Source organism: Mammaliicoccus sp. RAM2 (genome assembly GCF_045897195.1).
GTDB classification, from domain to species: Bacteria; Bacillota; Bacilli; order Staphylococcales; family Staphylococcaceae; genus Mammaliicoccus; species Mammaliicoccus sciuri.
Genome location: NZ_JBJNWI010000009.1, coordinates 1 through 57671, shown reverse-complemented (window position 1 = coordinate 57671; position 57671 = coordinate 1). Strand labels below are relative to the sequence as shown.

Sequence of the window (57671 nt, the reverse complement as noted above, 5' to 3'; positions counted from 1 at the left end):
AATATAGTGCTAAACCAGGACAATCAGAACATCAGACAGGATTAGCATTTGATGTGGGTTCAAATTCAGCAACTGATGATTTTAGAAAGTCATTCGGAAATACAAATGAAGGAAAATGGATTAAGACACATGCACATCAATATGGATTTATCATTAGATATCCATTAGGCAAAGAAAAAATAACAGGTTACCAATATGAACCATGGCATTTAAGATATGTCGGTAAAGAATTAGCAGAAAAAATTTATAAGCAAGACACAACATTAGAAGAATACTTTGATTACGGTAAATAGAAGTTGTGGTTGAGATTATATAGTCATGAGAGTGTGGAAGTTGTGGCTTAATGGATGAGTAAAGCCAAGAGATAGCCCAACTCACACCTCACAACTTCATCTTAACCGTATCTTAAACAATGTAAGAAGCGAAATTTTTCGCTTCTTTTTTTATGATAATTGTCCTATTTCATTTCGGAATTTAAACTTAAAAATGCTATAATTAATCTTATGATAATTAAAGGAGTTTAAGTATGTACGATATAAATTTGTGGAGTCACGTATTTAAATTAGATCCAGCGAAATCTATATCAGATGAGGACTTAATGAAAATATGTGAATCTGGTACGGATGCTATTATAATTGGTGGTACTGATAATGTTACGGAAGATAATGTATTAAATTTAATGAGCAGAATTAGACGTTATCCGCTACCATGTGCACTTGAAATTTCTAATATTGAAAGTGTTGTGCCTGGTTTTGATTTTTATTTTGTACCGAGTGTTCTAAATAGTAATAATGTTGACTACCATAATGGTCTGCTTCAAAAAGCTATTAAGGAATATGGCTATATGATGGATTTTGATGAAATTTTCTTAGAAGGCTATGTTGTTATGAATGAAGACAGTAAAGTAGCGCAATTGACAGGTGCGAATACAGATTTAGATGAAGAAGATTTAATCAGTTATGCAAGAATGGTAGATAAACTATATCATTTACCTATATTTTATTTAGAATACAGTGGTAAGTATGGAAAAGTGGAAGAGGTTAAAGCTGTTAAAGAACATTTAGAAAACGCCCAACTTATTTATGGTGGCGGTATAGATAATTTAGAAAAAGCGAAAGAAATGGCAGAATATGCTGACATAATTGTAGTCGGTAATGCCATTTATGAAGATTTGAAAAAAGCTTTACAAACTGTAAAAGTAAAACAATAAAGGAAGGTTTTTATGAACGCATTGTTAGATAGAATGAATGACGAACAGAAACAAGCAGTCAAAACAACTCAAGGGCCATTACTTATTATGGCAGGTGCAGGTAGTGGTAAAACGAGAGTATTAACGCACAGAATTGCGTATTTATTAGATGAGAAAGATGTTTCTCCTTATAATGTTTTGGCGATTACATTTACTAATAAAGCAGCTAAAGAGATGAAAGAAAGAATTAGCCATTTAGTTGGTCCTGAAGCTGAAAGTATTTGGATATCTACATTCCATTCAATGTGTGTAAGATTCTTAAGAAGAGACATTGACCGTATTGGAATTGAAAGAAACTTTACAATTATAGATCCGACTGACCAAAAATCAGTTATTAAAGAAATATTAAAGAAACAAAATATAGATAGTAAAAAATATGACCCAAGATCATTTATTGGTGCAATTTCTAATTTAAAAAATGAATTAAAAACAGCTGAAGATGCTGAAAAAGAAGCAAGTGATTTTCATGCCAATATGGTCGCTAGTGTATACAAAGGATACCAAGATAAATTACTTAGAAATCATGCATTAGACTTTGATGATTTAATCATGATGACGATTCAATTATTTAATAGAGTGCCTGAAGTATTGGAATACTATCAAAATAAATTCCAATATATTCATGTCGACGAATATCAAGATACTAACAAAGCACAATATACGCTCGTTAATTTATTAGCAAGTAAATTTGAAAATATATGTGTCGTAGGTGACTCTGACCAATCTATTTATGGTTGGAGAGGTGCAGACATTAAAAATATTTTATCATTTGAAGAAGACTATCCAAATGCACAAACAATCTTCCTGGAGCGCAACTATAGATCAACAAAGACTATTTTAACTGCAGCAAATGAAGTAATTCGTAATAATGCTGAACGTAAACCTAAAGCATTATGGACGGATAATAACTCAGGTGAAAAGATAAAATATTATGAAGCAACAACTGAAAGAGATGAAGCAGAATATGTCATTCGTCAAATATTAAAGAAAAAACAAGATGGCTATAAAAACCAAGACATAGCTGTGTTATATCGAACAAATGCTCAATCACGTGTACTTGAAGAAACGTTCTTGAAATCTAATATTCCTTATACAATGGTTGGTGGAACAAAGTTCTATGATAGAAAAGAAATTAAAGATATTTTGAGTTATTTAAGATTAATTTCAAATAGCAATGATGATATCAGTTTTGAAAGAATCATTAATGTACCTAAAAGAGGTATTGGGCCGACATCTGTTCAAAAAATTGCTCAATATGCAGCGATGAATCAATTGAGTTACTTTGATGCTTTAGGAGAAGTTGATTTTATCGGTTTATCTAAAAAAGTTACTGAAGAAGGCGCAGCATTTTATGAGATGATGAATAACTTTATGCAACAACAAGAATTCTTATCTGTAACTGAAATTGTAGAACAAATATTAGAAAAATCTGGTTATAGACGTATGTTAGAGAACGAACAAACGATTGAATCGCAAAGTAGACTTGAGAATATTGATGAGTTCTTATCTGTACCAAGAGACTATGAAAAAAACACACCAGTTGAAGAACAATCATTGATGAACTTCTTAACAGATTTATCACTCGTTGCAGATGTTGATGATGCAGATTTAGAAGCGGGTGTAACATTGATGACAATGCACTCAGCGAAAGGTCTAGAGTTCAAAGTTGTATTTATTATTGGTATGGAGGAAAGTATTTTCCCACACTTTAGAAGTCTTCAATCAGGTGAAGAACATGAAATGGAAGAAGAACGCCGAATTGCGTATGTGGCTATTACGAGAGCCGAAGAAGAGTTACATTTATCTCACGCGACAACTCGTACATTGTTTGGTAGATCTCAAGCGAACTTAAAATCAAGATTTTTAAAAGAAATTCCAGAAGATTTACTAGATGGCGTGAAACCAAAAACATCATTTAAGCAAAAACAAACTTCCACACCTAAACGTAGTTTTGCAGGTCGTATGAATACGAAGCAGAAACCAGAAACATCATGGAATGTTGGGGATAAAGTAACCCATAAATCATGGGGTGAAGGTATGGTAAGTGCTGTAAATGATAAAAATGGTTCTGTTGAATTAGATATCATTTTCAAAAAAGAAGGACCAAAACGTCTATTAGCACAATTTGCACCAATTGAGAAGAAAGGGGAGTAAACTATGGAAGATTTAAAATCAAGAGTTAAAGAACTTCATCAATTGTTACATCGTTATAACCATGAATATCATGTGTTAGATAATCCAACTGTTCCTGACAGTGAATATGATCAATTATTGCATGAGTTAATCTCTATAGAAGAAAAGCACCCTGAACTAAAAACGGACGATTCACCAACTGTTAGAGTTGGTGGACCACCGTTATCTCAATTTGAAAAAATTAATCATGATACACCTATGTTGTCATTAGGTAATGCTTTTAACGAAGAAGATTTAAGAAAATTTGATCAAAGAGTTAGAGAAAAAGTAGACAGTGTTCGATACACATGTGAATTAAAAATTGATGGTTTAGCTGTATCGTTAAAGTATGTAAACGGACGATTTGTTCAAGGATTAACGCGTGGAGACGGTACAACAGGTGAGAATATCACTGAAAATTTAAAAACGATACATGCCATTCCTTTAACAATTAAAGAACCTCTTTCTATTGAAGTTCGTGGTGAAGCATACATGCCTAGGAAATCTTTTATTTCTTTAAATGAACAAAAAGAACAAAACGGGGAACAACTATTTGCAAATCCTAGAAATGCCGCTGCAGGTTCATTGAGACAGCTTGATTCAAAATTAACTGCTAAAAGGAAGCTCGATATTTTCTTATATAGTGTTAATGACTTAACTGAAATAGAAGCGGATAGTCAATCAGAGGCATTAAACAATTTAGATGAACTAGGATTTAAGACAAACAAAGAAAGAGAAACTTTTGATGATATAGAAGGCGTATTATCTTTTATAAGTAAGTGGACTGAACAACGCAATAATTTATCATATGATATAGATGGCATTGTTATTAAAGTTGATGATTTAAGTCAGCAAGAAGAACTTGGCTTTACTCAGAAATCACCAAGATGGGCAATTGCGTACAAGTTCCCAGCTGAAGAAGTCTTAACAACATTAACAGATATAGAATTAAGTATAGGTAGAACTGGTGTTGTGACACCAACTGCGATATTAGAGCCTGTTAAAGTGGCAGGAACTACTGTTTCTAGAGCATCATTACATAACGAAGACTTAATCCATGAGAAAGATATCCGTATAGGAGATAAAGTTGTCATCAAAAAAGCAGGTGACATTATACCTGAAGTCGTTAAAAGTATTGCTGAAGAAAGAAGCGAAGATAGTGAGATTTATCATATGCCAACACACTGTCCAAGTTGTGAGCATGAATTGGTTAGAATAGAAGGTGAAGTTGCATTAAGATGTATTAACCCTAAATGTTCTGCACAATTAGTAGAAGGTATGATTCATTTTGTATCACGACAAGCAATGAATATTGACGGTTTAGGAGATAAAATAATCGAACAACTTTATCAAAACGATAAAATTAAAGATGTCGCGGATTTATATTATTTAACGAAAGATGATTTATTACCATTGGAAAGAATGGGTGAGAAGAAAGTTAATAATTTATTAACAGCAATCGAAGCTTCTAAAGCAAAATCACTAGAGCATTTATTATTTGGTTTAGGTGTAAGACATTTAGGTACAAAAGCAAGTCGTGTAATAGCTGAAAAATATGAAACAATTGATCGATTATTCGAAGTAACGATAGAAGATTTAACTGAAATACCAGATGTTGGTCATAAGATGGCTCAATCACTTGTTACTTATATGGAAAATGATGATATAAAAGTATTAATCGATAAACTTAAACAGAAAAATGTTAACATGACTTATACAGGTATTAAGCAATCTGAAATTGAAGGTCATCCAGATTTTACTGGAAAAACATTCGTATTAACTGGTAAAATGACAGAGATGACTAGACCTGAAGCAACAAAAGTAATCCAATCATTAGGTGCAAAGGTAACAGGAAGTGTCACTAAAAATACAGATGTTGTTATTGCTGGTGAAGATGCTGGATCCAAACTTGAAAAAGCTGAAAAATTAAATATAGAAGTTTGGTCAGAAGAAGATTGGTTAAACAAATATCGTAATATCAATGAATAGAGGTTAAAGATATGAAAAAAGGATTTCTTATTTTAGCGTCTGTAATATTGCTTACAGCATGTTCATCAGATACTACCCAAAAAGATAATCAAGATAAATCAGATAAAGAAAAAGAGCAAACAAAGCAAATTTCTACAGGTATGCAAATTTCCAGTGATTATTATCGAACATTACTACCATTTAAAGTAAGTGCTGCAAGAGGATTAACGCAAGATAATATGATTTCTAGTTATAACAGTGAAGCATTTGAAAGTGGATTGTTAGATATTAGTAAACAGACATTTTCACCTGATGATTACTTATACAGAGATGGCCAGTTCTTAGATAAAGATACTGTGAGAGCATATTTAGCACCTAAATATACAAAAGCAGAAATTAAAGATATGAGTGATGATGAAAAAGAACAAAATAATGCAAGAGAAAACTTAGGTTTGAATCCAACTCATAAAGGAGAAACAAATCCTGAAAAAATAGCTGAGGATTCACCTACATATTTATCACATATCATCGAACAAGATTACTTCACAGAAAGTGATGCTAAAAAACAAAAGATTTCTGGTATGACGATTGGCTTAGCCATGAATAGTGAATATGTTTACCAAAAAGAAGAATACGGCGAAACATATACTAAGAAACTTGATAACAAAGAAGTAGAGAAAAAAGGTAAAGAGATGGCTGAAGAAATCCTTTCACGTCTTCGTGTAAGAGATGACCTTAAAAATATTCCGATTAACTTTGGCATATTCATACAGTCGGGAGAAGGTGACATCAAACCAGGTAAATTTGTTTATTATGCCTCTAGTGAAGGCGGTAAGCGTAACGTTAAAAGTTGGGAAAAAATGAATCAAAAATATGTCACAATCCCATCAAGTGATGCATCAGATTTAGATGAAAATTTAAATTCTAATTTTGAACAGTTTAATCAAGACTTACAAAAATACTTCCCTAACTTCACACAATCAGTAGGAACAGGTAAATTTGATGATGATAAACTGACAGAACTAGAAATAAAAGTACCACTTGATTATTATGGAAAAGCAGAAGTAATTGGTGTGACTCAATACGTAGCAGACCTATCTCAAAAATACTTTAAAGGTATAGATGATTTAGAAATCTCTATCGTAGACGGAGAAGAACCACAAGCATTAATTACGAAGACTAAAGACGATGACGAACCACAAATTCATATTTATAAATAGTTAAAAAGTGAGTCTGGAACAGAAATGTTCTAGACTCTTTTTCGTATTTTTAGAAATATAGGTCTGAACATTGCAAGTGAGGTATGACAAGCAATGTTCAGCACCTTGTATTTATCAAGACTAATGAAACAAGATAAATAGAAGGTCTGTATTTATCAAGACTGGTGAAACAAGATAAATAGAAGGTCTGTATTTATCAAGACTGGTGAAACAAGATAAATAGAAGGTCTGTATTTATCAAGACTAATGAAACAAGATAAATAGGAGCCCTCTATGTTGCAAGACACTCCAAACAAGCAACATAGAACTCACATATGTTGCAAGACTCCCCAAACAAGCCATATACCCCCAAAAAATTACAGCTATTTTTCCATATAAAAAAGACTGGCACATTTTATGTACCAGTCTCTTCCATATTAATCTTCATTTAAGATACGTTTCATACGATCTAAGTTATCAATAACTTCTTTGTCTGGCTTCTTAGTAAATGAACTTACAATAACTGTAACGACGATGTTTGTGAAGAATCCTGGGATAATTTCGTATAATTCGAAAATACCGCCATGACTTTTCATCATAATCCAGAATAGTACGACGATTGAAGACGTCACCATACCTGCGATTGCACCGTTTTTCGTTAAACCTTTCCAGTATAATGACATTAATACAAGTGGTCCAAATGCTGCACCGAATCCTGCCCAAGCATTACCTACAAGATTAAGTATGGTGTCATTTGGAGTCCAAGCAAGTAATATTGCCACAATTGCTACAGCTAATACTGCAAATCTACCTACCATAACAAATTCTTTATCTCTATCTGGTTCATAACCACGTTTTTTAGTTATGATTTTATAAAAGTCTTGTGTTAAAGCACTTGATGTAACGAGTAATTGAGATGAAATTGTACTCATAATAGCCGCTAAAATTGCTGCTAAGAAGAACCCGCCAACTAATGGATGGAATAACACTTGACTCATTAAGATGAAGATTGTTTCTGGGTTATCAATTGTTTGGCTTGTATCATGAATGTATGCAATACCAGTTAAACCAACTAAACATGCACCTAATAATGAAATAGCCATCCAACCAATACCGAATCTTCTTGCTGTTGGTAATTGTTTATGTGATTTAATAGACATAAATCTTACAATAATATGTGGTTGTCCAAAATAACCAAGTCCCCATGCAATTAATCCTATGATACTTACAACTGAAGTTCCTTTAAACCAATCTAAGTTAGTTGGTTTAACTTCTGCTACAGTGTGGAAAGTATCTAACCCGTTTAAAGTTAATAAAGCAGCGATAGGTACCATAACCATCGCTATTAACATGATCACACCTTGGAAGAAGTCTGTTAGTGAAACAGCTAAATATCCTCCGAAGAATGTATATAATACAACGATACCACCAGTTAAAATAATACCAAGACGATAATCCATACCGAATGCACTTTCGAATAAAGTACCACCTGAAACCATACCAACTGAAGTATATAGCGTAAAGAATACGACAATGATAATACCTGAAATAATTTTTAAAGCATGTGTATTATCTGCAACACGTTTCTCGAAGAAATCTGGAATCGTAATCGCGTTTCCAGTATGTTCAGTATATACACGTAATTTCGGTGCTACTAAAATGTAATTTAACCATGCACCTACTGTTAAACCGATAGCAAGCCAAGTTGCCGATAATCCAATACTGTAAACTTCACCAGGAAGTCCCATAATCATCCAACCACTCATATCGGATGCACCAGCGGATAATGCTGTTACATAAGGACCTATACTACGGCCACCTAACATGTACTCATCTAAATTGCTTGTTGATTGTTTATAAGCATAGTAACCAATTGCTAATAGAACAAGAAAATAGACTATAATCATGAAATAAGTTTGCCAGCCTGAAGCAACTCCAGCACTCGCATCAATTTGTCCTAAAATAAACATAATCCCGCTCCTTTATTTTATGTATTTTAAAGTTGCACGTTGACCATTATACACAAATGAAATAATAATCAAAGGGTAAAAAGTAAATTATCCGTATATTCAGTTTATCATTTATATAGAATCGTGTCACAATTTGTTCATATTTTGTGTTTGATAATATTGCTCTATGCCTTGCGGTGTAAATGTTTACAAAGGATATGATTATGACTTATTTTGCTCATAAAATGACGATGTAAACTTTTTTAAAAATTTTTAGCTTTTTAAAATTTGTTCCATGTCATCAAACTTTTTAAGGTCATTTTTAACAGGTGGTTTCGTCATTAAGCTCACAATAACTGTTACAATAATACTTGAAATAAATCCAGGTATGATTTCATAAAATTCAAAAATACCACCATGATTTTTCATGAGTATCCAGAAAATAACGACTAATGAACCAGTCAAAATTCCTGCAATCGCGCCGTATTTAGTTAGACGTTTCCAATATAGTGATAATAATACTAAAGGTCCAAATGCTGCGCCAAATCCAGCCCAAGCATTACCAACTAAATTTAAAATTGTATCATTTGGATTCCACGAGATGTACATTGCAACGATTGATACAAGTAAAACAGATAAGCGTCCTACAAGAACGAATTCCTTTTCATGACTTTTATCTTGTAAAGTTTTTCTGCGCAATAACATGTAGAAGTCTTGCGTTAATGCACTAGATGTTACAAGAAGCTGTGAAGAAATTGTACTCATAATCGCAGCTAAAATTGCTGCTAAGAAGAACCCTGCAATGAGTGGATGGAATAAAATTTGACTCATTACGATAAAGATTGTTTCTGGGTTTTTAACTTCTATATTAGTATGTTCAACAAAAGCTATACCAATTAACCCAGTCACACAAGCACCTAATAAAGAAATCGCCATCCATGAAATACCAATTCTACGTGCTCTAGGCATTAGTTTATGTGTTTTAATAGACATAAAACGTACTATAATATGTGGTTGACCGAAGTATCCTAATCCCCAAGCTAGTAAACTGATGATACCAACTGTAGTTGTTCCTTTGAACCAATCTAAATTCGTAGGTTTTAAATCACCAACTTCACTAAACGTGTCGAGACCATTTAACTTTAACAACGCAACGATAGGCACTAATACCAATGCTAAGATCATAATGACACCTTGGAAGAAGTCTGTTAATGATACAGCTAAATAACCGCCGAAAAGTGTATATAAAATAACAATACTAGCGGCTATAAATAAACCAACATGATAATCTAGTCCAAATGCACTATTAAATAGTACGCCACCAGCTACCATTCCAGAATGTGTGTATAACGTAAAGAATACAACGATAACTAACCCTGAAATGACTTTAACGATTCTTGTATTATCTGATAATCTTTTTTCAAAAAAGTCAGGTAAAGTAATAGCGTTATCAGTCAGTTCAGTATAAATTCTTAAACGTGATGCTACGAGTATGTAATTAAGCCAAGCACCAATTGTAAGGCCAATGGCAATCCAAGTTGCTGATAGACCGATACTATATACAGATCCTGGTAACCCCATAATCATCCAACCACTCATGTCTGAAGCACCTGCTGATAGGGCAGTAACAAGTGCACCTAAATCTCTGCCGCCTAACATATATTCATCAAGCGTACTTGTCGAACGTTTGTAAGCATAAAATCCAATTGCTAATAAAATGGCAAAATAAATAGCAATCATGACGTATGTTTCCCAAGAAGTTTCGACTTTAACATTCTTAAAAGTATTTCCAAGAATAAACATGAAAAACCACCTCTCACTCATTGACATAAAATTCAGAAAAAATTCTGATAATTTATTATACACAATGTATGCGCTTTCATGTAGTTAATTTTTAATAACTTTAGATTTTTATATGAAAATTTGTTAAAATTATATGATGTTAGATTAACTAAGGAGGCGTCGCACATGACGAAGGTAACATCTGAACAAGTTGAACATGTTGCTAATTTAGCTAGACTTGAAGTTTCACAAGACGAAGTCAATGAATTCACACAATCTTTAGAGAAGATCTTAAACTTTGCAGGACAATTAGATGAAGTTGATACTGAAAATGTTGAACCAACATTCCACGTATTAGACTTACAAAATGTTCTAAGAGAAGATAAGAGTGAATCAGGAATTCCTCAAGAACAAGCATTACTTAATGCGAAAGAAAAAGAAGCGGGGCAATTTAAAGTTCCAGCAATTATGAACGAGGAGGACTAAAGCATGACAATTCGTTATGAAACAATTGAACGTTTATCAGAAATGATTAAAAATAATGAAATTAAGCCATCTGAAATTGTTAGAGATATTTTTGATGCGATAGAAGCAGACGACGCAAATATTAAAGCATTCTTAGCTTTAGATAAAGAACAAGCAATTAAAAAAGCTGAAGAACAAGATAAATTACAAGCTGAAGGTAAAATGGAAGGTAAGTTATTTGGTATTCCAATGGGTATCAAAGACAATATTATTACTGAAGGTGTAGAAACTACATGTGCAAGTAAAATGTTAGAAGGCTTTATTCCTATATATGAATCAACAGTTATGAATAAATTAAATGCTGAAAATGGTATTTTAGTTGGTAAACTTAACATGGATGAATTTGCTATGGGTGGTTCAAATGAGAACTCTTATTTCAAGACAACTGTTAATCCATTTGACCATAAAGCCGTACCAGGTGGTTCATCAGGTGGTTCAGCAGCAGCTGTTGCAGCAAGCTTAGTACCATTTGCATTAGGTTCAGATACTGGTGGTTCAATCCGTCAACCAGCCTCATACTGTGGTGTTGTTGGTATGAAACCTACATATGGCCGTGTATCACGTTTTGGTCTAGTAGCATTTGCTTCTTCATTAGATCAAATTGGACCTATTACACGTAGTGTTAAAGATAACGCATTAATTTTAGAAACGATTTCTGGACATGATTCACAAGATTCAACAAGTGCACCGATCGAAGATGTAGACTTTACGTCTGAAATTGGTAAAGATATTAAAGGCTTAAAAGTAGCTGTACCAGAAGAATTCATTGGCTCTGGTGTATCTGAAGAAGTTAAGAACTCAGTTAATGAAGCTGTTAAAACTTTAGAATCTTTAGGTGCTACAGTTGATCGTGTATCATTACCAAATACTAAGTATGGTGTAGCAAGTTACTATATTATTGCATCTTCTGAAGCATCAGCTAACTTAGCTAGATTTGATGGTATCCGTTATGGTTATCATTCAAAATCAGCAAATACACTAGAAGAACTATACAAAAAATCTCGTGGTGAAGGTTTTGGAGACGAAGTTAAACGTCGTATTATGCTTGGAACATTCGCATTAAGTTCAGGTTATTACGATGCTTACTACAAAAAAGCTCAAAAAGTTCGTACATTAATAAAACAAGACTTCGAAAAAGTATTTGAAGACTATGATGTTATCGTAGGACCAACTGCACCAACGACAGCATTCAATATTGGTGAACAAATTGATGATCCATTAACAATGTACGCTAATGATATTTTAACTATTCCAGTTAACTTAGCAGGTGTACCATCAATCTCTATTCCTTGTGGTAAATCAAATGGTCGTCCAATTGGTTTACAAATTGTTGGTAAACCATTTGATGAAAAAACGATATACAAAGTTGCTTATCAATATGAAACACAATATAACTTACATGATGACTATAAAACTTTACAAGGAGTGTGAAACTGAATGCATTTTGAAACAATTATCGGCTTAGAAGTTCACGTCGAATTAAAAACAGAATCAAAAATGTTTTCACCATCACCCGCTCATTTTGGTGCGGAACCTAATACAAATACAAACGTTATTGACTTAGCATACCCAGGCGTGTTACCAGTTGTAAACAAGACAGCTGTTGATTGGGCTATGCGTGCAGCAATGGCATTAAATATGGATATTGCGAAAGAATCTAAATTTGATAGAAAAAACTATTTCTACCCAGATAATCCAAAAGCTTATCAAATTTCTCAATTCGATCAACCAATTGGTGAAAATGGTTGGATTGATATTGAAGTAGATGGAGAAACTAAACGTATTGGTATCACTCGTTTACACATGGAAGAAGATGCAGGGAAATTAACACATAAAGATGGATATTCTTTAGTTGATTTAAACCGTCAAGGAACACCATTAATTGAAATCGTTTCTGAACCTGATATTCGATCTCCTAAAGAAGCGTATGCATACTTAGAAAAATTACGTGCAATTATTCAATATACAGGCGTATCAGATTGTAAAATGGAAGAAGGTTCATTACGTTGTGATGCCAACATTTCATTACGTCCATATGGTCAAGAAGAATTCGGTACAAAAGCAGAGCTTAAAAACTTAAACTCATTTAACTATGTCCGTAAAGGTCTTGAACATGAAGAAAAACGCCAAGCAGAAGTATTATTAGCTGGTGGAGAAATTTTACAAGAAACACGTCGTTTCAACGAATCAACAGGCGAAACAATTTTAATGCGTGTTAAAGAAGGTTCAGATGACTATCGTTACTTCCCAGAACCAGACTTAGTACCATTATATGTTGATGATGAGTGGAAAGAACGTGTACGTCAAACAATCCCAGATTTACCAGACGTACGTAAAGAACGTTATGTTAATGAATTAGGATTACCAGCTTATGATGCACATGTATTAACATTAACTAAAGAAATGTCAGATTTCTTTGAAGCAGCAATTGAACATGGTGCAGACGTTAAATTAACATCTAACTGGTTAATGGGTGGCGTTAATGAATACTTAAATAAAAATCAAATCGAATTACAAGATACTGCATTAACACCAGAAAACTTAGCAGGTATGATTAAACTTATTGAAGATGGCACAATGAGTAGTAAAATTGCTAAGAAAGTATTCCCTGAATTAGCTGAAAATGGTGGAGACGCACATCAAATTATGAAAGACAAAGGTCTTGTACAAATATCTGATGAAGCAACACTATTAGGATTTGTTACAGAAGCATTAGATAACAATCCACAATCAGTAGAAGACTTTAAAAATGGTAAAGGCAAAGCGATGGGCTTCTTAGTAGGTCAAATTATGAAAATTTCAAAAGGCCAAGCAAACCCACAAATCGTGAACCAATTACTAAAATCAGAATTAGAGAAAAGATAATAAATATAATGAAAATCTCGTCACAGAGTGAAGTACTCGTGACGAGATTTTTTATTGTATAAGAGGATGGATATTTGTAAGGGACAGAATTCTGAGAAATGTCCCCCAAATGAGCGTCTTCCTAATTGCTAGAATTCGGAATAATGGAAGTTACACCACAGTTAATTCTTGATCTTATTAAATTGCAAATTCTATATCTAATTACTTGCATGGTTGGTGTGTTGAAGTACAATAGTATTAAATCTTAATGACGATGGAGGCGTAACTACATATGACGCAAATTAAAATAGCTAAAAATGAAAATGAAATTAATTTAGAGTTAGGTCAAGCTAATAGACATGGTTTGATTGCTGGTGCTACTGGTACTGGTAAAACAATTACTTTAAAAGTATTGGCTGAACAATTTTCAAAAGCTGGTGTTCCAGTCTTTATGTCAGATGTTAAAGGGGATATCTCAAGTATTGCTGAGGCTGGCTCTATCAATGATAAGATTCAAGAACGTATTGATATGATGAAAATTGATGATTATGAAAATAATGCTTTCCCTGTAACGTTATTTGATGTATTTCAAAAAACGGGTGTACCTGTTCGTACAACAATTACAGAAATGGGTCCGCTATTAATTGGTAAGTTATTAGATTTAAATAATACTCAATTAGGTGTGTTAGATATTGTATTTAAAGTTGCTGATGAAAGTGGTCTGCTTCTGATTGATATGAAAGATTTTAAAGCACTTTTAAAAGAAATTAATGAAAATAGAGCGGAGTATGCTGAGAAGTATGGAAATATTTCCTCTGCATCAATTGGTGCTATTCAACGTGCATTATTAAGATTAGAAACTGAAGGTGCTGAAACGTTCTTCGGAGAACCTGCATTACAATTAGAAGATTTTATTAAGTTTGATGATTCAGGCAAAGGTATGATCAATGTACTTGATGCATCTGTTTTATATCAAAAGCCTAAATTATATGCAACGTTCTTATTATGGTTATTATCTGAACTATTTGAGAGTCTTCCAGAAGTAGGAGATCCCGAAAAACCAAAAATTGTATTCTTCTTTGATGAAGCCCACCTTTTATTTAATGACAGCTCTAAAGAGTTAATTGAAAAAGTTGAACAAGTTGTACGTTTAATTCGTTCTAAAGGTGTAGGTATTTATTTCGTAACTCAAAATCCAATTGATATTCCAGAGTCAGTTCTCGGACAACTAGGAAATAGAGTGCAACATGCACTTAGAAGTTATACACCTAAAGATCAAAAAGCGATTAAAAGCGCTGCACAAACTTTCCGTCAAAATGAAAGCTTTGACACTGCTCAAGTAATCGGAGAATTGAAAACTGGGGAAGCATTGATTTCATTCTTAAATGATGAAGGGCAACCGAATGTTGTTGAACGTGCATTTATTCGTCCACCTGAAAGTAAAATTGGTGTAATCGATGAATCTGTTAAAAAAGATTTAATTGAAAATGCGTCATTAAATGAAACGTATAAAGAAACATTTGATCGTGAAAGTGCATATGAAATGTTACAAAATAAAATTGAAAAGCAACCTGAAGAAGAACAAAAAACTAAGAAATCACAGTCAACTAAGAAAGAAACAACATCTAAGAAGAAAGAAAAACCTTCACAATTCCAAAAAGAAACATCTAAATTCTTATCAACAGTTGGAAGACAAATTGGTAGAGAAATCGTACGTAATATATTTGGAACGAAAAGACGCTAATTATTTTTTGCTTTCTTATATTTAGTATATGCTTTAATATAAAGATATAAGAATATACAAGAGGGATCATAATGAAGAAAAAAGCTAGAATCATTTACAACCCTACATCAGGAAGAGAGTTATTTAAAAGAGCATTACCTGATGTATTAATTAAGTTAGAACAGGCTGGTTATGAGACAAGTGCTCATGCTACAACAAGTGCTGGAGATGCGACACATGCTGCTAGGGAAGCTCTAAAATATGATTATGATGTTATCATTGCTGCTGGTGGAGACGGTACTTTAAATGAAGTTATCAATGGTATTGCAGAAGCAAAGAAACGACCTAAACTAGGGCTAATTCCTATGGGGACAGTTAATGATTTTGGTAGAGCACTTCTTATTCCAAACAATATAATGGAAGCTGTAGATACAATCATTAAAGGTGATCTTGTACCAGTAGATGTTGGTAAAATGAACAATCGCTATTTTATTAATATTGCTGGTGGTGGTAAAATAACAGAAGTTTCTTATGAAGCGCCAAGTAAATTGAAAACAATGGTTGGACCACTCGCTTATTACATTAAAGGCTTAGAGATGTTACCACAAATTAAAGCGACTGATATACGTATCGAATATGATGGTAATGTATTCCAAGGCGAAGCGATGATGTTCTTAATTGGCTTGACGAATTCAATAGGTGGCTTTGAAAAGCTAGTACCAGATGCTGATATTAATGATGGTAATTTTACTTTGCTTATATTAGAGAAAGTGAATATAGCTGAGCTTGGTCACATTATGACATTGGCTTCTAGAGGTGATCATATCAATCATCCGAAAGTTCATTACACTAAAGCTAAAACAATTAATGTCTCATCATTTGAGCAAATTCAATTAAATGTTGATGGTGAATTTGGTGGTGTATTACCTGCTAATTTCTTAAACTTAAAACAACATATACAAGTCTTTTCTAAACTTGAGAGGGTTAAGAGAGAGCACGGAATTGAAACAGTAGAAAGAGAACGAGAAAGACTACACGAAGAACAAACAGAAGAATAAATACATAGGGACATTATTTTGTCCCTTTTTTCTATGTTTATCGTGAAAGAGGGAGTTAATATGGCAGGAGTCGTAAATAAGAATGAAATATATACTGGAGAGGTTATCGATTTTACACATGAAGGGCATGGTGTAGTTAAATTCGATCGTTATCCAATTTTCGTACCAAATGCAATTAAAGATGAAACCATTTCATTTAAAGTTATCAAAGTGAAAAAACAATTTGCTATTGGTAAGTTAATCTCCATTGAAGAAGCATCAAAGGACAGAATTGAACCACCATGTGAATATTATAAAGTTTGTGGTGGATGTCAACTTCAACATTTAAGCTACACAGCGCAATTAGAAATGAAAAAAGAACAAGTGATTAATCTATTCAAGAGAAAATCACATTTTGAAGATACAATTATTCACGATACAGTTGGAATGGAGAATCCTTGGCATTATCGTAATAAATCACAAATACCAGTCGGGAAAAATAAATCTGGTGAAATTGAACTAGGATTCTATAGACAAAGAAGTCACGATATCGTGAATATAGATCATTGTATGATTCAAGATGAAAAACATGATTTAATTATGAAGAAACTTAAACGACTTTTAGATGAAACAAACATTAGTATTTATAATGAACAAAAGCACAAAGGTGAATTAAGACATATCATCTTGAGAACTGGTTATTATACTGGAGAAACAATGGTTATATTCGTAACGAATAGTAAACAACTTAGCCATAAAAATAAAATAATTGATTTTATTCAAACTGAATTTGAAAATGTGGTCAGCATTAAACATAATATTAATCTAGAAAAATCAAATGTTATTATGGGACATACGTCATATACTTTATACGGGAAAGATACCATTACAGATAAACTTTCTGAATATGAATTTAAAATATCCGACACTTCTTTCTATCAAATCAACCCAACACAAACAGAAAAACTTTATCATAAAGCGCTAGAATATGCACAATTAGATGGAGAAGAAACTGTCATTGATGCATATTGTGGTATTGGGACAATCGGTTCATACATGTCACAAAAAGCGAAACACGTTTATGGTGTGGAAGTTGTCGAACAAGCAATAGAAAACGCAAAAGAAAATGCGCAAATCAACCTTATAGATAATGCGACATGGGAAGCAGGAAAAGCAGAAGAAATCATCTTAAAATGGCAACAAGAAGGTATTAAGCCAGAAGTTGTAATGGTCGATCCACCAAGAAAAGGATGCGATCAAACATTTATAGAAACTTTAATCGAATTATCACCAAAAAGAATCGTATATATTTCATGTAACCCAGCAACACAAGTTAGAGATGTAGAATTGTTGAAAAATAGCGGTTATCAACTAAAAGAAATCACACCAGTAGATATGTTTCCACATACAACACACGTCGAAACAGTTGCTTTAATCGAAAAAATAACAGAATAAAATTAACTAAAAACCCAAGCCAACGTATAAGTTGGCTTGGGTTTTTGAGCGTTATGGTTGTGTGAAAGTGTTTACAACTGTATAAATAATGTAAGGAGGGTTGTTTATGAAGCGACTAATGATCAGTGCGATTTCGGCTAGTTTTATTTTATCTGCTTGTAGTAATGATTCGAAAGAAGAAACTGAAGATAAAGGCAAGCAAACTCAGAATGAAATGGAACATGAACAGAGTCAGTCAGATGACAACCAAGAACATAAAGAAACTAAAGGGATTGAAACGGTAGCTCAAGGTTTAGATACACCTTGGAGTATTGCGAGATCAGATGATGTGTTTTATTTATCAGAACGCCCTGGTAAAATTATTAAAATTGATGGCAATAAAAAGACTGAGCAACAAGTGGATTTAGATAAGGAAGTTTCTACTGCTGCTGAAGCGGGTTTATTAGGATTTGTGCTTGCGCCTGATTTTAAAGATTCTAAAGAAGCATATGCTTATTACACATATGAAGATAATGGTCAGTTTAATCGTATCGTAAAATTAAAATTAGAAAATGATACGTGGAAAGAGGATGAGGTATTAATTGATAAAATACCAAGTGGCCAATATCATCATGGTGGTCGGTTGAAAATTGGACCGGATGATAAATTATATGCGACTACTGGAGATGCTTCAGACGAACAAAATGCACAAGATAAAGATACTTTAGGTGGTAAAATTTTAAGAATTAATCTTGATGGTAGTAAACCTAAAGATAATCCGATTTCTAATTCATATGTTTATAGTTACGGTCACAGAAATCCACAAGGAATTGTATGGACACCTGATGGACAGATGTATGCGAGTGAACATGGTAATCAAGCTAATGATGAAATAAATGAGATTAATGAAGGTCAAAATTACGGTTGGCCAGTGATTGAAGGTAATGAAGAAAATGATAATATGGAAACACCGATATTTACTTCAGGATCAGATGATACTTGGGCACCTTCAGGCATAGCATTTAAAGATGGTATCATTTATTCAGCTGCGTTGCGTGGAGAAGGTATTATGAAATTTGATGTAGAAAAAGATGAAATGAAAAAAGTGGCGACTAAATATGGAAGAATTAGAGATGTTTACATCGTAAATGATGATTTATATTTTGTAAGCAACAATACAGATGGTAGAGGTAATCCTTCCCAAAATGATGATAAGATGTATAAAGTTTCGCTAAGTCAATTAAATTCATAACTCAAACCTGAGCATAAAATGATTAGTATAAATTGAATTTATATTTTATAATCATTATGTAAAGGTTATTAAGAAATGGTTTCTCGGGGGTATTGGATGCTTAAAATTGACTTAGTTAACAATATATCTGTATTAAAGAGGTTAGCACTTTTACAATTTGTTTTATTTCTTTCATTAATATTAATAAGCTTTAAGTTAATTGCGAATATCATATATATTTATGAAGAAGGCTTTGTAAGAAATATCATAGTTGGGTTAGTTGGTTTAATTATATTAGTGTTTATCCACGAGTTAATACACGGTATTTGCTTTAAAATATTTAATCCAAAGGGAAAAGTTAAATATGGATATATGAAAGGCATGTTTTATGCAACGATGCCACATGCTATTTTTACAAGAAAACAATTTTATATCATATTATTAGCACCATTTGTTTTAATTAGTATAGGATTATTAATTGTATTATTATGGCTTCAAGTCACTTCTATTATTTATGTATTTGCTTTTCATGGTGCTGCATGTATCGGTGATTTTTACATGGCACAAGTGATTTATAGTAATAAACAGATGAATTATGTAGAAGATACAGAAGTCGGCATTAATTTATTTACGGATAATAAAGATGTTCAATCAACAAGTTAAAAAGATTTTTGATATAATATATAGGAATTTGGGCAACCAACTTCCTATTTTTTTGTAGAGGTGTTTAGAATGGAACGGCGAATCATTCACATTGACATGGATGCTTTCTTTGCTCAAGTTGAAATAAGAGATAATCCAAAATTAAAAGGAAAACCAGTTATTATAGGAGGACGTGCTTCAGGTAGAGGCGTTGTTTCAACGGCTAGCTATGAAGCTCGGAAATTTGGTGTTCATTCAGCTATGCCCATGGCTCAAGCACATCAACTTTGTCCGGATGGTTATTATGTACGCCCAAGAATTAATTATTATCGTGAAGTATCTAATGAAATAATGGCGATTTTTAAAAGTTATACAGATATTGTTGAACCATTATCGTTAGATGAAGCTTATTTAGACGTTACTGAACTTGTGAGAAGAGACTTATCAGCTTCAACGATTGCTCAATATATTCAACGGGATATTTATGATAAGACGCATCTTACATCTTCAGCAGGTGTTTCTTATAATAAATTTTTAGCAAAGCTCGCTAGTGGTATGAATAAACCGAGTGGTCGGACAGTGATAGATTATGAGAATGTACATGATTTATTGATGTCGTTGCCGATAGGAGATTTTGCAGGTATTGGGAAAGTAACCGAAGAAAAGATGAAATCATTGGGAATCAATAGTGGTAATGATTTATACGCATATGACCAAATGGAATTGATTCAATTATTCGGTAAACGTGGTGTAAGCTTTTATAATAAAGTACGTGGTATCGATCATTCTCCAGTGAAACCAACACGTGTTAGAAAATCAATCGGTCGAGAAACAACTTTTGAAACAGATCAAAATGATGATGACTTTATTCTCAATACGATTAGAAAATTGAGTACTGAAGTTGCCAATAGAGCTGATAAACACGAACTAGCAGGGCGAACAATAACAGTTAAACTAAAAACACATAACTTTGAAACATTATCTAAACAAACAAGTAGTCATACACCAGTCTATGACGAAGTTGAAATTTATAATATTGCATATGATTTATATAATTCATTAAAAGATCCGGATACTTCTATACGTTTAGTAGGTGTATCTATCGGGAATTTAGTTTCGAGAACATATCGCAATTTAACAATATATGATTTTATTTAAACCGGTTTACTTGATATCGTCATGTATCCTTAGTATTCTGGATATTGTTGAATGCGCGTTTCGGCTATACGAGAAGTGGGTATTTATTAATACTTATAATAAGAAAGTAGAGATTGATATGAAATTTAAATTTTCAATTATTGCAATTACAGTATTATTAATCATTTTATTTATTAAAAGTTCCATTGAAACAGGTTCATTCGATATTATCAAATTACTAGGTATTATTGCGATAGCAATATTGTTATTCTGGGTTGATAGAAAATTAGAAAGACCTGTTAATAAAGCAAGTTTAAAAAGAGACATAAAAAAAGAATTCCAACACAAAGAGTAAATAAAAGAATAAAAGCTTCTAGGATGCGTTATAATATCTTAGAAGCTTTTATTTATACATATTTTTTATCGGTTAATGCTTTGCCATAAATACTTAATACAGAATCTAAGTCTGGATAATGTTTTAATAATCGATACGTAATAATTGCGCATGCTTTAGCATCATTTAACGCATGGTGGTGACCTTTAAAATCAATATTATAATAATCCATCATTGGCGCAAGTCCATATCTATGATTGTTGACTGTTTTTCTAGCTAATATACATGAACAAAAATACGTTAATTCAGGAATTTCGATTTGGTGTTTAATGAGTGATTTAAACAATACAGTCATATCAAATTTAGCATTATGTGCTACAACTGGTAGTGTACCGATGAAATCCATCATATATGGAAACACGACATCGAAAGTAGGTGAATTTGTCACATCAGAAGGTTTTATTTTATGGATTTTAATATTTATATTTGAAAAATAATCTTCAGGGTTCACTAATGTATAAAAAGTTTCTGTAATTTGATGATCAATTACTTTGACCATTCCGACAGAACAAATGCTTTCCGGACTTCCATTTGCTGTTTCAAAATCAAGTGCTACAAATGAAGACATGCCATCACTTCCTTTAGAAAGTTATTATAAACATTTGTCGGAATAATGTAAATGATGATGGTATGTAGAAAGAATGAATAAAGACCATCTGCCATGAATAGTTCATGGAGATGGTCTTGTTTAAGTATTGTAAGGCTATAAATTATTCAGCATCTTCATCGAAGTGACGAGAAGCTAAATCTTTTTCATAGATAAATAATGCGTTATTGTCTTCTTGAATTCTTTCTAAGTAGTCAATATGTGTTTCAAACATAGACTCTTCTTCAACTTGCTCATCTAAGAACCAGTTTAAGAATGAAATTGTTGCAAAGTCTTTTTCTTCTTTAGCAATTTCAGATAAGTTATAGAATCGACGTGTAACATCTTGTTCTTGAGCTAATCCATCTTTAAATGTCTCTAATAAAGAACTGAATTCAGTCTTAGGAGCATCTAAAGCTGTGAAAATAGCTTTTTCACCACGATCGTTAATATAGTCATATATTTTCATACCATGGAAACGTTCTTCTTTAGCTTGTTGAATATAGAAGTTTGCAAATCCATCGTAACTCTTATCTGCACAATAAGCTGCCATTGCCATATATGCATGTGCTGCGTAAAATTCATGATTCAATTGATTGTTTAAAGCATCTAAAATATTTTTAGATAACATAGAAATCTTCCCTTCTATAATAATTTTAACTTACATTTTTATTATACAATAACAACAAAATGAAACCAACGATTTGATACAGTTAAACACTTTTTTTAAAGCTTTTGAACGTGGTATAATGATGTGACAGAACAAGGAGGTAACGTATGAAGAAGTATGTTGCGAAAAATATAGCAAAGCTAGCACGATATGCTAGTAGAAAAGTAGGTAAACAAGGTACGGATCTTCCGGGACAAATAGCTCGAAAAATAGACCCGCTTATTTTAAGAAAGTTAGCGAATGAAGTAGATGAAATCGTGATGATTAGTGGTACGAACGGTAAAACGACAACATCGAACTTAATAGGTTATACATTAAAGAAGAACAATATTGAAATTATACATAATACTGAAGGTGCCAATATGGCAGCAGGGATTACTTCAAGCTTTATTGTTCAATCTAATAAAAATACTAAAATTGCTGTTATAGAAATAGACGAGGGTTCTATTCCAAGAGTGTTAAAAGAAATGACACCTTCTATGATGGTAGTGACAAACTTCTTTAGAGACCAAATGGATAGATTTGGTGAAATCGATACGATGGTAGATAATATCGCCAACTCAATCAAGGATAAAGGAATTAAACTATTACTGAATGCAGACGATCCTTTCGTTAGTCGTTTGAAAATAGCAAGTGATGACATTGTTTATTATGGTATGCAAAAAGGGATACATGACTTTGAACAAAGTACAATGGTTGAAAGTAAATATTGTCCTAATTGTGGCAGATTATTAAATTATAGTCATATTCATTACAATCAAATTGGTCATTATACATGTGAATGTGGATTTAATAGAGCGACTCCACAATATGAAGTGACAGCATTTAAACAAGAACCGTTTATACATGTTGGCTTAAATGATGCACATTTTGATATGAAGATTGCTGGTGATTTTAATGTGTTTAATGTCATTGCAGCTTATTCAGTATTAAGAGAATTAGGTTTAAATGATCAATCTATAAAAGCTGGTTTTGAAACGTATACTTCTGATAATGGACGTATGCAATACTATAGAAATAGTAAAAAAGAAGCGCTTATTAACTTAGCTAAAAACCCTGCAGGCCTTAATGCAAGTTTATCTGTTGGTGAACAAATTGATGGGGAAAAAGTTTATTTAATCAGTTTGAATGATAACGGCGCAGATGGAAGAGATATTTCATGGATTTATGATGCAGACTTTGAAAAATTATCTAGACAAAATATCAAAACTATCATCTGTACAGGACAAAGAGCTGAAGAATTAGCATTAAGACTGAAATATGCTGAAGTTGAAGCGGAAGTTATTATAGAACATTCAATAGAAAAGGCAACGGAACTATCAATGACTTACAATCAGTTTACAGTTGCAATTCCTAACTATACATCTTTATCACCAATGCATCGAACATTGAATAAAGCCTTTAAGGAGGAAGCATAATGTCATCAATAAAAATATTTCATTTTATGCCAGATAAATTAAATTTGTACGGCGATATTGGCAATATCATTGCACTAAAACAACGTGCGAAATGGCGTAATATAGAAGTAGAAGTAATAGATATAACAGATACAGATCAATTAAGTTTAGATGAATGTGACATTTTCTTTATAGGCGGTGGAAGTGATAGAGAACAAAGTTTAGCTACAGAACAATTAAAGAAAATTAAAGCACAACTTAAAGATGCAATTGAAGACGGCATGCCAACTTTAACAATATGTGGCGGCTATCAATTTTTAGGATCTGAATATGTAACACCTGATGGAACAAGATTAGAAGGTTTAAACATTCTTGATATTTATACAGAATCTAAGAAAGACCGTCTAATAGGAGATATTGTTATTGAATCAGAAACATTTGGACAAATCGTCGGTTTCGAGAATCATGGTGGAAGAACATATCATGAATATCCTACATTAGGTAAAGTTGTTGATGGTTATGGTAACAATGATACAGATAAAAAAGAGGGTATCCATTATAAAAATTTATTGGGTACATATTTACATGGACCAATTTTACCTAAAAACCACGAAATCACAGATTACTTATTAAAACAAGCATGTATCCGAAAAGGTATAACATTCGAACCAGAACAACTAGACAATGCAGTTGAAGAAGCAGCAAAACAAGCTATTATAAAAAGGTTGTTAAAAGCAAAATAATAAAAAAATGTGAGTTAAAGAGGTAGTAACCTTTACATCATTAATAAATAATAATAAAAAGCGGCTGGGACATATTTTAGTGCCCTAGCCGCTTTAGTAAGTTTTAGTTTAGTTATTTTGTTAATCTTGAATATCTATCGTTTAAAATTTTATTAATCATGAGTATTTCATAAATAATGTGACTTTTTATTTGGTTTTCATCAAATTCATTCAGTCCTTTAACACTATTTTTTAATGTGGATGCTGCATTTTTTTGTTTTTTATATTCATTTGCATTTATTAAATGTTCATAGGATTTGATGAAATTTGAGATTGCTGTGCGTTCTTTTTCAGTAAAGACGATGTGCGTATTCTCTGGTAAATATACTAGGTTTAATAAATGTGCATTTAGTAGTCGGTTAATATGATATTTCATTTCGACTTTTCTAATGTGAGATTTAGATTCTTTCTTTGCTCTATGGTAATCGTATTCTTCTTTTTGATATTTTATAAGTTGTTCAATTTTAGTGGCTTGCTGTTGTAATGTTGATACTTTTTTCATGGATAGGGCAGATTCATATTCACCTAGTAAGAGTTCTTTAAGTCTAGATATGTATATTTCTAATATACTTTGATCCATTTTTTGATTAATGTCTTCTATTTGATTTATATATTTAGGTGGCAAAATAATAAAATTGACGATGCTTGCTGTTGCAAGACCAATTGTAGTAGTTGCTAATCGTGATACGAAATTATATACAAATGCTTCATGGATAACAGGGACCATTGCGACAGCTGTAATGGCAGCAACTAACATTCCATCAAATAATTTAAGTTTATAACATACTAAAATCGTGACGGTTGCTGCTAATGAATAACTTAAAGGTGATTCTCCAAAGAAGTATGTACTAATAACAGCTATAAATGCACCGAGTATTGAAGCGGGGAACCTTACAAAAGCTTTCTTTAAGGAGGCTTTAGCTGTAGGTTCTATTGTCACAATTGATGTGATAACCGCAAATATAGGATTTAAATTTAAAGACATACATATTAAACCTGTTAAAAAAGTTGCTAATCCAGTTTTAATAATTCTTGCGCCGATAATTCGAGATAACCAATTTTCTTTCATATTCAAAACTCCGAAATCATTTTTTTATAGTATAACATGCATTTTCTGATATAATGATAAACGACAAAAAAATTTTAAAAGAAAGAACGGGATTTAAATGATAATTCAAAACAATGAAGAACTTGATGGCCTAAAAGAAATAGGTAAAATTTGTGCAATAATTCGTGATGAGTTGAAAGAAGCAACTAAACCCGGAGTGACAACTAAAGAATTAGATAACATCGCAAAGGAAAGATTTGCTGAATTAGAAGCAGAATCAGCACCTATTGCAGAGTATGATTTTCCTGGTTACACATGTATAAGTGTTAATGAAGAGGTTGCGCACGGTATACCTGGTAAACGTGTGATTAAAGAAGGCGATCTTGTCAACATAGACGTATCAGCACGTAAAAATGGCTATTATGCAGATACAGGTATTTCATTTGTTGTTGGTAATGCAGATGACCCGAAAAAACAATTAGTAGTAGATGTAGCGGCTATGGCTTTTGAAGAAGCAATGAAGAAAGTTAAGCCAGGTGCTAAATTATCTCAAATTGGCAGAGCAGTTAATGCTACAGCACGTAAAAATGGCTTAAAAGTTATTAAAAACTTAACAGGTCATGGTGTTGGACGTTCATTACACGATTCACCACAACATGTTATGAACTATTATGATCCATTAGAAAAACAATTGCTTAAAGAAGGTATGGTACTTGCAGTAGAACCATTTATCTCATCAAATGCAACAATCGTTAGCGACGGTAAAAATGATTGGGCATTTGAAACGAAAGATAAAAGTTTCGTCGCTCAAATTGAGCACACAATTGTTGTCACTAAAGAAGGGCCATTATTATTAACTAAATTAGAAGACTAAAAATATAAGAGGAGTGGATAGAATTGATTAAACATACAAGATTCTATACCACTCCTTTTTATTTTTCTAAGACTAAGGTCCTATTGAAAATTCAATCCTAGGTCCATTTTTAGATTTGAAATAACATTTTATAATAGAGTTTAATATGACAGAAGTAGGTGATTCTATGTTTAATGTTGTTTCAGATCAATTAAAGCAATTGATTCTTGTTTCGTATTATGAAAGTTTAGATACATGTGCAAAGCGCTTAGATGTTAAAATTAAAGCTATGAAACAGTACATCACGTATCTTGAACAAAAACGTTGTCAATTAAGTAAATTAATTGATAAATATACTTTAGAATTAGACAATAAGTATATGGACAAGATTGAAGATTTTAAAATTAAATGTGCTAAAAAATTAGAAGATCATGATTTACAATGGTTACAAAAGCAAATTAATATGTTAGAAAGTGAATTAGCGAAAATTGACGAAGCTATGAAAAGCACTTTAGATAAAATTGCTGATACGATAGCTGAGCGTACGATGCTTACTCAGATGAATTCACTTCTCTAAAAAAGGAGTGGTATGTTGAAGAATAAATTTATATCAACTGAATTGTTGATCGTATTATCTGTATTGATTTTGTTATCAAACATTTACTATATTTTCTTTGAGAAAATAGGCTTATTACTCGTTGTTGTAATGGGTACGATATTTATATATGTAGGGTATTTATATTTTCATAAATTACGGGGATTAATTATATTTTGGATAGGCGCTATTTTAATGATTTATGCATTACTTTCTAATCCATACATGCTTGCCATTTTATTTTTATTCTTAGTATTTTTAGTTATTAGATATTTTCTATATCGTAAGAAACCATTAAGAGTAGAACATGTCGACCAAACGTCAAATGAAAATATTAACGAATCATTTATAAAACAGCGATGGTTCTCTCCTCAAAAGACACCACACTATATTTATAAATGGGAAGATATACAAATTCAACAAGCAATTGGAGATATTGAATTAGATTTATCTTTAGCTGCTAATTTATCTGAGCATAATGTTATTGTCGTGAGACAATATATTGGAAAGACACAAATTATTGTTCCTTATAATTACCATGTACATGTACATATAACTGCTTTATATGGCAGATTATATATGAATGATCAAGTGTATAGAGTGAAAAATGAAACGGTACATTATGAGGAAAATAGTCACAAAAACTCATTTAAAGTTAATATATTCTTCTCAACATTTATGGGAGATGTTGAGGTGATTTATCGATGAATAACTACACAAGAATTATAGGTTCAATGCTTATACTTGTTTATACAATTGTTGGTATATTATTTTTCTTAGATCGAATTTTTATTAATATTATATATTTTCAAGGTATATTTTATACTCAAATATTAGGTGTACCAGCATTCCTATTTATCAACATTGTAGTTATTTTGCTATGTATTATAATAGGGACTGCAGTCGCCTACAAAATTAATCAACAGCATCATTGGATTAAAGAACAAATCGAAAGATCTTTTCAAGGAGAAATGTTAGGTGTAAATCACCATGAAATTGATTTGCACAAAGAAACTTTAGAAATTTATCAAACATTAATTCCGTTGCACGAAGAACTATACACATTGAGATTAAAGTCTCAACAAATTATTAATGAATCGTATCAAATGCAAGATTCCGTCGTTAAAAAAATCATAGAAGATGAGCGACAAAGGTTAGCAAGAGAATTACATGACTCAGTAAGTCAGCAATTATTTGCGGCAAGTATGATGTTATCTGCAATTAAATCATCAGAATTAAAAGAGCCATTAGCAAAACAAGTAGACTTATTAGAAAAAATGATACAAGATTCGCAATTAGAAATGCGTGCTTTATTATTACATTTAAGACCTCTAGGATTAAAAAATAAATCGCTTGGTGAAGGGATTAAAGATTTAGTAGTCGACCTGAAACAAAAAATACCAATGAAAGTTGTTTATGATATAGAAGATATAGAAATAGCCAAAGGTACAGAAGACCATCTATTCCGCATAACTCAAGAGGCAATATCTAATACGTTACGTCATTCTAAAGGTACAAAAGTTTCAATAGAGTTAATAGATACGAATGATTATGTTATATTACGTATACAAGATGACGGTGTAGGTTTTGACACATCTAAAAGAGATCCACAGAGTTATGGGCTAAATACTATGAACGAACGCGCATTAGAAATTGGAGCCACTCTCAATATTATTTCAATGCCTGAATCGGGAACGCGTATTGAAGTTAAGGTACCAAATAATAAGGAGGAACAATATGACAATTAGAGTATTATTTGTAGATGATCATGAAATGGTTCGAATCGGAATTTCTAGTTATTTATCTACACAAGAAGATATTTCCGTCATAGGAGAAGCAGCATCAGGTAGAGAAGGTATTGAAAAAGCTGAAGAATTAGAACCCGATGTTATTCTAATGGATTTAGTGATGGATGATATGAATGGTATAGAAGCAACACAACATATAAAAAAGCATCAACCAAGTGTTAAAATCGTCATGTTAACAAGTTTCATTGAAGATAATGAAGTCTACCAAGCCTTAGATGCGGGTGTTGATAGTTATATATTAAAGACGACTTCTGCGGATGATATCGCAAATGCGATACGTAAGACGTACAATAAAGAGTCTATTTTCGAACCAGAAGTACTTGTAAAAATGAGAAATAGAATGAACCAGAAAGCTGAATTATTCGAAATGTTGACTGAACGAGAAATGGAAATATTATTATTAATCGCTAAAGGTTATTCTAACCAAGAAATAGCAAGTGCTTCCCATATTACAATTAAGACAGTTAAAACGCACGTTAGTAATATATTAAGTAAATTAGAAGTACAAGATAGAACACAGGCTGTTATATATGCCTTTCAACATAATTTAATATCATAAAAAAGAAGTTGAGCTTCCAGAAAGGAGCTCAACTTCTTTTATTTAGTAAATTCATATCCATTTTGAATCACTTCTAAATCACCATTGTGTGGATCGATAACGAGTCCATGTATCGGAACAGATTGATCAAATAATGGATGGTTGTACACTTTTTGTATATTTGTTTGAACATTTTCAGTTACATCATCGAATCCTCTTAAGAATTGATGAATATTAATACCTGAATGTTCGATTGTATTTAGTGTATCATCTGTGATACCACGACTTTTCATTGTATCTATTACTGAGTCCACATCCAAATTCCCCATGCCACAGTCTTTATGACCCATGATAATGATTTCTTCAGCACCAAGTGCATAAATCGCTACTAATAAGCTTCGCATAGTAGACCCATATGGATGAGAAATTGTTGCGCCAGCATTTTTAACAACTTTAATATCACCATTTTTAAAGCCTAATGCACGCGTAGAAAGTTCTGTTAATCGCGTATCCATACAAGTAAGCAATACTGCTTTAGCATTAGGTGTCTTCGTTGTTATAAGATTTTCATATTCCTTATTTTCTATGAAAGCTGCATTATATTCTAAAATATCATTCAATAGAGGCATTAGTCATATCACCGTTTTCTGTTAAGTTATTAAATGCTTGCTCTTCTGGTGATCCATTTTTAAGCATTTTCTTCTGATGTAATACTGCGTTTATTTCTGCACCTATGATAATAATTAATCCTGTTAAGAATAACCAAATCATCAATACGATAATACCTCCGATACTACCATATGTCTTAGAGTAGTTAGCGAAATTATTAACATATAAACCAAATAGTGCACTTGAGCCTAACCATGCAATTGTTGTAAAAGCTGCACCAGGAACAACTGATAATAATTTAATTTTGATGTTTGGTGCGAGTGTATAAAGTGTGATGAACACGATAAACGTCACAATTAATGGTAATACGACTTTAATTAAACTAAATATCCAACGTAATTCAGATTCTAATCCTAAAGGACCGAATAATAAATTGCCGATTTGTTGTCCAAATATAGGTAGTGCTATTGCAATACCGAATACAACAACCATAATAACTGTGAAGAAGACACTCATGATTTTAAGTATGATGGCATTTCTTCCATCTTCAACATCATAAGCGACATTAAATGCGTTCATTAAAGCAGTCATACCATTTGAAGCAGACCATAATGCTGCAATTAAACCGAATGAGAATAAGCCACCACTGGCATTATTCATAACGTCGTCAATTATGCCAGTAATTAATTTTGCCGTATCGCCAGGTGCATTTTCTGATATCATATTTGTAATTGTATCAGGATTGACTTGGAATAATGGTATCAACGTTAACACAAATATTAGAGTAGGGAATAATGCAAGTAAGAAATAATATGAAAGCTGTGCTGCAAGTCCTGTAGCATTATCCTTACCAATTCTGTATATTAAAGTTGATAAAATATTACCGTCTTTAGTAAATTTGGCTGGTTTATTGATTTTTGAAACGTAAAATATTTGATTATCCTTCTTTGCTGTTTTAGATTCAAATTTTTGTGGTGGAATATAATGTTCTTTCTTAATAGACTTTTTTTGTTCGTCTTTAAAATGTTTAGCTTGTTCTAAAAATTTTGAGCTCGATTTATCATTTCCCATATAAATTCTCCTAATTTAATATGATGTTAAAAAAGACTAGGTTAGTTGAATAAGCCTAGTCTTTAATATAAATTATGAATGGTTTGAACCTGAGATTTGTCTTTGATTCTTTTTCTCAATGAATGTATCTTTAGCATCCATAATTGATTGTTCTAATTCTGGATTTTTACGACGAATTTCTTCGATTACATCTTTCCAGTATAGAACTTCATCTTTAATTTGATCTAATTTAGAAGGTTCTCTTGAAGTGTTGCCTTCTTTAATGTTTTGTACTTGGTTTGATAATGATTGGCGAGTGTTTTTATCAGCTAATGCAATAATTGCGCCAATTGTACCACCTATTAAAATAGCAGGAACTAATTTGTTTTGCATAATGTTTTCCCCTTTCCAGAATATAACTTTAAATTAACATTGACCTACATATCATATCACATATGAATCTTAAATTAGAGAATATAGGCGTTAATATATGTTATAAATATCACTAATGTTGTTTATTCCCATTAATTTAGAGATATAAACACAATTGTAGTTTATAATAGTGCATTAGACAATAGCTTTTCAAAAGGCATAATATCTAAATTTCTACCTATTTTAATTTTAAAATGCCCAGCTCTCGTCCATAATGTGATTTCACCGTTTAAATCAAGTAGTTTACTAGCATTCTCAGTAGACCACATCAGTATAATATTATAAGGTATAGAGTAAGTTTCTATTTTCTTACCGGTGATACCTTGCATATCACGAATGATAATTCGTTTGTTTGTAAATACGGCAGTATCTCTGAATGTCTTAAAAGCACTATAAGCTTCTTCGCCATCAACAAGATATTGTGAAATATTATCTGGTACTGCAACTTGTTCAAAAAGGGTCCATGAAAGTATATCTTGAACAGCCACTAGAATCACTCCTCACCTTATAATTCATGTTTATTGTATAAAATATTCATATAAATTGTAAAGTGAATATATAAGTTTGATAGTTTTAATTATAATTACTTTTTGCTAAACTAAATTTTGAAAGGATGATAAAAAAGATGACTGAATCAATAGAACAAATGGTAGATGATTTAAAAGGCAAGTTACGATTAGTAAATACAAGTGTATTGAATAAAGATGCAATACCTGAAGAAAAGAGAGAAGAATTAAAAGAAATACATACTATGGTCATGTCTAGAAAAAATATATCAGCAAGTGAAATGTCAGCCATTACACAAGCTTTAGGTGACCTTAGAAAATAAACAAAGGTGGTTATACAAATGGGTTATGAAAAACAGCTTCAAAAATATGCAGAGTTGTTAGTAAAAGTTGGTTTGAATGTTCAGGAAAAAGAACCTGTATATATTCAAGCTTCAATTGATGCAAGTGAGTTTGTACATTTAGTTGTTGAGGAAGCGTACAAAATAGGGGCAGTAGATGTAAAAGTTAGGTACAACGATGATAGAATTGCACAGCTTAAATACCAATATGAACCTGAAGCATTTTTTGAGAATGTTAAACAATATGATATTGATGAAAAAATGGATTATTTAGATAGAAAAGCAGCGTTCTTATCAATAGTTTCATCTAGTCCAGATAGTTTGAAAGATGCTGATCCTAACAAAATTCGCAAATCAATGGCAGCAAACGGGAAAGCATTTAAAGACTATATGGTTGCTGTACAAAGTGATCGCATGAGTTGGTGTGTAGCTTCATATCCATCAGTAGGTTGGGCTAAAATGATGTTCCCTGAATTAAGTGATGATGAAGCGGTCAATAAATTACTTGAAACAATTTTAAAAACAGTACGAGTTGATCAAGAAGACCCAGTTAAAGCTTGGGAAGAACATGATCACTTATTACATGAAAAAGCTGATTATTTAAATAACAAAAAGTATAAAGCATTGCATTACAAATCAGCAGGTACTGACTTAACAATTGAATTACCAGACGGTCAATATTGGTCTGGTGCTAGTTCTGTAAACTCAAAAGGCAACAGCTTTGTAGCAAATATGCCTACTGAAGAAGTATTTACTGCACCACATAAAAATGGTGTTAACGGAACAGTAAGTAATACATTACCTTTAAGTTATTCAGGTAATATTATTGATGACTTTACTTTGACATTTAAAGACGGTGTAGTAGTAGACTACAAAGCCGGTGTTGGAGAAGAAATTTTGAAATCGATTCTTGAAACAGATGAAGGTTCAAAACGACTAGGTGAAGTAGCTTTAGTACCTGTTGATTCACCAATTTCTAACATGAACACGTTATTCTATAATACATTATTTGATGAAAATGCATCATGTCACATTGCATTAGGTTCAGCTTATGCGTTTTGTATTGAAGGTGGCAAAGATATGTCAGCAGAACAGTTAGCAGAAAATGGTTTAAATGATTCAACTACACATGTTGACTTTATGATTGGCAGCAAAGATTTATCAATTGATGGCATTTTGGAAAATGGTGAGAAAGAACCAGTATTTAGAGATGGTAATTGGGCATTTTAAAAGATAGCCATTTAAGAATACATCATGTATAATAAAGATAAATAAAGTCTTTATAGTCATTCAAAGGAGGGGATATCATGAGTACACCAATGGAATGGAGCGTAATGATCGCATTTGTGTTCGCAATTTTTACATTTGGCGGCGCTTTAATGATGTATCTTGTTCAAACATTCGATAGTAGAGAGTCTGTACGAATTGATACTGCTGAAGAAGCACTAGAGAAGAAAGTCTTTGATGATGAGGAACATTATCATTAATAAGAATGGAAGAGACTGGGACATAACGGAATGCCTCAGTCTTTTTTTAGTATCTTGGCAGTAGATGACTGAACCCGAAATGCGCTTTTATAAAGCTTTTTCCAACTCTAGTCATCCTTGCCGGGGCGGGACTACGAAATCTTTTTATATAAATTAGATTTCTGTCCCGCTCCCTATTTTTTTAATAAAAATAAGCAAAATTGAACGGGGTTATAATATGAAAACGAAGAAACCAATGAAAGAATCAAGAAGTGTAAAATCCATTCAAATATTTCCAGAGGACACTAATCATCACAACACGATGTTCGGTGGTAAATTAATGGCGGAAATTGATGAAATCGCAGCAATCGCAGCGATGAGACATAGTGGGAATTCAGTTGTAACAGCATCTACTGATTCAGTAGATTTCTTACAACCAATCGGAACGGGTGAAGTGATATCGTTAGTTTCATTTGTTACTTATGCAGGTAAATCATCTATGGAGATTTGCGTAAAAGTTATTAGTGAAGACAATATTAATCAAAAGAAACATTTAGCAGCGTATAGCTTTTTAACATTTGTAGCTTTAGATAAAGATGGGAACAAAGCAGAAGTTCCAGCAATCTATCCTGAAACAGATGATGAAAAATGGTTCTATGAAAGTGCGCAAGATAGAGTGAAACTACGCCAAGAAAGAAGAAAAGAAAGCAAGAAAACATTAGACTTCATGTCTACAAAACTATATATCTAATTTAAATAAATGGCTAGGACAACAATCGTTATCCTAGCCATTTTTTGTATTATTGATTCATTCTAAATTCGTTTGCTTTAAAGTCAACATCTTTATAGTACATATCTTTTACGAGTAGATTTGGACCTAAACATCTCACTTTAGGACAGTGACAGTTAAGTGATTTTGCTAAAGATGAATTCATCCATGTTTGATAAACATCTTCAAGTTTATCTTGTTTAATATTTGCGATAGATCCCGTTTCATCACCGAAGTCTGTAACAATCACATCTCCAGAAAATACATTAACATTTAATCTGCTTCTTCCATCTGGGTCATTTCTTAAACTTACATTTTTAGATGATTTTAATCTAGATAATAAGTTCTGGTCAGATTCATTCATGAAACAAGGGTAAAAAGGTAACGTACCAAATAACATCCATGTATCTTCATCTCTAAAGTCTAAAATCTCATGAATAGTATCTTTCATTTCATTTAAACTCATAATATTTAACTGACTCGCAAAGTCAGAAGGGTACATAGGATGTATTTCATGGCGACTACATTTCATATCATGAACAATTTCATTATGGATTTTTTGTAAATAAGGTTTAGTACTTTTATTTAACATCGTTTCAGCAGACACAAACATACCTTGTTCTGATAGAGTGGCAGAGTTTTGAATCATTTGTTCGTATAGTCGATATCTTGCTTTTAAAGGTGGTTTCTTGTCCATCACATGGAAACCTACTTCACTGAATTCATCGATTGTTCCCCAGTTGTGTGAAATATGCATAACATCAATATACTCAGCAATTTCTAAATAACGATCAAGTGGTAGCGTTAAATTAGAATTCATTTGCGTGTAAATGCCTCTTTTGTGTGCATATTTTAATAAAGGAACGACTGTTTCTCGAATTGATTTTTTACTGAACATTGGTTCTCCACCAGTAATCGAGATTGTTTTTAAGTGAGGTACTTCATCAAGTCTCTTTAAAATTAAATCCATCGGTAACGTGTCAGGGTCTCGTAATTGCAACGTATAACCTACTGCACAATGTGCACAACGCATGTTACAGAGTGTAGTAGTTGTAAATTCTATATTACTCAGTTGTAATGAACCATGTTCATCTATATCGTTATAGGCTTCCCACGGGTCGTTTTTTATTGAAATAGGACTTTTCAAGTCGTATATCATGATATATCCTTCTTTCTGATTTTTTTCCTATCTATGAGCGTAACACTTGTTATCAAATTTTCCAATACTGATTTATGATTGTTTTTATACTTGTTATCATTCATAATAATATTATTAAAAATAAAGGAGTATTAAAATGAGTAAAAAAACATCACTTAATGAAATCAAACAAAGGTTATCAGACTTTTTAGATGAAATGGAAGCAATGAATCCTGAAGATATGGAAGTATCTGATGTAGATGAATGGATTGCTTTGCTTGATGAACTTGAGAAAAAAGTTCAAGCTATGCATGATTAATGGTGACCATACATGAATGTTTCAGTAAAAGTAGGACAGAAGTTTCCTTTAACGATCAAACGATTAGGTATTAATGGTGAAGGTATTGGCTATTATAAGAAGAAGATAACATTTGTAGAAGGTTTATTGCCGGGAGAAGTTGGACTTGTCCAAGTAGTAAAGGCGAAACCAAATTTTATCGAAGCGAAAGTAGTCAAAATCCGTGAACGTAGTAAAGAAAGGGTTAAACCTAAATGTAAAGTTTATGATATTTGTGGTGGATGCCAACTGCAACATTTAAATTATGATGCGCAACTTTTATTCAAATCACAAATTGTAAAAGATGCGTTAACTAAATATGCAAAAAATATTCCAACAAAAATTGTAAAACCTACAATCGGTATGGATAATCCTTGGGGATACCGTAATAAAAATCAATTTCCTGTTCAGAAGAAAGGAAATCAACTCATTGCAGGCCTTTATGAAAAAGACAGTCATCAATTAATTGATATTAAAAAATGTCCAGTTCAAGATAAACGTACGATTCAAGTTACGAATGAATTGAGAAATATTTTGATGAATTTACAAGTTAAAGTATGTAGAAATCCAAATAAAGAACAAGGGCTAAGATATATTGTTACGAGAGTGGCAAAGCATAGTCAACAAATACAAGTTACGTTAGTTTGTACGGACGATCAATTGAAATATAATCAGTCTCTTATTGATCAAATCATGAATTTGTCTTTCGTGGAAAGTTTATCCATCAATATTAATAAAGAGAAGACATCACGAGTACTTGGAAATCAAACGATTCATGTAAGTGGTAAACAACAAATTACAGAAACGCTTGGTCAATACTATTATGATTTATCGCCAGATTCATTTTTTCAATTAAATCCAGAACAAGCTACAAAAATGTACGGTGAAATTGAAACTCAGGCGAATTTAACAGGTAATGAATCAGTTGTAGATGCATTTTGTGGAACAGGTACAATTGGTATTTGGATTTCTCAAAATGCGAAAGAAGTGAGAGGTATGGATATTATTAAAGAAGGTATTGATGACGCTAAGAAAAATGCTGAACTTAATAATCGTCATAATGTACACTATGAAGTTGGTGATGCATATAAAGTTATGGATAAATGGACTAAAGAAGGCTTTAAACCAGACGTGATAACAGTTGATCCGCCAAGAACTGGATTAGGTATTAAAGCTGTTGAACTTATCAAATCCGTTCATCCAAAAACATTTGTGTATACAAGTTGTAATCCATCAACTTTAGCTAAAGATTTAGCACACTTATCTAAAAAATATAAAGTCGTAAGCATGCAACCTATTGATATGTTTCCACAAACAGCACAAGTAGAAGTCGTAGCAAAATTAGTTGCAAAATAAGTTTAAAACCTTTCAAAAGTGGTATATAAATATTAGACATACTATGAAAGGAAGAGATTGATATTATGAGTAAAAAAGTAGCAGCAGTTGTAACAGATTTATTCGAGGACGTTGAATTAACAAGTCCACAAAAAGCATTAACTGATGCTGGACATGAAGTTGTTATTATTGGTGAAGAAAAAGGAAAAGAAATCACTGGTAAAAAAGGCGAAAAAGTTATAGTAGATGTTGGTATTGATGAAGGAAATGCTGCAGATTATGATGCAGTCTTAATTCCTGGCGGATTTTCACCAGATTTATTACGTGGGGATGAACAAGGACGTTTTGGCGAATTTGTTAAACATTTCGTACAAAATGAAAAACCTTCATTTGCAATTTGCCACGGACCTCAATTATTAATTGATACAGATTTATTAAATGGCAGAACTGTTACTAGTTTCTTGTCAGTTAGAAAAGACTTACAAAATGCAGGTGCAAAAGTCGTTGACGAATCTGTAGTCGTTGACAATGGCATCGTCACAAGTCGAACTCCAGACGACTTAGAAGACTTTAACCGTGAATCACTTGCATTGCTTCAATAGATGCTTTGATTAGCCACTCACTTTTATAGTGAGTGGTTTTTTTGTGCAGGCTATTATATAATTTTTTTATAATATATAAGGAGCGTGGTTTATGGAAAGTAAGCATGATACTAAGTATTTTCAGTCATTAATAGGGCGCGCTGAATTAACCGAAAATATTTTGAAATCAATTCAAAATAAATCAAGTGAAACGATGGCGAAAATTATTTTAGTGCTATTTTAAATTGTGATACGGATATTGTATATTTGAATGACTTTCAATTTACATTCAACAGTCAAGTTCAAATAGATGCAATCGTCATCGATGATCATGCAATATATTTGTTCGAGATAAAAAATTATAAAGGCATTTATTATTTGGAAGACACGCTATTAAAAAATAATTTTGGAAGTTCATTTACCTCACCGTTCATACAAATGGAAAGAGCTAGAAATGAATTTAATAAACTATGTCGCTATTTAGAAATTGATAAACCCGTTGTTTCAAAATTAGTCTTTACAAATCCTTACTTTAACTTCAAAAATAAAAACCTCTTAAAAGATCAAGTTATCTTACCCTCAGAATTAGGCTCATTTACCCAACTTTTTAAAAATCAAAATCAATCAGAAAATATCAGAATTAAACAGAAACTATTAACAGTAAGAAATTCATTTGATGCGCAATACAGTAAAGGTGTGACAATACCGTTTGAACAATTCAAACCAGGTATCAAATGTCCTAGATGTAATCGCATGTTCACAGTAAAAATTGAACAAGACAAACAGAAATGTACGTGCCAATATTGTGAGTCCGAAATGGATAAAAAGTATGTTTATGAATATAATTTGCAAGAACTGTATTATTTAAAGCAAGAGCCATTCACAATCACCGAAGCAGTATGGTGGTTAGGAGGGAATAGTAAAACTATTAGACGAATTTGTGATAAATGTTTCTTAAGTAAAGGTGCAAGAAATAAAAAATACTTTTTAAAGTAATAATATGAATTTTGATGTACGGTATTAAGGGACAGAATTCCGAGAAATGTCCGTAAGAGGCGTCGTTAGGGACAGAATACTGAGAAATGTCTCTAAGAGGTGCTGTTAGGGACAGAATTCCGAGAAATGTCTCTAAGAGGTGCTGTTAGGGACAGAATTCCGAGAAATGTCCGTAAGAGGCGTCGTTAGGGACAGAATTCTGAGAAATGTCTCTAAGAGGTGCTGTTAGGGACAGAATTCCGAGAAATGTCCGTAAGAGGTGCTGTTAGGGACAGAATTCTGAGAAATGTCCGTAAGAGGTGCTGTTAGGGACAGAATTCTGAGAAATGTCCGTAAGAGGTGCTGTTAGGGACAGAATTCTGAGAAATGTCTCTAAGAGGTGCTGTTAGGGACAGAATTCTGAGAAATGTCCGTAAGAGGTATCGCTAGGGACAGAATTCTGAGAAATGTCCGTAAGAGGTATCGTTAGGGACAGAATTCCCAAAAATGTCCCTTACATCCGTTATCAATCTCCATCACAATCTACAAAATTCCACATCTAAGCGCGCTATTTTAAAATATTTATTGAAAATACTTAAATTTAATCTAACACAAAAAGCAGTGAAGTTCGTCATAAACTTCACTGCTTCTTTATTTTTATTAGAAGAATCTTCTTATAAGTGTTTTAAGTGGTGGCATTTTTTCGAGTCTGTTTTCTTCTAATGCTGTTCTAATTTCGAATTTTGCATATCCTTTTGCTTCGTCCCATATTATTTTACCTGGTAATGGGGCGGCATCTGGATCTACTTTTACGTTTACAACAACAGGTTTATTTGCATTTTTAGCTTTTTCAAGTGTAGGGGCAATATCTTCTACATCTACGACATTATAGCCTATACCGCCACAACTATCTGCAAATTTAGCGAAGTCGATATCGCCTAAATCAATAGCGTATTCTAATTCACCGGCTGCTTGTTGTTCATATTTTATGAATGCTAATTCTTGGTTATTCAGAACAACGACGATAATTGGTAGTTTATATTGTACCGCTGTAACGAAGTCTTGCATAACCATCGCAAATCCACCGTCACCAGTGATAGCAATGGCTTGCTTATCTGGATTTGCGACTTTACTTGCTATTGCACCTGGTAATGCACAGCCCATCGTGCCTAACCAAGATGACGTGATAAATTTGTGGTTGTGACCGAGTTGTAAATATCTTGTACTCCATACTGTTGAAGTTCCGACATCAACTGAAAATACAGTGTCATCTGTTGAAATTTTTTCTATTTCAGACATTAATAATTCTGGTCTGATCGGTTTGCTGTCATTATTTCTATCTTCTTCTAACCATCTGTTCCATGCTTTCATATTTTCTTGGCATGCTTTTAAGAATTTACGGCCAGTTACTTTTTCAGACGCTTCTGTTAAAGCAGATAGTACATTTTTTGTGTCGCCAATTAATCCGACATCGACATTAAAACGTTTGCTGATATTTGTTTGATTAATATCAATTTGAATACATGGTATATCTTTATCAGGTAAATAATCTACATATGGATAATTCGTACCGACTAAAATTAATAAATCAGCATCTTTAGATGCTTCAAATGCTGGTTTAGTACCGATTTTACCTAAGTTACCCATGAAATTAGGATGTTTATCCGGTATGATACCTTTTGCTGGTAATGTAATTAAACCAGGCGCATCGATATGATCTAAGAAATTAAGTAATTCGTCTTTGGCATCTTTAGCACCAACACCAGTTAAGACGACCGGTTTTTCACTTTTATTTATAAGTTCTGCAGCTTTTTTAACGTCTTCATCTTTAGCGTAAGTTACTGCATTTTCAAATTTATAAGTTTCTCTAGGAACATTATCTTCAATTTTTTCACCTAGAACATCACTTGGAATCGTCAATACTGCAACGCCTTTTTTAGCATATGCAGTTTTGATTGCTTCATCTACAATTTCATGTACATTTTCAGCAGATTCTAATTGTTTATTATAAACGGCTACATCTTCGAAAAGGGCTGTTAAATTAACTTCTTGGAAGAATTTTGTGCCCAATAATTTCGAATCTGTTTGTCCTGCTAAAACGAGCATAGGGACATTATCCATTTTAGCGTCATACATACCATTTAACATATGTATTGCGCCTGGACCACCAATACTTAATGCTACTGCTATTTTGCCTGTTAATTTGGCATAACTACTAGCAGCTAAAGTTGCAACTTCTTCGTGTCTTACATCATAGAATTTAATGTTATCTTCTTCTGTTTTAAGTGCATCTACGACTTTATCTATTGAATCACCAGGTATGCCATATACGTGGTCAATTTGCCAATTCTTTAAGACTTGTACGAGTGCTTTGTTTGCTTTAATTTTTGCCATATAAAATTCCTCCTTATCATTATCTATACCCAAATACGCTAAAAGTTATACTTATAAATAAGACTCAGGACTGATTTTGTCGTTTTTCAGTAAAAAGAAGTGTTTAAAATCATTATTACAAGCTATAATGATGTAAGAAATATGAATAAGGGAGAATACAGATGGGGATATTTAAGAATAAGAAGAATGAAATACCACAACCTAATTCAGAAGAAGTTCAATATAGAAGATATCAACATTATTATCAAGAACCTGTACAGCCGAGAAAGAGAAAAAGAATTTCAAAGCTATTTGGTCTTGTAACAATACTTATTATACTAGCGATTGTTTTTTATTTAGCAGTAATGTATATGTGGTCAAGAACATCTGATGTAGATGATTTAGTTAAAATTGAAGATAAACAATCTTATGTTCAAGTTGAAGATATGCCAGATTATACTAAAAATGCTTTTGTAGCGGTCGAAGATAAACGATTTTATGATCATGATGGAATTGACTTAAGAGGTGTATCACGTGCACTTGCTGTAAGTTTGAAAAATGGTGAACTTACGCAAGGTGGTAGTACGATTACGCAACAAGTCGTTAAAAACTATTTCTATACGAATGAAACGCAACTGACAAGAAAAGTGAAAGAGATGTTTGTCGCGAAACGTGTTGAAGATAAGTATAGTAAGAATGATATTTTGAGTTATTACGTTAATAATATCTATTTCGGTCAAAATAATTATACGATTGAAGAAGCGGCAAATTATTACTTCGGTGCGACAGTCGATAAAAATAATCCAAACCTTCCTCAAGTATCGGTATTACAAAGTGCAATATTAGCAAGTGTCGTTAATGCACCATCCAATTTCGATATTAATAATATTAGTGATAGTTACATGACACGTATCAAAACAACACTCGAAAAAATGAAACAACAGAATTATATTTCTGAATCAGAGTATACACAAGCTATAAATGAATTAAATCAATAATAAACACACTGAGTTAAGAGATTAAACTTTTAAACTCAGTGTGTTTTATTGTATCCTATATATATGTGTGGAGGGATGTAAAATGCTTAAAATAACTAAACTTGAAGTACAAAAGAAAAACAAAGAACGTTTAAATTTATTTATTAATAATGAATTTGAAATGGGTATTGATCAAGCAACATACATCTACTTTAATTTAAGAAAAGATTTAGAAATTACAAAAAGTAAGTTACAAGAAATTAAGGACTACGATCAATATAGACAGGCACTTAATCAGGCGATTGTCTATTTATCACATAAAAAACGTACGAAATATGAAGTAGAAAAATATTTAACAGACAAAGAATATGGCAGTGACTTAATTGATAGCGTGATAGAGTATTGTCAATCTAATAAATACATAGACCATAAAGACTATATTGAAAGTTTAAAAAACACCATTTTAAAAACAACTGATAAAGGTCCTGACCATTTTGAAAGAGTTGCTAAAGAAAAAGGTATCGAACAAGATTTAGTCTACGAATTCAAAGAAAAGTTTGAAATGGAAATGGCAGAAGATCGAATTCCGAACATCGCCAAGAAGATTATGCAAAAAAAGAAACAACCTCCTAACCGTTTAAAGCAAACGATTGTCCAAACACTTCAACAAAGAGGCTATGCTTTTTCACTCATCAATGAACATCTAACAGATTTGAATATTGAACCGACATCTGATGATGTTGAAAATATTTTGATGAAAGATTTGGAAAAGGTATATAATAAATATCAAAAGAAATATAATGGATATGAACTTAAGTCACATGTTATTCAAGCACTCGTAAGAAAAGGGTATACATTTGAAATGATTAATGACAAATTAGTAGAAAGTGGTATTGTAGATGAATAATGACAAAAAATTTGTTGAAATGACAGAATATGAACTTAAAAACGCAATTGCTGAATATCGCGAAAAGATGAGAAAATCAGAAATGATGGGTATACTAAATGAATATGAAGTATATAAGAGAAAAGCGCTCATAGCAGAAAGTTACCTTGTCGACACTTCAAAAATAGAAGTAGGAAAAGTATATGGCTTAGTAGGTGACACACCTAGTTACTTTAAAGTAGAACGCATTAATGGTGTATTTGCTTGGGGATTTAGATTAAAAGGATCAAAAATTGAAGAAGGCATTCCTGTAAGTCTTCTACAACTATAATGGTGGTGCAGAATGACACAGCAAATATTACTAAGAGTTGTTAACGCAACTAAATATTATTATATAAGCAAAGAACAGAATAAATTTAAATCATTATTTAAGTTAAAGCACCTTAATAAAGACATTGTACTTAAAAATGTTACCGTGCATCTTTATAGAGGTGAAGTGCTAGGTATTATCGGTGATGATCAATCTGGTAAAGAAATGATTAGTAAATTAATGATTAAAGAAGTTGCACCTAATTTAGGTAAAGTAACAAATCATGCCCAAACATTTTTAGCAGATGTTAGGCATAAAGCTGATGATCATCAAACTTTAAATGAAATGATCATTCGTACTTTGAGTTTATCAGGTGTAGAAATTAGAGATATTACGACGATTCAAAGACAAATATTAAGCTTTGCAAAATTATCGGATAAAGCTTCAAAGACGTGCCAAGATATAAATGAAGCGGAATATGCTCAATTATTAGTTAGTATAGCCAAATATATGAGACCTACTGTTGCAATTTTTACTAACATCATTCAATACTTAGACGAATCATTTCAGAAGAAGTTCCATGAATTTTTAAATGAACAAAAAGAATATGATCGTGCAGCTGTCGTAATTGATGACCATATTCATTCAATAGAGAAGATGAGTAATTATCTTATCTGGTTAACTTATGGTCAAGTTAGAAAAGAAGGTACCGTTAAAGAAGTGTTGGGTCACTACCGAGAATATCATAAGAAATATAATCAAATTCAAGATAAAGACCAAAAAGAACTTTACGATCTAAAATGGAAGATGGCTCAACAAGAACTACCTATAGCGCATGGCGAAGGTTATAAAAGAATGCGTAAATATCAATACGGTAGAGTGCCGAAATCTATTGAGAAAATGATATTTTATGCCTTAACATTTATCTTTGGTGCTACATTAGCAGCACTATTTATGTTTATAGGTGTAGGAAGCTCTCCGACAGAAAAAGAAGTTACATCCAAACAGGTCATCACAACAAACAGTGAACCAAAATACATAGATAAGTCAGCTTATGTCCTATCGTTGAAACATGAAACAGAACTTACACCTTCATCCAAAAGTTCAAAGTTGAAATTACCTCAGTATAGTTTTGTAGATGTAACAGGTGAAAATCAATCTAATTATAGACTTGAAGTAGATGATAAGACTTATATCTCTAAGAAGAATAACTTGTACTTTTTCAATCCGGCTGGACTATATGAAGACGTTGATTGGTCAGATTTAGAAGATTATGTTGATGATAGTTATTTAAATTATATTGATTTTTATAACAGTTTTATGCATAAATCACATAAGAAAGTTTCTGAGACGATCACAGCTGATAAGGCAAACCGATTTAATGAACAAATGGAAGGCCAAAAAGTACATATGATTTTCGACAGTGACAATCAATTAACTGGTTTTACATTTGATATGAAAAACAAAGCAAAATTAGTTAAGAAATATAATATTTCAAGTGACACTTGGGTAGTTAAATCAAGAGATGGCTTTATGATAGCAGACTTAGCAGAAAACAAATGGATTTTTATACAATTATAGGAGGTCAATATGAAAGAATTATTTGAACAACATATTAAACATTTTCCACATATGCTTAAATATTGCTTCTATGAAGTTAAAACTCATTATAAATATTATGTATCTGCTTTTGCTATCATGTTAGTATTATTGATCTTCACATATTTGAAGTTACGGATTACTGATGCGATAGATGTACAACAATCAACATCTTATTATAAGTTGATTGGCTTTTTCGCTTACATGTGGGTCTTTTTATCGCTTTTCAATTCTGAAAAGACAGTCAGAAAGCAAGGGGCACTTTATAATAGATTGTCGGTACCATACTATGTAGGTGCTTCTTCACAAGTATTTTTAACGATGATTATGTTCTTAATTGTTGTAACACTTACAGGGATAGTTTCAACTTTTTCGACATCAAATTTAATCGAAATTAACCATTTAGGCTTTTTCTATTATTTAGTTATGGCATACATATTACTTGTACCAGTAGCATCTATTATTGGCGTGTTTGGTAAATATGTATATTCTGCACGATTTATTGTTTTCGGATTATTGATTGTATTATTATTTGTCGTACCGATATTGTACGTACCTAATAATATGTATGCAGTTTGGGTCAATGTCTTAAAACTCAATCCATTATTCTATATTATTAATGGGTTCCAACAATCAATGGTGTTAGGTAACGCTTCCGTTACGAATTTACCATATCATATTCTATTCTATTTTGAAGTAGCATTTATTTATTTAGCTTGGATCAATATTAATAAAGCTTATAAAACTGAATACTTTAAATAAAAAAATTAAGGCTGAGATGATTTAATTCGTCTCAGCCTTAATTGTATTTCTAAGCTTCAAGCTTTTTCATTAATTTCTCTTCTGTAAATACCCAACCAATATATGAGTTTGTCACTTTCATATCATCGTCTAAATGCAAAATAGCTACAAATGGGTAATGACCATTCTTCAAATATCTTAAATCAATAAATCTTAGTTCTGTTGTTTGTTTATCTATTCTTGTAACTTCCCATCGATAAATAGAACTGAAACTTAAGAAAGATCTTAAATTCTCATCATATTTAGCATAAGCCATTATATGGTCATTCGGGAATGCTTGTCTTTTGAATACATCATTAAATGCTACGTTTCGACCATAACTTCGGCCAACATAATCATGCGTTTCAGTTTGAATGGCAATACGCCATTCCATAAATCGTATTGTAGGTGCAACAAATATTTTAACAGGATTATCTTCTTGTTGTATTTGTTTTAAAGCTTGGTCTTTTATCGCTTTTTGTAATATAAATCGAACAATATAATAGAATATTAACAAGAAGTACAATGTACCAAAGGCAATGCCAGCATTTACACCAAGTGTCCAGAACAGTATTGCAATTAAGTGTGCTACAAAGATAATGGGGTCGAACGTATTAATAATACTTAACTGAATCCATTTATTAGATATCGGTCTAAGCGCCTGAGTACCATATGAATTAAAAATATCTACAAAAACATGAAAGAATACGGCGAATTGCGTCCATAACCAAATATGCAAGACATCTACTCCTGGAAAGATAACAAATATTAGAAACGTTAATATTAATGGCCATAATAGTGTAAAAGGTATAGAATGTGTGATACCTCTATGATTTTTAACATATATCGCATTATTTTTTAATTTTAATACTGTATCGATATCAGGTATTTGTGATCCAACCATTATACCAGTTGCCACTGCAGCAAATGTAGGTGTAACATGTGGATCTAATGTCGCAAGACCAGTTAACGCAACACCCATAACAACGTGTGTACCAGTATCCATAAAAATCACCACTTTACTTTAATCTATATGATATATATTATATAGCATATGCATAGTAATCTGAAAGCAATTCACAAGAAAGTAGTGTCATAAATGATAGAAACGAAACAATTTAAAGACGATTTGCTTAATTGGTTTCATAAAAATAAACGACAAATGCCATGGAGAGAAACATCAAATCCATATTATATTTGGTTAAGTGAAGTAATGTTACAACAAACACAGGTTAATACTGTTCGACCATATTACAAAGCTTTTATTGAGCGTTTTCCAACTATAGAAAGTTTAAGTGAAGCAAACGAAGAAGATGTACTTAAATATTGGGAAGGTTTAGGTTATTATTCTAGGGTTAGAAATTTTCAAGAAGCGGTTAAAGAAGTTCACCATAGTTATCACGGAGTAGTTCCAGATAACCCAGATGATTTTAAAAAATTAAAAGGCGTTGGCCCATATACAAATGCAGCAGTTATGAGTATCGTCCATAATCATCCGATTCCAGCAGTTGATGGTAATGTGTTAAGAGTGTGGAGTAGATTGACTGGTAATGACAGTGATATAGCTGCGCCGAAGACTAAAAAATTATACGAAGATGAATTACAGCCATTTGTAGAAGAACATTCTGGAGATTTTAATCAAGCAATGATGGAATTGGGCGCAACCATTTGTACACCTAAAAAGACTTTATGTATTATGTGTCCTGTTCAAAAACATTGTTATGCATTTGCTAATGGTGTAGTAGAGGAATTACCAGTTAAAAAGAAAAAAATAAAGAAAAAGACAATTGACTTTAACGTATTATATATCACGAATCGTTCTGGAGAGATATTAGTACGCCAAAGAGATACGAAATTATTGAATGGCATGTGGGAATTTCCAATGTTTGAGGCTGATGAAAGTATACACAGCATTGAAGAAACATTAGATGCAGTCATTGATATTGATCAAACGCCTGAATTTACAACCAAGCATGTTTTTACACATATGACATGGAATATGAATGTATACCGTGCCCATACTCAAAAAAGTGAATTTGATTACCCATATAAATGGATTAAAAAAGAAGAAAAAGACCAGTTATCATTTTCAACATCTATGAGTAAAATTTTTAATCAACTCAACGGATAGAGGATAAGAAACATAATTTTAGCTTATTTATTTAAATATGATATAATAACTTGGTAAATATTTAAAAGGTGGTGTGGAACATGGTCAAAGAATCCATACCAAAAGAAGGCCAAGTAATTAAAATACAAAGTTATAAACATGATGGTAATATACATCGTGTGTGGTCTGAAACAACAATTCTTAAAGGTACGAGTCATGTTATTATCGGTGGAAATAATCGTACACTCGTAACAGAAAGTGATGGTAGAACTTGGGTGACAAGGGAACCAGCGATTGTTTATTTCCATTCAGAATATTGGTTTAACGTCATTTGTATGTTCCGCGAAGACGGTGTTTATTATTATTGTAATTTATCATCACCATTTGTTTGTGATGAGGAAGCGATTAAATATATCGATTATGATTTAGACATTAAAGTTTATCCAAGCGGCAAATATCATTTGTTGGATGAAGACGAATATAAACAACATATGAAGCAAATGAATTATCCTAAAGACATTGATGTAATACTTAGAAGAAATGTTGATATTCTACAACAATGGATTGAACGCAAGAAAGGACCATTTGCGCCAGACTTTATTAAAGTTTGGCAAGAAAGATTTCATTCAATTGATAGACGTAATTCTTGAGAATGAAAATATCACAGCCTAGCTAAAGCTAGGCTGTTTCGTTTGGACTAAGATTGGGGGAACGGTAATGATTAAAAGGTATTTACAATTCGTAAAACCATACAAATGGCATATTGTAGGTACGATTATCATTGGAATTTTAAAATTTGGTATCCCGTTATTACTTCCATTACTGATTAAATATGTAATTGATGATGTAATTAATAATGGCGCACTATCAATTGGACAAAAAACAGAAAAATTAACATATGCAATGTTAATTATGGGATTCATATTTGTTGTACTAAGACCACCTATAGAATACTTCAGACAATATTTAGCACAATGGACATCTAATAAAATTCTGTATGATATACGTAAAAAATTATACACACATTTACAAGCATTAAGCTCAAGATTTTATGCTAATAATAAAGCAGGAGAAGTTATATCACGCGTGATTAATGACGTTGAACAAACTAAAGACTTTATCCTTACAGGACTTATGAACGTTTGGTTAGATTTAGTAACTATCGTCATCGCATTAAGTATTATGTTTGTTTTAGATATTAAATTAACATTTACGGCAATTGCGATTTTCCCAGTATTTATATTTAGCATTTATTACTTCTTCGGAAAATTACGAAGTTTGACGAGAAGAAGATCGCAAAGTTTAGCAGAACTTCAAGGGTTTCTTCATGAACGCGTTTCAGGGATGTCTGTTATCAAAAGTTTTGCTATTGAAAAAAATGAAGAAAAACGATTTGATAAAAGAAACCAAAACTTCTTAACTAAAGCAACTGATCATACGAAATGGAATGCTAAATCATTTGCAGTTATTAATACAGTTACAGATATAGGTCCATTATTAGTAGTAGGTATCGGTGGTTTTCTTGTTATTCAAGGGAATTTAACTGTTGGGACATTAGCAGCATTTGTAGCATATCTTGAACAGTTATATGGACCTTTAAGAAGATTGGTTTCATCATCTACAACTTTAACGCAAAGTATCGCGTCAATGGACAGAGTATTTCATTTGTTTGATGAAAAATATGATGTCAAAAATGAAGATGACGCACAAGACATTGTCATTAAAGAAGGGCACATTACATTTGATGACGTATCATTTAAATATAATAATTATGAAGATGAAGTACTTAAACATATTAACTTAGATATTAATAAAGGTGAAACGGTCGCATTTGTAGGTATGAGTGGTGGCGGTAAATCAACACTTATTAGTTTACTGCCTAGATTCTATGATGTGACGAAAGGTAGCATTAGTATTGATAATCATAACGTTAAAGATTTCACAACTGAAAGTCTTAGAAATCAAGTAGGTATGGTAGAACAAGATAATATTTTATTCTCTGATTCAATAAAAGAAAATATCTTATTAGGTAAACCAGATGCATCTGACGAAGAAGTTATAGAGGCAAGTAAAAAAGCGAATGCACATGACTTTATAATGTCGCTACCAAATGGTTATGATACAGAGGTCGGCGAACGTGGTGTGAAATTATCAGGTGGACAAAAACAAAGAGTTTCTATTGCAAGAATATTCTTGAATAACCCTCCTGTATTAGTACTTGATGAAGCGACGAGTGCACTTGATTTAGAAAGTGAAAAAATCATTCAAGATGCACTTGAAATATTAAGTACTGAAAGAACGACTTTAATAGTTGCGCATCGATTATCAACGATTACACATGCAGATAAAATAGTTGTCATTCAAAATGGACAAATTGAAGAAGTTGGTTCTCATAAAGAATTAATGGCAGCACAAGGCAGTTATTACAACTTATATAATATTCAATCATTCGGGTAAAATTACATCACCCCCTCATTCTATGCTATTATTAATTTAATAGAGATAGACTGAGGGGGAATTTTTATGACTTTTTTAAGCATACTACAATTGATTGTGAATATTTTCTTCTTTGCCATCATTATTGGTGGTATTATTGCTTGTATTTCTTTGTATGTGATAGATAAAAGACAAAAGCATCATAGTGTTTTAAGAAATTACCCGGTTCTTGGTAGAGTAAGGTATTTTTTAGAGAGTATAGGACCAGAACTTAGGCAGTATTTAATACTAAATGATAATGCTGGAAAACCATTTTCAAGAAAACAGTATTTAAATATCGTCATGCCAGGTAAATATAAAAATAGAATCGAAAGTTTTGGATCGTTGAGAAAATTTGAAGAGCCAGGATTCTATTTACAAAATACTATGTTTCCAGTAGACCATGATGAATTAGAAATTAACCAAGATGAACAAATGTCTACTTTTATTTATGAAATTTCTAATGAAGGGCTTTTTGATCGTAAAGAAGAACAAAAACAAAAAGATGTTGATCCATATAAATTAACATCAGACAATCAAATTATTATTGGTGATGACTTAAAACATCCGTTTATCGTTAATAGATTGATTGGACAATCAGGTATGAGTTATGGGGCACTCGGTAAAAATGCGATTACTGCATTGTCAAAAGGATTGGGCAGAAGCGGTTCATGGATGAATACAGGAGAAGGAGGATTAAGCGATCATCATTTAAGTGGAGGTTGTGATATCATCTTTCAAATAGGACCAGGTTTATTTGGTGTTCGCGATAAAGAAGGGAACTTCGATGAAACAGAATTTATTGAAAAAGCCAACATGAATCAAGTTAAAGCATTTGAATTAAAGTTAGCACAAGGGGCAAAAACGAGAGGTGGACATATTGAAGGGGCAAAAGTAACAGAAGAAATTGCTGAAATTAGAAATGTAACGCCTTTTGAAACAGTTAACTCACCCAATAGATTTGAATTTCTTCATAATAATAAAGAGTTGTTACAATTTGTCCAGAGGTTGAGAGAACTATCTGATAAACCAGTTGGTATTAAATTAGTTGTCGGAAATATAAATGATTTAAAGAAATTAATTCATGAAATGGTTTCATCAAACATTATTCCTGATTTTATTACAGTTGATGGTGGAGAAGGTGGAACAGGAGCGACTTATCAAGAGCTTGTCGATACTGTTGGTTTGCCATTATTTTCAGCATTGCCAATATTAGATGTAGAACTTAAAAAATTTAAAATAAGAGATAAAGTGAAAGTTTTTGCATCTGGAAAACTCATCACACCAGATCAAATAGCGATTGCTTTAGCATTAGGCGCGGATCTCGTTAATGTAGCAAGAAGTTTAATGATTAATGTTGGTTGTATTATGGCTCAACAATGTCATACAAACAATTGTCCGGTAGGTGTAGCTACTACAGATCCAAAAAAAGAATCAGCCTTAGTTGTATCTGAAAAAGAATACAGGGTTTCAAATTATATTGTGAGCTTACATGAAGGATTATTTAATTTAGCTGCAGCAGTAGGTGTGAAAAGTCCAAATCAAATTAATGAAAACCATTTATTATATAGAAGTGCTAATGGAAATGTCATGAATGTTAAACAATATAAAAATTCTATATATAAAGAGCAGTAAAAATAGACCTGAACAGATAACTGTTCAGGTCTATTTTTATAAATCAAAATCTTCATCTTCAATTTGAATGTCGCTATCTTCTGGATGAAATTTGAAATAACTAGAAGATAATTTGTCTAAATGTAAAATAGTCGCTTTATAATCTAACATAGCTGAAATAACTTGCATGACATTCTCAATATAGTAATCTTCTTGATCAGGATTGTCCATAATATCTTTAATGAATATTTCCATTAAATCTTCTTTATATGGTTCTACTAAATAATCTGGAACTTGATCAATTTCGTGTTTAGCTTTTTGTGATATTCTTACTAATATTTGTTCATGCTGCGCCATCAGTTCATCCAGTTCAAACTTCATTTGTACTTTGAGATCATCATTTAAGTTATGAATATCGTTTTCGTAACGATTCATTTTTCTTAAAACTTCGTATGCTCTTCGTGTTGATGCAATAATCTCTTTGAAAAGAATCTTCTTACGCATTTGGCTAAAAGCTTGTTTCTTTGTGTAGGCTCTTTCTTCTTTATAATATAAATAAAATTGCTCAAGCTTTACGATACGTGTTCTAATTGTTTCTAAATCTTGCTTTACATAGTGAAATTCAGTTGTACCATTTAACACTAATCTAAACCATTTAAAGATGTCAGTAGAAATATTGAGTGAGTTATAATACATTTTAGTTTCGAATTTCGGTGGTAGAAACGTAAAGTTAACAAGGAAAGCACTTAATACACCAATCATAACTAAGACGAAACGATAGAATGCAGAGATATAGAAATCTCCTTCGTGATGTCCAAGTATGATTAAAGCTGTAACAACTGCTAAGTTAGAAACATGTTGTAGATTAAATTTGTAAAGTATTGAAATAATGATAATCGCTGTTAAACCGATAAATACAACATTGTTCCCAAATATAGAGAATATGGCAACAGCTGTAATCGCACCAATAACATTACCTTGAAATTGTTCTACAATCGTTTTGAACGAACGATAGACACTTGGTTGCATGGCGACCATTGCAGCAACACCAGCTATTGATGTTATCATTGCTGGTCCTGGCAGTAAATTAGCTATAAATATTGCTAGGACAATCGCGATACCAGTTTTAAATATTCTTGCCCCAAATTTCATAAAACCATTCCTTTTTGTTTTTAAAACAGGGTTGTAACAAATATCACAAGCCTAGTATATATTGGTTATACAACGTTTTGGCTAACTTTTCAAGTTTATAATTGAGAGAAAGCGTAATCAACTGCATTTAATGTTTGATTTATGTCTTCTTCAGTATGTTCAGTCGTTAAGAACCATGCTTCATATTTAGAAGGTGCTAAATTAATACCTTGATTTAACATTAACTTAAAGAATTTTGCGAACTGTTCACCGTCAGTATTTTCCGCTTGAACATAATTTTCAACTTTTTCGTCTGTAAAGTAAAGTGTTAAAGCACCCTTGATTCTATTAACAGTTGCTTTAACGTTATGTTTTTTAATTAATTCTAATAAACCTTCTTCTAATTGTTGACCTAATTGATCTAATTTATCGTAAACACCAGGTTGTTCTAATATTTCTAATAATGCAATACCAGCCCTCATAGAAAGTGGGTTACCAGCCATTGTACCTGCTTGGTATGCTGGACCAAGTGGTGCAACATGTTCCATGATTTCTTGGCGTCCGCCGTATGCACCGATTGGTAAGCCGCCTCCAATAACTTTACCAAACGCTGTTAAGTCAGGATAAACACCTAATAAATCTTGTGCAGCACCATAATGGAATCTAAATGCTGTAATGACTTCATCATAAATGACTAAACCACCGTATTGATGCGTTACTTCATTTACTGCTTCTAAAAAGCCTTCTTTAGGTTCCACCATACCAAAGTTTCCGACGATTGGTTCTACTAATACACCAGCAACTTGATCTCCCCAATGTTCCATAGCTTCTTTAAATGAATCTATATCATTAAATGGAACTGTAATAACTTCTTGCGCCACACTTTTTGGTACACCAGCAGAATCAGGTGTGCCAAGTTGAGATGGGCCACTTCCTGCAGCAACAAGCACTAAGTCAGAATGTCCGTGATAACATCCTGCGAATTTAATGATTTTATCTCGCTTAGTATATGCACGTGCAACTCTAATTGTTGTCATAACAGCTTCAGTACCAGAGTTTACAAATCTAATTTTTTCTAACGATGGAATAGCGTTACGTAGTTTTTTAGCAAATGTAATTTCATATTCAGTAGGTGTACCGAATAATACACCATCTTCAGCTGCAGCTTTAATGGCTTCCGTAATATGTGGATGTGCATGTCCAGCTATGATTGGTCCATATGCTTGAAGATAGTCAATATATTTATTGCCATCAACATCGTAAAAATACGCACCTTTACCTTTTTGCATAACTACAGGTGCGCCACCACCTACAGCTTTATATGAACGAGATGGTGAATTGACACCACCAAGAATATATTCATTTGAAAGTGTTTGTAAGTACTCACTTTTTGTAAATTCCATATTATCAACCTCTTTTAATTTAATTATTTTCATTTATATCGTATCATAAAACTAAACATCTATCGTTTATAAGGAGTGTAAAATATGATACAAATTGGTGAAAAATTTCCGGATTTCAACTTAAAGAATCAAAATGGTGAATTAATTAGTAATGAGGACTTAAAAGGATCTAAAGTCGTTGTTTATTTTTACCCTAGAGATAATACACCGACATGTACGACAGAAGCATGTGATTTTAGAGACAACTTAGAAGATTTTAATGAGTTAAATACGAAAGTTTATGGTATTAGTGGAGATAGTGAAAAGAAACATGCTAATTTCTCTAATAAACATAATTTGAATTTTGATTTACTAGTAGATGAAGATTATAAGCTTTCTGAAGAAGTAGGCGTATATCAATTGAAGAAATCATTTGGTAAAGAATCAATGGGTATCGTTAGAACGACTTTTGTTTTAGATGAAGAAGGTACTGTCATACATAAAATAGACAAAGTGAAAGTTAAAACTCAAATTGAAGACTTAAAAAACTTTATAAAGGAATGATATAAATGAAAGTCGTTACTTTAATGAGGCTAAAAGAACAGGAAGAGAGATTAAAAGAAACATTTCCTAATGTAGATTTTATATTTTATAAGCATCCGAATGAAGCTCGCGATGAAGATTTAGAAGATGTAGATATATTGGTTAGTTATCATGGAGAAGTAAATCCTTCATTTTTAGATAAATGTAAAAATATAAAACTTATCGCATGGTTTGCAACAGGCGTGAATCAATTACCTTTAGATTATATACAAGATAGAGGAATTAAATTAACTAATGCAAGAGGGGTACACGCTATTCAAATCGCTGAATTTATTTTTGCATATATTTTAAATGATATTAAACTATTCAGAACTTCATACGAGTCTCAAAAGAAACGTGAATTTAATCATAAGCTTAAACCTGATTCAATAAATGAGAAGACGATTTTATTTTTAGGTACAGGTAAGATTCCTCAAAGAACTGCTGAAGTAGCTAAAGCATTTAATATGAAGGTTATTGGCATTAATACAACTGGACATGTAGTACCTGGATTTGATGAAGTTTATTCTATAGAAGAAAGACGTCATGTATATCATAAAGCTGACTTTATTGTGAATGTATTACCTGAAACAGAAGAAACGATATATTTACTTCAAAAAGAGGACTTTAAGCAAATGAATGAAGATACACATTTTATAAATGTAGGTAGAGGTACAGTCGTATCAGAAAGTGTCTTATATGAAGCTTTGAGTAGTAAAGATATTAGATATGCTTCTATAGATGTATTTGAAGAAGAACCATTACCTGAAAACTCTCTACTATATGATTTAGATAATGTGTTTATCACAGCTCATATTACAGGTAATGATCTTAATAATTTAAAGAGAAGTACAGATATTCTAATTGAAAATCTCAAACATATTAAAAATGATGCGTCAGATAAGTTAATAAACATTGTTAACGCAGAAGCGGGATACTAATTAATTGTTTGACAAAATGCTACTAAAAGGGATATATTATAAATAATAATCATTATAAATTAGAAGGTGGGTGTAAGGATGCAACAAAATATTGAGAATGTTGAACATATGTTAGACGATGCAATAGGTACTTTAAGAAGTACTGGTGTTCGTATTACACCACAACGTCAATCGATACTTCAATATTTAATCGAAACAGATAGTCATCCTACTGCTGATGAAATTTATCAGTCACTTTCACCACAATTTCCAAATATGAGTGTTGCTACAGTTTATAATAACTTAAAAGTTTTTAAAGAAACTGGGCTTGTTAAAGAATTAACTTACGGTGACGCTTCAAGTCGTTTTGATTTTGAAACACATAATCACTATCATATTATCTGTGATCAATGTGGTAAGATATCTGATTTTCATTATCCACGATTAGATGAAGTAGAACAATTGGCACAACATGTCACTAGTTTTTCAGTAACGCACCACAGAATGGAAATATATGGTGTTTGTCCAGAATGTCAAAACAAGAATAAATAATACAAAAAGCTAAAGGCTGTTGCCTTTAGCTTTTTTTCTTTTCTTCAGTATGTTCTTCAGTTTGCTGCTCTTCTAATTTCTTGGATTTGCGCTTATTATTATAATCTTGATTAAAGGCTTTACCCTCTAAGTTCTTATCTAATGTAAGAGGTTGGTTACAATTAGCACAAATATCTGCTCGTCCTAACATCTTTGTATAATGATCACAGTTTGGACATTGCACTTGTATAGTTCGAGAACTTAACATGCCAATCCAAAAGTAAACTATAAATGAAAGACCAAGAGCTAACATTCCTAAAACTAAGAAAATACTAAATACAATTTGGCTCTTAAAATAGTAAAAGAAGAATACACCTATGTACATAACAATCATACCTAAGAAGATTAATCCTAATGCAAAAGATCTAATTCTATTAATTTTACTAGTAGGTTTTTTGCGAAATAGCTTCAAATCTATTCCCTCCATACTTATTAATACTGATAAAGTATAGCATAATTTCTATTAAAATATATAGTCCCTAATAAAGCGAAATAATACACAATTTTGTTTGTATAAATCGTTGACGTAAACTATATATCTTGATACTATATAAAAGTCGTCAAAACAGACAGACATCGCAAAATAAAACGATTGTTAAAAAGGTTAATAAAGTGTAAATTTAACGCTTGAAATTAACTAAATAACAATGTAATATAAATTATGCAAGTTAATTGAAACGGAAACGATCACTTGAAAAGCTGAGTCAAACCGAACAAAACAAATTATTATTTTTTAAAAATAATCCTTGACTTGATATTTAATAACTAGTATAATTGTTTCTTGTAGCGATTAAAATGAACATTGAAAACTGAATGACAATATGTCAACGTTAATTCCG

58 protein-coding genes (1 of these 58 running past the window's edge) are annotated in these 57671 nt (G+C 32.1%); 43 read left to right on the top strand and 15 right to left on the bottom strand.

From position 1 onward, the window contains the following. The 5 genes from ACJTHF_RS12680 to ACJTHF_RS12660 form a co-directional block, all read left to right on the top strand. Positions 1 to 293, top strand: partial view of a M15 family metallopeptidase gene (locus tag ACJTHF_RS12680; RefSeq protein ID WP_048540656.1) — the final stretch only. Its footprint begins 406 nt before the window's first position; 293 of the gene's 699 nt are visible here — the last part of the coding sequence; its start codon lies off the left edge, out of view; the stop codon is at positions 291 to 293. Between the two features lie 233 nt (positions 294 to 526). Then, positions 527 to 1210, top strand: a complete 684-nt coding sequence (locus ACJTHF_RS12675) for a heptaprenylglyceryl phosphate synthase (protein WP_048540657.1) — start codon at positions 527 to 529, stop codon at positions 1208 to 1210. 12 nt (positions 1211 to 1222) lie between these two features. After that, entirely contained in the window at positions 1223 to 3403 is a 2181-nt protein-coding gene (gene pcrA, locus ACJTHF_RS12670) for a DNA helicase PcrA (protein WP_407812628.1), read from the top strand. A 3-nt stretch (positions 3404 to 3406) separates the two neighbouring features. Further along, positions 3407 to 5410 carry an NAD-dependent DNA ligase LigA gene (gene ligA, locus ACJTHF_RS12665; RefSeq protein WP_058591873.1) on the top strand — a complete coding sequence of 668 codons (2004 nt, stop codon included), beginning with the start codon at positions 3407 to 3409 and terminating at the stop codon, positions 5408 to 5410. 11 nt (positions 5411 to 5421) lie between these two features. After that, on the top strand, positions 5422 to 6609 hold the full coding sequence (locus ACJTHF_RS12660; RefSeq protein WP_232157301.1) for a CamS family sex pheromone protein: 1188 nt from the start codon (positions 5422 to 5424) through the stop codon (positions 6607 to 6609). 416 nt (positions 6610 to 7025) lie between these two features. Here the strand turns inward: ACJTHF_RS12660 and putP (ACJTHF_RS12655) are convergent, their stop codons facing one another. Together putP (ACJTHF_RS12655) and putP (ACJTHF_RS12650) are read right to left on the bottom strand one after the other, a co-directional pair. Further along, complete coding sequence (gene putP / locus ACJTHF_RS12655; RefSeq protein ID WP_048540661.1) at positions 7026 to 8558, bottom strand: sodium/proline symporter PutP; 1533 nt, start codon at positions 8556 to 8558, stop codon at positions 7026 to 7028. Between the two features lie 252 nt (positions 8559 to 8810). Continuing rightward, positions 8811 to 10340, bottom strand: coding sequence for a sodium/proline symporter PutP (gene putP / locus ACJTHF_RS12650; protein WP_078354795.1), 1530 nt, complete (start codon positions 10338 to 10340; stop codon positions 8811 to 8813). 165 nt (positions 10341 to 10505) lie between these two features. On the opposite strand from putP (ACJTHF_RS12650), the gene gatC reads away from it, so the two are divergent. From gatC to ACJTHF_RS12600, 10 genes are all read left to right on the top strand, one after another. After that, positions 10506 to 10805, top strand: a complete 300-nt coding sequence (gene gatC, locus ACJTHF_RS12645) for an Asp-tRNA(Asn)/Glu-tRNA(Gln) amidotransferase subunit GatC (RefSeq protein WP_025905135.1) — start codon at positions 10506 to 10508, stop codon at positions 10803 to 10805. A gap of 3 nt (positions 10806 to 10808) precedes the next feature. Beyond that, entirely contained in the window at positions 10809 to 12275 is a 1467-nt protein-coding gene (gene gatA, locus ACJTHF_RS12640) for an Asp-tRNA(Asn)/Glu-tRNA(Gln) amidotransferase subunit GatA (RefSeq protein WP_048540663.1), read from the top strand. A gap of 6 nt (positions 12276 to 12281) precedes the next feature. Beyond that, the gene (gene gatB / locus ACJTHF_RS12635; RefSeq protein ID WP_037590579.1) at positions 12282 to 13709 is read left to right on the top strand and encodes an Asp-tRNA(Asn)/Glu-tRNA(Gln) amidotransferase subunit GatB; all 1428 of its coding nucleotides are present in this window, start codon (positions 12282 to 12284) and stop codon (positions 13707 to 13709) included. Positions 13710 to 13980: 271 nt separating this feature from the next. Next, on the top strand, positions 13981 to 15432 hold the full coding sequence (locus tag ACJTHF_RS12630) for a helicase HerA-like domain-containing protein (protein WP_058591875.1): 1452 nt from the start codon (positions 13981 to 13983) through the stop codon (positions 15430 to 15432). 71 nt (positions 15433 to 15503) lie between these two features. Continuing rightward, complete coding sequence (locus ACJTHF_RS12625; protein WP_025905139.1) at positions 15504 to 16469, top strand: diacylglycerol kinase; 966 nt, start codon at positions 15504 to 15506, stop codon at positions 16467 to 16469. 60 nt (positions 16470 to 16529) lie between these two features. Continuing rightward, entirely contained in the window at positions 16530 to 17903 is a 1374-nt protein-coding gene (gene rlmD / locus ACJTHF_RS12620; protein WP_078354793.1) for a 23S rRNA (uracil(1939)-C(5))-methyltransferase RlmD, read from the top strand. Positions 17904 to 18009: 106 nt separating this feature from the next. Then, positions 18010 to 19134 (top strand): PQQ-dependent sugar dehydrogenase, encoded by a 1125-nt coding sequence (locus ACJTHF_RS12615; protein WP_058591877.1) that lies wholly within the window; start codon positions 18010 to 18012, stop codon positions 19132 to 19134. A gap of 96 nt (positions 19135 to 19230) precedes the next feature. Beyond that, on the top strand, positions 19231 to 19776 hold the full coding sequence (locus ACJTHF_RS12610) for a DUF3267 domain-containing protein (RefSeq protein WP_058591878.1): 546 nt from the start codon (positions 19231 to 19233) through the stop codon (positions 19774 to 19776). Between the two features lie 69 nt (positions 19777 to 19845). Continuing rightward, the gene (dinB, locus tag ACJTHF_RS12605; RefSeq protein ID WP_048540668.1) at positions 19846 to 20913 is read left to right on the top strand and encodes a DNA polymerase IV; all 1068 of its coding nucleotides are present in this window, start codon (positions 19846 to 19848) and stop codon (positions 20911 to 20913) included. Between the two features lie 118 nt (positions 20914 to 21031). Continuing rightward, positions 21032 to 21247 carry a hypothetical protein gene (locus ACJTHF_RS12600; protein WP_048540669.1) on the top strand — a complete coding sequence of 72 codons (216 nt, stop codon included), beginning with the start codon at positions 21032 to 21034 and terminating at the stop codon, positions 21245 to 21247. A gap of 52 nt (positions 21248 to 21299) precedes the next feature. Here the strand turns inward: ACJTHF_RS12600 and ACJTHF_RS12595 are convergent, their stop codons facing one another. Together ACJTHF_RS12595 and ACJTHF_RS12590 are read right to left on the bottom strand one after the other, a co-directional pair. Beyond that, complete coding sequence (locus ACJTHF_RS12595; protein WP_078354792.1) at positions 21300 to 21854, bottom strand: 3'-5' exonuclease; 555 nt, start codon at positions 21852 to 21854, stop codon at positions 21300 to 21302. Positions 21855 to 21996: 142 nt separating this feature from the next. Then, entirely contained in the window at positions 21997 to 22503 is a 507-nt protein-coding gene (locus ACJTHF_RS12590) for a ferritin (RefSeq protein ID WP_025905146.1), read from the bottom strand. Positions 22504 to 22649: 146 nt separating this feature from the next. On the opposite strand from ACJTHF_RS12590, the gene ACJTHF_RS12585 reads away from it, so the two are divergent. Both ACJTHF_RS12585 and ACJTHF_RS12580 read left to right on the top strand, forming a co-directional pair. Continuing rightward, on the top strand, positions 22650 to 23960 hold the full coding sequence (locus tag ACJTHF_RS12585; protein ID WP_037590447.1) for a Mur ligase family protein: 1311 nt from the start codon (positions 22650 to 22652) through the stop codon (positions 23958 to 23960). Beyond that, positions 23960 to 24682, top strand: coding sequence for a type 1 glutamine amidotransferase (locus ACJTHF_RS12580; protein WP_078354791.1), 723 nt, complete (start codon positions 23960 to 23962; stop codon positions 24680 to 24682). The genes ACJTHF_RS12585 and ACJTHF_RS12580 overlap by 1 nt, the downstream gene beginning before the upstream one ends. Positions 24683 to 24794: 112 nt before the next feature. Here the strand turns inward: ACJTHF_RS12580 and ACJTHF_RS12575 are convergent, their stop codons facing one another. Further along, positions 24795 to 25790, bottom strand: a complete 996-nt coding sequence (locus tag ACJTHF_RS12575; RefSeq protein ID WP_078354790.1) for an FUSC family protein — start codon at positions 25788 to 25790, stop codon at positions 24795 to 24797. A gap of 97 nt (positions 25791 to 25887) precedes the next feature. On the opposite strand from ACJTHF_RS12575, the gene map reads away from it, so the two are divergent. The 5 genes from map to ACJTHF_RS12550 all read left to right on the top strand — a co-directional run bounded on the left by map (position 25888) and on the right by ACJTHF_RS12550 (position 29584). Next, on the top strand, positions 25888 to 26643 hold the full coding sequence (gene map, locus ACJTHF_RS12570) for a type I methionyl aminopeptidase (RefSeq protein WP_048540673.1): 756 nt from the start codon (positions 25888 to 25890) through the stop codon (positions 26641 to 26643). A gap of 145 nt (positions 26644 to 26788) precedes the next feature. Continuing rightward, a complete protein-coding gene (locus ACJTHF_RS12565; RefSeq protein ID WP_227532160.1) occupies positions 26789 to 27199 on the top strand; it encodes a hypothetical protein in 411 nt (136 codons plus the stop codon). Positions 27200 to 27214: 15 nt separating this feature from the next. Beyond that, entirely contained in the window at positions 27215 to 27925 is a 711-nt protein-coding gene (gene liaF / locus ACJTHF_RS12560) for a cell wall-active antibiotics response protein LiaF (protein ID WP_058591883.1), read from the top strand. Continuing rightward, on the top strand, positions 27922 to 28965 hold the full coding sequence (locus ACJTHF_RS12555; RefSeq protein ID WP_048540675.1) for a sensor histidine kinase: 1044 nt from the start codon (positions 27922 to 27924) through the stop codon (positions 28963 to 28965). Before liaF ends, ACJTHF_RS12555 begins: the two co-directional genes overlap by 4 nt. Beyond that, positions 28955 to 29584, top strand: coding sequence for a response regulator transcription factor (locus ACJTHF_RS12550; RefSeq protein WP_025905154.1), 630 nt, complete (start codon positions 28955 to 28957; stop codon positions 29582 to 29584). Before ACJTHF_RS12555 ends, ACJTHF_RS12550 begins: the two co-directional genes overlap by 11 nt. 38 nt (positions 29585 to 29622) lie before the next feature. Here the strand turns inward: ACJTHF_RS12550 and ACJTHF_RS12545 are convergent, their stop codons facing one another. The 4 genes from ACJTHF_RS12545 to ACJTHF_RS12530 form a co-directional block, all read right to left on the bottom strand. After that, on the bottom strand, positions 29623 to 30192 hold the full coding sequence (locus ACJTHF_RS12545; protein WP_025905155.1) for a beta-class carbonic anhydrase: 570 nt from the start codon (positions 30190 to 30192) through the stop codon (positions 29623 to 29625). Continuing rightward, positions 30176 to 31243, bottom strand: coding sequence for a YihY/virulence factor BrkB family protein (locus tag ACJTHF_RS12540; protein ID WP_048540676.1), 1068 nt, complete (start codon positions 31241 to 31243; stop codon positions 30176 to 30178). The genes ACJTHF_RS12545 and ACJTHF_RS12540 overlap by 17 nt, the downstream gene beginning before the upstream one ends. Positions 31244 to 31315: 72 nt before the next feature. Continuing rightward, complete coding sequence (locus tag ACJTHF_RS12535) at positions 31316 to 31615, bottom strand: YtxH domain-containing protein (protein WP_025905157.1); 300 nt, start codon at positions 31613 to 31615, stop codon at positions 31316 to 31318. A gap of 161 nt (positions 31616 to 31776) precedes the next feature. Beyond that, complete coding sequence (locus ACJTHF_RS12530; protein WP_232157299.1) at positions 31777 to 32142, bottom strand: PH domain-containing protein; 366 nt, start codon at positions 32140 to 32142, stop codon at positions 31777 to 31779. A gap of 137 nt (positions 32143 to 32279) precedes the next feature. On the opposite strand from ACJTHF_RS12530, the gene ACJTHF_RS12525 reads away from it, so the two are divergent. The 4 genes from ACJTHF_RS12525 (at position 32280) to ACJTHF_RS12510 (ending at position 34718) form a co-directional block, all read left to right on the top strand. After that, positions 32280 to 32483 carry a DUF1128 family protein gene (locus ACJTHF_RS12525; protein WP_048540677.1) on the top strand — a complete coding sequence of 68 codons (204 nt, stop codon included), beginning with the start codon at positions 32280 to 32282 and terminating at the stop codon, positions 32481 to 32483. Between the two features lie 18 nt (positions 32484 to 32501). After that, positions 32502 to 33731, top strand: coding sequence for an aminopeptidase (locus ACJTHF_RS12520; protein WP_078354789.1), 1230 nt, complete (start codon positions 32502 to 32504; stop codon positions 33729 to 33731). A gap of 77 nt (positions 33732 to 33808) precedes the next feature. Beyond that, positions 33809 to 33988 (top strand): hypothetical protein, encoded by a 180-nt coding sequence (locus tag ACJTHF_RS12515; protein ID WP_048540679.1) that lies wholly within the window; start codon positions 33809 to 33811, stop codon positions 33986 to 33988. A 217-nt stretch (positions 33989 to 34205) separates the two neighbouring features. Further along, complete coding sequence (locus ACJTHF_RS12510; protein WP_025905162.1) at positions 34206 to 34718, top strand: acyl-CoA thioesterase; 513 nt, start codon at positions 34206 to 34208, stop codon at positions 34716 to 34718. 49 nt (positions 34719 to 34767) lie between these two features. Here ACJTHF_RS12510 and yfkAB read toward each other — a convergent pair whose 3' ends face one another. Continuing rightward, positions 34768 to 35895: a radical SAM/CxCxxxxC motif protein YfkAB gene (yfkAB, locus tag ACJTHF_RS12505; RefSeq protein WP_078354788.1), complete on the bottom strand. Its 1128-nt coding sequence runs from the start codon at positions 35893 to 35895 to the stop codon at positions 34768 to 34770. Between the two features lie 136 nt (positions 35896 to 36031). On the opposite strand from yfkAB, the gene ACJTHF_RS12500 reads away from it, so the two are divergent. The 5 genes from ACJTHF_RS12500 (at position 36032) to ACJTHF_RS12480 (ending at position 39123) form a co-directional block, all read left to right on the top strand. Further along, entirely contained in the window at positions 36032 to 36193 is a 162-nt protein-coding gene (locus tag ACJTHF_RS12500) for an SE1561 family protein (protein ID WP_049320382.1), read from the top strand. Positions 36194 to 36205: 12 nt separating this feature from the next. Further along, entirely contained in the window at positions 36206 to 37567 is a 1362-nt protein-coding gene (gene rlmD / locus ACJTHF_RS12495) for a 23S rRNA (uracil(1939)-C(5))-methyltransferase RlmD (protein ID WP_078354787.1), read from the top strand. 65 nt (positions 37568 to 37632) lie between these two features. Further along, a complete protein-coding gene (locus tag ACJTHF_RS12490; RefSeq protein ID WP_058591886.1) occupies positions 37633 to 38148 on the top strand; it encodes a type 1 glutamine amidotransferase domain-containing protein in 516 nt (171 codons plus the stop codon). Between the two features lie 91 nt (positions 38149 to 38239). Next, positions 38240 to 38371, top strand: coding sequence for a hypothetical protein (locus tag ACJTHF_RS12485; protein ID WP_269669248.1), 132 nt, complete (start codon positions 38240 to 38242; stop codon positions 38369 to 38371). 23 nt (positions 38372 to 38394) lie between these two features. Beyond that, positions 38395 to 39123, top strand: a complete 729-nt coding sequence (locus ACJTHF_RS12480) for a nuclease-related domain-containing protein (RefSeq protein ID WP_232157295.1) — start codon at positions 38395 to 38397, stop codon at positions 39121 to 39123. 639 nt (positions 39124 to 39762) lie between these two features. Here the strand turns inward: ACJTHF_RS12480 and ACJTHF_RS12475 are convergent. After that, positions 39763 to 41496 (bottom strand): pyruvate oxidase, encoded by a 1734-nt coding sequence (locus tag ACJTHF_RS12475; RefSeq protein ID WP_078354785.1) that lies wholly within the window; start codon positions 41494 to 41496, stop codon positions 39763 to 39765. 161 nt (positions 41497 to 41657) lie between these two features. Here ACJTHF_RS12475 and sgtB point away from each other — a divergent pair, with 161 nt between their 5' ends. The 5 genes from sgtB (at position 41658) to ACJTHF_RS12450 (ending at position 46009) form a co-directional block, all read left to right on the top strand. Continuing rightward, the gene (gene sgtB / locus ACJTHF_RS12470) at positions 41658 to 42473 is read left to right on the top strand and encodes a monofunctional peptidoglycan glycosyltransferase SgtB (RefSeq protein WP_048540685.1); all 816 of its coding nucleotides are present in this window, start codon (positions 41658 to 41660) and stop codon (positions 42471 to 42473) included. Between the two features lie 82 nt (positions 42474 to 42555). After that, positions 42556 to 43359 carry a recombination regulator RecX gene (gene recX, locus ACJTHF_RS12465; RefSeq protein ID WP_058591889.1) on the top strand — a complete coding sequence of 268 codons (804 nt, stop codon included), beginning with the start codon at positions 42556 to 42558 and terminating at the stop codon, positions 43357 to 43359. Further along, positions 43352 to 43669 carry a YfhH family protein gene (locus ACJTHF_RS12460; RefSeq protein ID WP_048540687.1) on the top strand — a complete coding sequence of 106 codons (318 nt, stop codon included), beginning with the start codon at positions 43352 to 43354 and terminating at the stop codon, positions 43667 to 43669. Before recX ends, ACJTHF_RS12460 begins: the two co-directional genes overlap by 8 nt. Positions 43670 to 43681: 12 nt before the next feature. Further along, on the top strand, positions 43682 to 45229 hold the full coding sequence (locus ACJTHF_RS12455) for an ABC transporter ATP-binding protein (RefSeq protein WP_078354784.1): 1548 nt from the start codon (positions 43682 to 43684) through the stop codon (positions 45227 to 45229). Positions 45230 to 45238: 9 nt separating this feature from the next. Next, positions 45239 to 46009, top strand: a complete 771-nt coding sequence (locus ACJTHF_RS12450; RefSeq protein ID WP_048540689.1) for an ABC transporter permease — start codon at positions 45239 to 45241, stop codon at positions 46007 to 46009. Between the two features lie 49 nt (positions 46010 to 46058). Here ACJTHF_RS12450 and ACJTHF_RS12445 read toward each other — a convergent pair whose 3' ends face one another. After that, a complete protein-coding gene (locus ACJTHF_RS12445; RefSeq protein ID WP_048540690.1) occupies positions 46059 to 47033 on the bottom strand; it encodes a metal-dependent hydrolase in 975 nt (324 codons plus the stop codon). A gap of 93 nt (positions 47034 to 47126) precedes the next feature. On the opposite strand from ACJTHF_RS12445, the gene mutY reads away from it, so the two are divergent. The 4 genes from mutY to ACJTHF_RS12425 all read left to right on the top strand — a co-directional run bounded on the left by mutY (position 47127) and on the right by ACJTHF_RS12425 (position 52247). Then, positions 47127 to 48158 (top strand): A/G-specific adenine glycosylase, encoded by a 1032-nt coding sequence (mutY, locus tag ACJTHF_RS12440; RefSeq protein WP_048540691.1) that lies wholly within the window; start codon positions 47127 to 47129, stop codon positions 48156 to 48158. An 80-nt stretch (positions 48159 to 48238) separates the two neighbouring features. After that, complete coding sequence (locus ACJTHF_RS12435; protein ID WP_025907189.1) at positions 48239 to 48787, top strand: DUF402 domain-containing protein; 549 nt, start codon at positions 48239 to 48241, stop codon at positions 48785 to 48787. Between the two features lie 67 nt (positions 48788 to 48854). Continuing rightward, complete coding sequence (locus ACJTHF_RS12430) at positions 48855 to 50594, top strand: ABC transporter ATP-binding protein (protein WP_078354783.1); 1740 nt, start codon at positions 48855 to 48857, stop codon at positions 50592 to 50594. Between the two features lie 66 nt (positions 50595 to 50660). Next, on the top strand, positions 50661 to 52247 hold the full coding sequence (locus ACJTHF_RS12425; protein WP_078354782.1) for an FMN-binding glutamate synthase family protein: 1587 nt from the start codon (positions 50661 to 50663) through the stop codon (positions 52245 to 52247). A gap of 36 nt (positions 52248 to 52283) precedes the next feature. Here the strand turns inward: ACJTHF_RS12425 and ACJTHF_RS12420 are convergent, their stop codons facing one another. Together ACJTHF_RS12420 and ACJTHF_RS12415 are read right to left on the bottom strand one after the other, a co-directional pair. Next, on the bottom strand, positions 52284 to 53378 hold the full coding sequence (locus tag ACJTHF_RS12420; protein WP_048540693.1) for an FUSC family protein: 1095 nt from the start codon (positions 53376 to 53378) through the stop codon (positions 52284 to 52286). A 95-nt stretch (positions 53379 to 53473) separates the two neighbouring features. Continuing rightward, the gene (locus tag ACJTHF_RS12415; protein WP_048540694.1) at positions 53474 to 54760 is read right to left on the bottom strand and encodes a glutamate-1-semialdehyde 2,1-aminomutase; all 1287 of its coding nucleotides are present in this window, start codon (positions 54758 to 54760) and stop codon (positions 53474 to 53476) included. 84 nt (positions 54761 to 54844) lie between these two features. On the opposite strand from ACJTHF_RS12415, the gene bcp reads away from it, so the two are divergent. From bcp to perR, 3 genes are all read left to right on the top strand, one after another. Then, positions 54845 to 55303: a thioredoxin-dependent thiol peroxidase gene (bcp, locus tag ACJTHF_RS12410; RefSeq protein ID WP_049320370.1), complete on the top strand. Its 459-nt coding sequence runs from the start codon at positions 54845 to 54847 to the stop codon at positions 55301 to 55303. Between the two features lie 5 nt (positions 55304 to 55308). After that, complete coding sequence (locus ACJTHF_RS12405; RefSeq protein WP_078354781.1) at positions 55309 to 56262, top strand: phosphoglycerate dehydrogenase; 954 nt, start codon at positions 55309 to 55311, stop codon at positions 56260 to 56262. Between the two features lie 78 nt (positions 56263 to 56340). Next, the gene (gene perR, locus ACJTHF_RS12400; protein ID WP_025907200.1) at positions 56341 to 56793 is read left to right on the top strand and encodes a peroxide-responsive transcriptional repressor PerR; all 453 of its coding nucleotides are present in this window, start codon (positions 56341 to 56343) and stop codon (positions 56791 to 56793) included. Positions 56794 to 56818: 25 nt separating this feature from the next. On the opposite strand, the gene ACJTHF_RS12395 is transcribed toward perR, so the two are convergent. Then, positions 56819 to 57259 carry a YgzB family protein gene (locus ACJTHF_RS12395; protein ID WP_037590543.1) on the bottom strand — a complete coding sequence of 147 codons (441 nt, stop codon included), beginning with the start codon at positions 57257 to 57259 and terminating at the stop codon, positions 56819 to 56821. Positions 57260 to 57671: the final 412 nt, after the last annotated feature.

Excerpts from the sequence above, each read along its gene's own strand:
- map (WP_048540673.1), top strand. The coding sequence starts at position 25,888 with ATGATAATTCAAAACAATGAAGAACTTGATGGCCTAAAAGAAATAGGT.
- ACJTHF_RS12405 (WP_078354781.1), top strand. The coding sequence starts at position 55,309 with ATGAAAGTCGTTACTTTAATGAGGCTAAAAGAACAGGAAGAGAGATTA.
- ACJTHF_RS12520 (WP_078354789.1), top strand. The coding sequence starts at position 32,502 with ATGGGTTATGAAAAACAGCTTCAAAAATATGCAGAGTTGTTAGTAAAA.
- ACJTHF_RS12500 (WP_049320382.1), top strand. The coding sequence starts at position 36,032 with ATGAGTAAAAAAACATCACTTAATGAAATCAAACAAAGGTTATCAGAC.
- gatA (WP_048540663.1), top strand. The coding sequence starts at position 10,809 with ATGACAATTCGTTATGAAACAATTGAACGTTTATCAGAAATGATTAAA.
- ACJTHF_RS12475 (WP_078354785.1), bottom strand. The coding sequence starts at position 41,496 with ATGGCAAAAATTAAAGCAAACAAAGCACTCGTACAAGTCTTAAAGAAT.
- ACJTHF_RS12515 (WP_048540679.1), top strand. The coding sequence starts at position 33,809 with ATGAGTACACCAATGGAATGGAGCGTAATGATCGCATTTGTGTTCGCA.
- bcp (WP_049320370.1), top strand. The coding sequence starts at position 54,845 with ATGATACAAATTGGTGAAAAATTTCCGGATTTCAACTTAAAGAATCAA.
- dinB (WP_048540668.1), top strand. The coding sequence starts at position 19,846 with ATGGAACGGCGAATCATTCACATTGACATGGATGCTTTCTTTGCTCAA.
- putP (WP_048540661.1), bottom strand. The coding sequence starts at position 8,558 with ATGTTTATTTTAGGACAAATTGATGCGAGTGCTGGAGTTGCTTCAGGC.
- ACJTHF_RS12630 (WP_058591875.1), top strand. The coding sequence starts at position 13,981 with ATGACGCAAATTAAAATAGCTAAAAATGAAAATGAAATTAATTTAGAG.
- ACJTHF_RS12615 (WP_058591877.1), top strand. The coding sequence starts at position 18,010 with ATGAAGCGACTAATGATCAGTGCGATTTCGGCTAGTTTTATTTTATCT.
- ACJTHF_RS12395 (WP_037590543.1), bottom strand. The coding sequence starts at position 57,259 with ATGGAGGGAATAGATTTGAAGCTATTTCGCAAAAAACCTACTAGTAAA.
- ACJTHF_RS12660 (WP_232157301.1), top strand. The coding sequence starts at position 5,422 with ATGAAAAAAGGATTTCTTATTTTAGCGTCTGTAATATTGCTTACAGCA.
- rlmD (WP_078354787.1), top strand. The coding sequence starts at position 36,206 with ATGAATGTTTCAGTAAAAGTAGGACAGAAGTTTCCTTTAACGATCAAA.
- ACJTHF_RS12485 (WP_269669248.1), top strand. The coding sequence starts at position 38,240 with ATGGAAAGTAAGCATGATACTAAGTATTTTCAGTCATTAATAGGGCGC.
- ACJTHF_RS12580 (WP_078354791.1), top strand. The coding sequence starts at position 23,960 with ATGTCATCAATAAAAATATTTCATTTTATGCCAGATAAATTAAATTTG.
- rlmD (WP_078354793.1), top strand. The coding sequence starts at position 16,530 with ATGGCAGGAGTCGTAAATAAGAATGAAATATATACTGGAGAGGTTATC.
- pcrA (WP_407812628.1), top strand. The coding sequence starts at position 1,223 with ATGAACGCATTGTTAGATAGAATGAATGACGAACAGAAACAAGCAGTC.
- ACJTHF_RS12525 (WP_048540677.1), top strand. The coding sequence starts at position 32,280 with ATGACTGAATCAATAGAACAAATGGTAGATGATTTAAAAGGCAAGTTA.
- ACJTHF_RS12450 (WP_048540689.1), top strand. The coding sequence starts at position 45,239 with ATGAAAGAATTATTTGAACAACATATTAAACATTTTCCACATATGCTT.
- ACJTHF_RS12575 (WP_078354790.1), bottom strand. The coding sequence starts at position 25,790 with ATGAAAGAAAATTGGTTATCTCGAATTATCGGCGCAAGAATTATTAAA.
- ACJTHF_RS12415 (WP_048540694.1), bottom strand. The coding sequence starts at position 54,760 with ATGGAATTTACAAAAAGTGAGTACTTACAAACACTTTCAAATGAATAT.
- ACJTHF_RS12490 (WP_058591886.1), top strand. The coding sequence starts at position 37,633 with ATGAGTAAAAAAGTAGCAGCAGTTGTAACAGATTTATTCGAGGACGTT.
- ACJTHF_RS12430 (WP_078354783.1), top strand. The coding sequence starts at position 48,855 with ATGATTAAAAGGTATTTACAATTCGTAAAACCATACAAATGGCATATT.
- sgtB (WP_048540685.1), top strand. The coding sequence starts at position 41,658 with ATGGGGATATTTAAGAATAAGAAGAATGAAATACCACAACCTAATTCA.
- ACJTHF_RS12455 (WP_078354784.1), top strand. The coding sequence starts at position 43,682 with ATGACACAGCAAATATTACTAAGAGTTGTTAACGCAACTAAATATTAT.
- perR (WP_025907200.1), top strand. The coding sequence starts at position 56,341 with ATGCAACAAAATATTGAGAATGTTGAACATATGTTAGACGATGCAATA.
- ACJTHF_RS12675 (WP_048540657.1), top strand. The coding sequence starts at position 527 with ATGTACGATATAAATTTGTGGAGTCACGTATTTAAATTAGATCCAGCG.
- ACJTHF_RS12590 (WP_025905146.1), bottom strand. The coding sequence starts at position 22,503 with ATGTTATCTAAAAATATTTTAGATGCTTTAAACAATCAATTGAATCAT.
- ACJTHF_RS12595 (WP_078354792.1), bottom strand. The coding sequence starts at position 21,854 with ATGTCTTCATTTGTAGCACTTGATTTTGAAACAGCAAATGGAAGTCCG.
- ACJTHF_RS12540 (WP_048540676.1), bottom strand. The coding sequence starts at position 31,243 with ATGGGAAATGATAAATCGAGCTCAAAATTTTTAGAACAAGCTAAACAT.
- ACJTHF_RS12510 (WP_025905162.1), top strand. The coding sequence starts at position 34,206 with ATGAAAACGAAGAAACCAATGAAAGAATCAAGAAGTGTAAAATCCATT.
- ACJTHF_RS12585 (WP_037590447.1), top strand. The coding sequence starts at position 22,650 with ATGAAGAAGTATGTTGCGAAAAATATAGCAAAGCTAGCACGATATGCT.
- yfkAB (WP_078354788.1), bottom strand. The coding sequence starts at position 35,895 with ATGATATACGACTTGAAAAGTCCTATTTCAATAAAAAACGACCCGTGG.
- ACJTHF_RS12555 (WP_048540675.1), top strand. The coding sequence starts at position 27,922 with ATGAATAACTACACAAGAATTATAGGTTCAATGCTTATACTTGTTTAT.
- gatC (WP_025905135.1), top strand. The coding sequence starts at position 10,506 with ATGACGAAGGTAACATCTGAACAAGTTGAACATGTTGCTAATTTAGCT.
- ACJTHF_RS12545 (WP_025905155.1), bottom strand. The coding sequence starts at position 30,192 with ATGCCTCTATTGAATGATATTTTAGAATATAATGCAGCTTTCATAGAA.
- ACJTHF_RS12550 (WP_025905154.1), top strand. The coding sequence starts at position 28,955 with ATGACAATTAGAGTATTATTTGTAGATGATCATGAAATGGTTCGAATC.
- recX (WP_058591889.1), top strand. The coding sequence starts at position 42,556 with ATGCTTAAAATAACTAAACTTGAAGTACAAAAGAAAAACAAAGAACGT.
- ACJTHF_RS12625 (WP_025905139.1), top strand. The coding sequence starts at position 15,504 with ATGAAGAAAAAAGCTAGAATCATTTACAACCCTACATCAGGAAGAGAG.
- ligA (WP_058591873.1), top strand. The coding sequence starts at position 3,407 with ATGGAAGATTTAAAATCAAGAGTTAAAGAACTTCATCAATTGTTACAT.
- ACJTHF_RS12435 (WP_025907189.1), top strand. The coding sequence starts at position 48,239 with ATGGTCAAAGAATCCATACCAAAAGAAGGCCAAGTAATTAAAATACAA.
- putP (WP_078354795.1), bottom strand. The coding sequence starts at position 10,340 with ATGTTTATTCTTGGAAATACTTTTAAGAATGTTAAAGTCGAAACTTCT.
- ACJTHF_RS12535 (WP_025905157.1), bottom strand. The coding sequence starts at position 31,615 with ATGCAAAACAAATTAGTTCCTGCTATTTTAATAGGTGGTACAATTGGC.
- ACJTHF_RS12445 (WP_048540690.1), bottom strand. The coding sequence starts at position 47,033 with ATGGATACTGGTACACACGTTGTTATGGGTGTTGCGTTAACTGGTCTT.
- mutY (WP_048540691.1), top strand. The coding sequence starts at position 47,127 with ATGATAGAAACGAAACAATTTAAAGACGATTTGCTTAATTGGTTTCAT.
- ACJTHF_RS12610 (WP_058591878.1), top strand. The coding sequence starts at position 19,231 with ATGCTTAAAATTGACTTAGTTAACAATATATCTGTATTAAAGAGGTTA.
- ACJTHF_RS12600 (WP_048540669.1), top strand. The coding sequence starts at position 21,032 with ATGAAATTTAAATTTTCAATTATTGCAATTACAGTATTATTAATCATT.
- ACJTHF_RS12565 (WP_227532160.1), top strand. The coding sequence starts at position 26,789 with ATGACAGAAGTAGGTGATTCTATGTTTAATGTTGTTTCAGATCAATTA.
- ACJTHF_RS12460 (WP_048540687.1), top strand. The coding sequence starts at position 43,352 with ATGAATAATGACAAAAAATTTGTTGAAATGACAGAATATGAACTTAAA.
- ACJTHF_RS12425 (WP_078354782.1), top strand. The coding sequence starts at position 50,661 with ATGACTTTTTTAAGCATACTACAATTGATTGTGAATATTTTCTTCTTT.
- ACJTHF_RS12420 (WP_048540693.1), bottom strand. The coding sequence starts at position 53,378 with ATGAAATTTGGGGCAAGAATATTTAAAACTGGTATCGCGATTGTCCTA.
- gatB (WP_037590579.1), top strand. The coding sequence starts at position 12,282 with ATGCATTTTGAAACAATTATCGGCTTAGAAGTTCACGTCGAATTAAAA.